42 protein-coding genes and 1 riboswitch are annotated in these 49,508 nt (G+C 31.1%); of the genes, 13 read left to right on the top strand and 29 right to left on the bottom strand.

Going from position 1 to position 49,508, the window contains the following annotated elements; translation table 11 throughout:
- Window positions 1-152: 152 nt before the first annotated feature.
- The 12 genes from PNO30_RS07670 to gnd form a co-directional block, all read right to left on the bottom strand.
- Window positions 153-1,454: an ABC transporter substrate-binding protein gene (locus PNO30_RS07670; protein WP_271987805.1), complete on the bottom strand. Its 1,302-nt coding sequence runs from the start codon at window positions 1,452-1,454 to the stop codon at window positions 153-155.
- 54 nt (window positions 1,455-1,508) lie between these two features.
- Window positions 1,509-2,612, bottom strand: a complete 1,104-nt coding sequence (locus PNO30_RS07665; protein WP_271987803.1) for an ABC transporter ATP-binding protein — start codon at window positions 2,610-2,612, stop codon at window positions 1,509-1,511.
- A 537-nt stretch (window positions 2,613-3,149) separates the two neighbouring features.
- Entirely contained in the window at window positions 3,150-4,466 is a 1,317-nt protein-coding gene (gene eno / locus PNO30_RS07660) for a phosphopyruvate hydratase (RefSeq protein WP_271965482.1), read from the bottom strand.
- Window positions 4,467-4,532: 66 nt separating this feature from the next.
- Window positions 4,533-5,297, bottom strand: a complete 765-nt coding sequence (gene tpiA / locus PNO30_RS07655; RefSeq protein WP_271965483.1) for a triose-phosphate isomerase — start codon at window positions 5,295-5,297, stop codon at window positions 4,533-4,535.
- A 26-nt stretch (window positions 5,298-5,323) separates the two neighbouring features.
- Complete coding sequence (locus PNO30_RS07650; RefSeq protein WP_271965484.1) at window positions 5,324-6,520, bottom strand: phosphoglycerate kinase; 1,197 nt, start codon at window positions 6,518-6,520, stop codon at window positions 5,324-5,326.
- A gap of 96 nt (window positions 6,521-6,616) precedes the next feature.
- Window positions 6,617-7,624: a type I glyceraldehyde-3-phosphate dehydrogenase gene (gene gap, locus PNO30_RS07645; protein ID WP_271965485.1), complete on the bottom strand. Its 1,008-nt coding sequence runs from the start codon at window positions 7,622-7,624 to the stop codon at window positions 6,617-6,619.
- A 13-nt stretch (window positions 7,625-7,637) separates the two neighbouring features.
- Window positions 7,638-8,684, bottom strand: coding sequence for a sugar-binding transcriptional regulator (locus PNO30_RS07640; protein ID WP_271965486.1), 1,047 nt, complete (start codon window positions 8,682-8,684; stop codon window positions 7,638-7,640).
- A 169-nt stretch (window positions 8,685-8,853) separates the two neighbouring features.
- Complete coding sequence (locus PNO30_RS07635; protein ID WP_271965487.1) at window positions 8,854-9,480, bottom strand: exonuclease SbcC; 627 nt, start codon at window positions 9,478-9,480, stop codon at window positions 8,854-8,856.
- A 98-nt stretch (window positions 9,481-9,578) separates the two neighbouring features.
- Complete coding sequence (locus PNO30_RS07630; protein ID WP_271987801.1) at window positions 9,579-10,541, bottom strand: asparaginase; 963 nt, start codon at window positions 10,539-10,541, stop codon at window positions 9,579-9,581.
- A 15-nt stretch (window positions 10,542-10,556) separates the two neighbouring features.
- The gene (locus tag PNO30_RS07625) at window positions 10,557-11,132 is read right to left on the bottom strand and encodes a beta-class carbonic anhydrase (protein WP_003147898.1); all 576 of its coding nucleotides are present in this window, start codon (window positions 11,130-11,132) and stop codon (window positions 10,557-10,559) included.
- Window positions 11,133-11,297: 165 nt separating this feature from the next.
- A complete protein-coding gene (gene zwf, locus PNO30_RS07620) occupies window positions 11,298-12,689 on the bottom strand; it encodes a glucose-6-phosphate dehydrogenase (protein WP_271987798.1) in 1,392 nt (463 codons plus the stop codon).
- Window positions 12,661-14,073, bottom strand: a complete 1,413-nt coding sequence (gnd, locus tag PNO30_RS07615; RefSeq protein ID WP_271987797.1) for a decarboxylating NADP(+)-dependent phosphogluconate dehydrogenase — start codon at window positions 14,071-14,073, stop codon at window positions 12,661-12,663. Before gnd ends, zwf begins: the two co-directional genes overlap by 29 nt.
- A 448-nt stretch (window positions 14,074-14,521) precedes the next feature.
- Between gnd and aldA the strand changes: the two genes are divergently transcribed.
- The 6 genes from aldA to ribE all read left to right on the top strand — a co-directional run bounded on the left by aldA (window position 14,522) and on the right by ribE (window position 21,539).
- On the top strand, window positions 14,522-15,973 hold the full coding sequence (aldA, locus tag PNO30_RS07610) for an aldehyde dehydrogenase (RefSeq protein WP_271965492.1): 1,452 nt from the start codon (window positions 14,522-14,524) through the stop codon (window positions 15,971-15,973).
- A 460-nt stretch (window positions 15,974-16,433) separates the two neighbouring features.
- Window positions 16,434-17,777 carry a sodium-dependent transporter gene (locus PNO30_RS07605; RefSeq protein ID WP_271965493.1) on the top strand — a complete coding sequence of 448 codons (1,344 nt, stop codon included), beginning with the start codon at window positions 16,434-16,436 and terminating at the stop codon, window positions 17,775-17,777.
- A gap of 162 nt (window positions 17,778-17,939) precedes the next feature.
- A riboswitch (FMN riboswitch) is annotated at window positions 17,940-18,064 on the top strand.
- Window positions 18,065-18,229: 165 nt separating this feature from the next.
- Window positions 18,230-19,300, top strand: a complete 1,071-nt coding sequence (gene ribD / locus PNO30_RS07600) for a bifunctional diaminohydroxyphosphoribosylaminopyrimidine deaminase/5-amino-6-(5-phosphoribosylamino)uracil reductase RibD (protein WP_271965494.1) — start codon at window positions 18,230-18,232, stop codon at window positions 19,298-19,300.
- Window positions 19,285-19,896, top strand: coding sequence for a riboflavin synthase (locus PNO30_RS07595; protein ID WP_271965495.1), 612 nt, complete (start codon window positions 19,285-19,287; stop codon window positions 19,894-19,896). Before ribD ends, PNO30_RS07595 begins: the two co-directional genes overlap by 16 nt.
- Window positions 19,889-21,064, top strand: a complete 1,176-nt coding sequence (gene ribA / locus PNO30_RS07590) for a GTP cyclohydrolase II (protein ID WP_271965496.1) — start codon at window positions 19,889-19,891, stop codon at window positions 21,062-21,064. The genes PNO30_RS07595 and ribA overlap by 8 nt, the downstream gene beginning before the upstream one ends.
- A 13-nt stretch (window positions 21,065-21,077) precedes the next feature.
- A complete protein-coding gene (gene ribE / locus PNO30_RS07585; protein ID WP_003147907.1) occupies window positions 21,078-21,539 on the top strand; it encodes a 6,7-dimethyl-8-ribityllumazine synthase in 462 nt (153 codons plus the stop codon).
- Window positions 21,540-21,661: 122 nt separating this feature from the next.
- Here the strand turns inward: ribE and guaB are convergent, their stop codons facing one another.
- From guaB to PNO30_RS07545, 8 genes are all read right to left on the bottom strand, one after another.
- Entirely contained in the window at window positions 21,662-23,125 is a 1,464-nt protein-coding gene (guaB, locus tag PNO30_RS07580; protein WP_271987796.1) for an IMP dehydrogenase, read from the bottom strand.
- Window positions 23,126-23,142: 17 nt separating this feature from the next.
- Entirely contained in the window at window positions 23,143-23,733 is a 591-nt protein-coding gene (locus PNO30_RS07575) for a xanthine phosphoribosyltransferase (protein WP_271965498.1), read from the bottom strand.
- Between the two features lie 108 nt (window positions 23,734-23,841).
- Window positions 23,842-24,717 carry an Hsp33 family molecular chaperone HslO gene (hslO, locus tag PNO30_RS07570; protein ID WP_271987794.1) on the bottom strand — a complete coding sequence of 292 codons (876 nt, stop codon included), beginning with the start codon at window positions 24,715-24,717 and terminating at the stop codon, window positions 23,842-23,844.
- A gap of 86 nt (window positions 24,718-24,803) precedes the next feature.
- Window positions 24,804-25,349, bottom strand: coding sequence for a TIGR00730 family Rossman fold protein (locus PNO30_RS07565; protein WP_271987792.1), 546 nt, complete (start codon window positions 25,347-25,349; stop codon window positions 24,804-24,806).
- A 33-nt stretch (window positions 25,350-25,382) separates the two neighbouring features.
- Complete coding sequence (locus tag PNO30_RS07560) at window positions 25,383-26,156, bottom strand: type III pantothenate kinase (RefSeq protein ID WP_271987790.1); 774 nt, start codon at window positions 26,154-26,156, stop codon at window positions 25,383-25,385.
- A gap of 156 nt (window positions 26,157-26,312) precedes the next feature.
- Window positions 26,313-27,491: a helix-turn-helix transcriptional regulator gene (locus tag PNO30_RS07555; protein ID WP_271965502.1), complete on the bottom strand. Its 1,179-nt coding sequence runs from the start codon at window positions 27,489-27,491 to the stop codon at window positions 26,313-26,315.
- 27 nt (window positions 27,492-27,518) lie between these two features.
- Window positions 27,519-28,340, bottom strand: a complete 822-nt coding sequence (locus tag PNO30_RS07550) for an ABC transporter permease (RefSeq protein ID WP_271965503.1) — start codon at window positions 28,338-28,340, stop codon at window positions 27,519-27,521.
- Complete coding sequence (locus PNO30_RS07545) at window positions 28,340-29,563, bottom strand: ABC transporter ATP-binding protein (protein ID WP_271987788.1); 1,224 nt, start codon at window positions 29,561-29,563, stop codon at window positions 28,340-28,342. Before PNO30_RS07545 ends, PNO30_RS07550 begins: the two co-directional genes overlap by 1 nt.
- A 504-nt stretch (window positions 29,564-30,067) precedes the next feature.
- Here PNO30_RS07545 and PNO30_RS07540 point away from each other — a divergent pair.
- A complete protein-coding gene (locus PNO30_RS07540; protein WP_271987786.1) occupies window positions 30,068-30,634 on the top strand; it encodes a 5-formyltetrahydrofolate cyclo-ligase in 567 nt (188 codons plus the stop codon).
- Window positions 30,609-31,364, top strand: coding sequence for a class I SAM-dependent methyltransferase (locus tag PNO30_RS07535; RefSeq protein ID WP_271987785.1), 756 nt, complete (start codon window positions 30,609-30,611; stop codon window positions 31,362-31,364). The genes PNO30_RS07540 and PNO30_RS07535 overlap by 26 nt, the downstream gene beginning before the upstream one ends.
- 17 nt (window positions 31,365-31,381) lie before the next feature.
- On the opposite strand, the gene PNO30_RS07530 is transcribed toward PNO30_RS07535, so the two are convergent.
- The 3 genes from PNO30_RS07530 to PNO30_RS07520 form a co-directional block, all read right to left on the bottom strand.
- A complete protein-coding gene (locus tag PNO30_RS07530) occupies window positions 31,382-31,648 on the bottom strand; it encodes a UPF0223 family protein (RefSeq protein WP_271987783.1) in 267 nt (88 codons plus the stop codon).
- An 8-nt stretch (window positions 31,649-31,656) separates the two neighbouring features.
- Window positions 31,657-32,331: a response regulator transcription factor gene (locus tag PNO30_RS07525; RefSeq protein ID WP_271965507.1), complete on the bottom strand. Its 675-nt coding sequence runs from the start codon at window positions 32,329-32,331 to the stop codon at window positions 31,657-31,659.
- A gap of 97 nt (window positions 32,332-32,428) precedes the next feature.
- Window positions 32,429-32,794, bottom strand: coding sequence for a VanZ family protein (locus PNO30_RS07520; RefSeq protein WP_271987781.1), 366 nt, complete (start codon window positions 32,792-32,794; stop codon window positions 32,429-32,431).
- Window positions 32,795-33,136: 342 nt separating this feature from the next.
- On the opposite strand from PNO30_RS07520, the gene PNO30_RS07515 reads away from it, so the two are divergent.
- Window positions 33,137-33,454, top strand: a complete 318-nt coding sequence (locus PNO30_RS07515; protein ID WP_048803358.1) for a DUF1904 family protein — start codon at window positions 33,137-33,139, stop codon at window positions 33,452-33,454.
- 70 nt (window positions 33,455-33,524) lie between these two features.
- Here the strand turns inward: PNO30_RS07515 and PNO30_RS07510 are convergent, their stop codons facing one another.
- The 3 genes from PNO30_RS07510 to PNO30_RS07500 form a co-directional block, all read right to left on the bottom strand.
- A complete protein-coding gene (locus PNO30_RS07510) occupies window positions 33,525-35,258 on the bottom strand; it encodes an ABC transporter ATP-binding protein (protein WP_271987779.1) in 1,734 nt (577 codons plus the stop codon).
- On the bottom strand, window positions 35,245-37,008 hold the full coding sequence (locus PNO30_RS07505; RefSeq protein WP_271965510.1) for an ABC transporter ATP-binding protein: 1,764 nt from the start codon (window positions 37,006-37,008) through the stop codon (window positions 35,245-35,247). The genes PNO30_RS07510 and PNO30_RS07505 overlap by 14 nt, the downstream gene beginning before the upstream one ends.
- Before the next feature lie 120 nt (window positions 37,009-37,128).
- Complete coding sequence (locus PNO30_RS07500; protein WP_271965511.1) at window positions 37,129-37,743, bottom strand: ribonuclease H family protein; 615 nt, start codon at window positions 37,741-37,743, stop codon at window positions 37,129-37,131.
- Between the two features lie 452 nt (window positions 37,744-38,195).
- On the opposite strand from PNO30_RS07500, the gene PNO30_RS07495 reads away from it, so the two are divergent.
- From PNO30_RS07495 to PNO30_RS07485, 3 genes are all read left to right on the top strand, one after another.
- Window positions 38,196-44,324 (top strand): LPXTG cell wall anchor domain-containing protein, encoded by a 6,129-nt coding sequence (locus tag PNO30_RS07495; protein ID WP_271987777.1) that lies wholly within the window; start codon window positions 38,196-38,198, stop codon window positions 44,322-44,324.
- A 271-nt stretch (window positions 44,325-44,595) separates the two neighbouring features.
- Entirely contained in the window at window positions 44,596-45,900 is a 1,305-nt protein-coding gene (gene murC / locus PNO30_RS07490) for a UDP-N-acetylmuramate--L-alanine ligase (RefSeq protein WP_271987775.1), read from the top strand.
- Window positions 45,901-45,963: 63 nt separating this feature from the next.
- On the top strand, window positions 45,964-46,482 hold the full coding sequence (locus tag PNO30_RS07485) for a DUF948 domain-containing protein (protein ID WP_271965514.1): 519 nt from the start codon (window positions 45,964-45,966) through the stop codon (window positions 46,480-46,482).
- 141 nt (window positions 46,483-46,623) lie between these two features.
- Here the strand turns inward: PNO30_RS07485 and PNO30_RS07480 are convergent, their stop codons facing one another.
- Entirely contained in the window at window positions 46,624-47,067 is a 444-nt protein-coding gene (locus PNO30_RS07480) for a DUF3021 family protein (protein ID WP_271987773.1), read from the bottom strand.
- A gap of 11 nt (window positions 47,068-47,078) precedes the next feature.
- Window positions 47,079-47,513 carry a LytTR family DNA-binding domain-containing protein gene (locus PNO30_RS07475; RefSeq protein WP_271987771.1) on the bottom strand — a complete coding sequence of 145 codons (435 nt, stop codon included), beginning with the start codon at window positions 47,511-47,513 and terminating at the stop codon, window positions 47,079-47,081.
- Between the two features lie 332 nt (window positions 47,514-47,845).
- Between PNO30_RS07475 and mscL the strand changes: the two genes are divergently transcribed.
- Complete coding sequence (mscL, locus tag PNO30_RS07470; protein ID WP_271987769.1) at window positions 47,846-48,214, top strand: large conductance mechanosensitive channel protein MscL; 369 nt, start codon at window positions 47,846-47,848, stop codon at window positions 48,212-48,214.
- A 130-nt stretch (window positions 48,215-48,344) separates the two neighbouring features.
- Here mscL and PNO30_RS07465 read toward each other — a convergent pair.
- Window positions 48,345-49,508, bottom strand: a 1,164-nt coding sequence (locus PNO30_RS07465) for an SIALI-17 repeat-containing surface protein (RefSeq protein WP_271987767.1), incomplete at its 5' end; no start/stop codon positions are given.

Genomic DNA, 49,508 nt, shown 5'->3' with positions numbered 1-49,508 from the left:
ATTTTGTCGAGTCACCCCCGCACAGTTTATTAGATATCTAAAAAGCTTTTATAAAGCGAATTTAGATATCAATAAACCACTGCGTCTATGAGTTTTCATATAAATCTTGTTAAAATTTAGGGCTTTTGGGTCAGCCCCCTTTATACGTCAAATTACAATGCTTCTTTTATTGTTTTATTTGCATCTTCAACAAATTTATCTAATCCTTCTTTAGGTGAAGTTTTTCCGTTTAATACACCTTGAACCATATTGAACCAAAGTGGTCTCATTTTAGCAAATCCAGGAATTGTGTTATAGTATGTTCCATATTGACTTGTTAAACCTTCTGCGAATTTAAGTTCTTCTGAATCATATAATCCTGTTTCACCTTTTTTAGCTGAGAAGTTACCAGATGCTAATAGAGTACGTTTACCCCAATCTTTATCATTTACCATGAAGTCAACGAATTTTTTAGCTGCTGCTGCTTTATCTACATCACCATTATCAAAGATAGCTGGTCCAGCTACTAAGTAGTCATATTTAGCTTTTCCACCATTGTTAGGGAATGGTAAGAATTTATAGTTAAATCCTGATGCATGTGATGCTGCGATACCTGGTGAGAATAAGATTGTAGTTGCTGCACGTCCTGATTTGAATGCTTCTAGAGCATCTTTAGCTTCTAAGGCAACACCTTGACCTAATAAACCTTCATCATATGCTTTTTTAACCCATTCTAAACCTTTAACACCGTTAGCGTCGTTAATAATATATTTGCTATTTGCATCGTCTGTAATCCAAGAGTTGTATAAGTTTGCTACAAATGCTCTTGGTCCTTGGTCTCCTGCTTGTGATTTAGTATAAAATAAAGCTGGAGTGATATTTGAATCTTTTTGTTTAACTGCTTTTAAGAATTTTTCATATTCTTCAACTGTCCAACTTCTATCTTGTTTGTTAAGAGGTAGAAGATCTGTTACTCCTAATCTATCAGTTAAATCTTTGTTTACCCCCATTAAGAATGGTGCTACCCCTTGTGGATACATGTAAAGTTTGTCTTTGTAACTAGAAGCTTTAACTGCTGCTTCACTTAATTTTGATTTATCAACATCATCTAATGGAACTAATAAATCTTTCGCTGCCCAAGCAATTACACGACCTGGTGCATCGTAAATTACGTCTGGAGCAGTTTTTGATTGAATAGCTGTTTCTATTTTAGCTGGTCCATCTGTAAATTCTATTTTTTGATAATTTACTTTAATATTTGGATTTTTCGCTTCGAAAGCTTTAATTAAAGCTGCATCAAAATCCTCAGTTTTCTTAAATTCTTTATCTTTAGTGAATTGTGGGAAGTCCCAATAAGTAATTTCTACTTTTTTGTTCGGGTCAGCTTGTTTTTCTTCTTTTTTACCACCCACACACCCTGTTAAAACAAGTGCAGTTGTTGCTGCTACAGCAAGTAGCTTATTTATTTTTCTCATAATATGAGCCTCCTTATTATTTTATGTTTTTAAAAATTTGACGTCTTATTTAAACTAATCTAAAATACTAAGCTCAGTATCTACATCAAAGAAATGAGCTCTATTCATATCTAGCGCAAAAGTTAATTCATCACCCATTTTAATATTTTGTCTTGAGTGTACAATTGCTTTGATATTTTCTCCATTTAAATCAGTATGAACGATATATTCAGAACCTAATAACTCAGCCACAATTACTTTTGAAGTAATTTTAGCATGTGAATAAGTTTCTAATACTAACGGGTCATTTGATATATTTTCAGGTCGAATTCCTAAAACAACTTCTTTCCCTTCGTATCCTAATTCTTTTAATTTTTCATAATATCCAACAGGAATCTCAATATTTCCGCCACCTTTTGTAACAAAGTTACCTTCTACAACTTTTCCTCTCATGAAGTTCATAGTTGGTGCTCCGATAAATCCAGCTACAAAAAGATTTTCAGGATGATCATAAATATCTTTTGGACTTCCTACTTGTTGAACTACACCTTTTTTCATTACAACAATTCTGTCAGCCATTGTCATAGCTTCAGTTTGATCGTGTGTTACATAGATTGTAGTTGCACCTAAAGTATTATGAATTTTAATGATTTCCGCTCTCATATTACTTCTTAGTTTAGCATCTAAGTTAGATAGAGGTTCATCCATAAGGAAAACCTTAGGACTTCTAACTATTGCTCTTCCTAATGCAACCCTTTGTCTTTGACCTCCAGAAAGTGCTTTAGGTTTTCTATCTAAAAGTTCTTCTAGTCCTAAAATCTTTGCTGCTTCTTCTACTTTGGCCTTAATTTCATCTTTTGGAACTTTTCTTAATTTTAAAGCGAATGCCATATTATCAAATACTGTCATATGTGGATACAATGCATAACTTTGGAATACCATTGCGATATCTCTATCTTTAGGTTCAACATCATTAACTAATCTATCCCCTATATAAAATTCTCCTTCAGTTATATCTTCTAGACCAGCAATCATTCTAAGTGTTGTAGATTTTCCACATCCAGATGGTCCAACAAAAACTACGAATTCCTTATCGGCTACTTCTAAATTAAAATCTGTTACCGCACAGAAACCATTATCATATTTTTTATAAATATTTTTTAATGATAAACTTGCCATATTAGCCTCCTGTTAATTTAATATTTATCTTTTCTTTAAAATAGTATCACATATGAAACCGCTTGTAAAGATTTTTATTCGTTCATTTAATGTTGTAACTTTCAAAATAATCCATTATTTTTTTATTTCATTTAAACAATAATCAAACTTGTATATCAACAAAACATGGATAACACAAATAAAAAGAACATTTATAAGAGAAAAACAAACATTTGTTCAGTTATTTTTTTATTATATTTATTTAATCATTTATATACTAAATTTAACACATTAACACTAATATGAATTTTAATACCTTTTTAAAATATCTAAATTTACCTATTTTCATTTTTAAATTACCTTTTAGTTTATAATACAATATTGCAATCGTTTTACATTCTTATATTTTACATTTGACTAGGCAGATACTGAATTTATTTCATTTAATATATTGCAAATATGCCTTAATATTTTTTTATATTTCCATAAGTAAAAATATAATTATTTAAACAAAAAAAGCAAGAGCCTTTAGCTCTTGCTTCTTTTAAAATATTCTAATTAGCGTTTGATGTTATAGAATGCTTGAATACCTGGGTATACAGCTGTAGCATCTAATTCATCTTCAATACGTAATAATTGGTTGTATTTAGCAATACGGTCTGTACGGCTAAGAGAACCTGTTTTAATTTGTCCAGCGTTAGTTGCAACTGCGATATCTGAGATTGTAGAATCTTCAGTTTCTCCAGAACGGTGAGAAACTACAGCTGTGTAACGAGCACGTTTAGCCATTTCAATAGCGTTTAGAGTTTCAGTTAAAGTACCGATTTGGTTAACTTTAATTAGGATTGAGTTACCAACACCTTGTTCGATACCTTGTGATAATTTTTTAGTGTTAGTTACGAATAAATCGTCTCCTACTAATTGCACACGGTTACCGATACGGTCTGTAAGTAATTTCCATCCTTCCCAGTCGTTTTCATCCATACCATCTTCGATAGTGATGATTGGGTATTTGTTTACTAATTCTTCTAAGTAATCAACTTGTTGTGCTGAAGTACGAACTGCTCCACCTTCACCTTCGAATTTAGCGTAGTTGTATACTCCGTTTTCGTAGAATTCAGAAGACGCACAGTCAAATCCTAAGAATACATCTTTACCTGGTTCTAATCCAGCAGCTTTAATCGCAGCTAGTATAGTTTCAACAGCATCTTCAGTTCCTTCGAATGTTGGAGCAAATCCACCTTCATCACCTACTGCAGTTGATAAACCACGGTTGTGTAATAATTTAGCTAAGTTGTGGAATACTTCAGCTCCCCAACGTAAAGCTTCTTTGAATGTAGGAGCACCTACAGGTAAGATCATGAACTCTTGGAATGCGATTGGAGCATCTGAGTGAGATCCACCGTTTACGATGTTCATCATTGGAGTTGGTAATTCTTTAGAGTTAGTTCCTCCTAAGTATCTGTATAGAGGTACTCCTAAAGAATCAGCTGCAGCGTGAGCTACTGCTAAAGATACACCTAAGATAGCATTAGCTCCTAGACGTCCTTTGTTTTCAGTTCCATCTAATTCGATCATAGCGTAGTCAATTCCTACTTGATCAAATACGTCGAATTTACCTTCTAATAAAGGTGCGATTTCTTCATTAACGTTAGTTACAGCTTTAGTTACACCTTTACCTAGGTAACGTCCTTTGTCTCCATCACGTAATTCAACTGCTTCGTATTGTCCAGTTGAAGCTCCTGATGGTACTAATGCACGTCCAAATGCTCCTGATTCAGTTGTTACTTCAACTTCTACAGTTGGGTTACCACGTGAATCTAAAACTTCTCTTGCATATACTTCTGCGATAATATCAAATGTTTTTGCTAACATTAACTTTCTCCTTGTTGTTTAAATTTATAATTCTATTATACTATAATTTATTTATTTTTGCTAAAATTAAGCTAATTTTCCACCTTCTAGAAGTGCTAAGAATGATTCAGCTTCTAGAGATGCTCCACCTACTAATGCACCATCAACATCTGGGCATGATAGGTATTCTTTAACATTTTCAGGTTTAACTGATCCACCGTATTGAATACGAACTTTTTCAGAAACTTCTTTACCGTATAATCCTTCAACTACATCACGAACTGCTTTACACATTTTTTGTGCATCTTCTTTTGTAGCAGATTTACCAGTTCCGATAGCCCAGATTGGTTCATAAGCGATTACTGATGAAGCTACTTGTTCAGCTGTTAAGTCAGCTAAAGCACCTTTTACTTGAGATCCTACGAACTCAGCTGCTTTTCCTGCTTCGTATGTTTCAAGACTTTCTCCACAGCAGATGATTGGTAATAATCCATTAGCAAAGATAGCTTTTGCTTTTTTATTAATATCTTCATCTGTTTCGTGGAAGTAATCACGACGTTCAGAGTGACCGATTACTACATAGTTTACTCCCATTTCAGATAATACTTTAGGTGAAGTTTCACCTGTGTAAGCTCCTGAATTTTCAAAGTAACAGTTTTGAGCTGCAACTTTTAATCCTGTTCCTTCTGCCGCACTAAGTACTGCACTTAAATCTACAGATGGAGCTGCAATTCCTGCTTCTACTTTATCTGATGATGGTAATTTTCCAGCAAGAGCTTCAACAAACGCTTTAGCTTCTTGTGGGTTTTTGTTCATTTTCCAGTTTCCTGCGATAAATGGTAATCTTGACATGATGTTACTCTCCTTGAGTTTTAAAATTATTTATTAGATAATGAATCAATTCCTGGTAATACTTTTCCTTCTAGATATTCTAGAGATGCTCCACCACCTGTTGAGATGTGTGAGAATTTCTCAGCATATCCTAAAGAAATTGCTGCTGTAGCACTATCTCCACCACCGATAATAGTAGTAGCACCTTCTAAGTTTGCGATAGCTTCACAAACACCAATTGTACCTTTAGCAAAGTTAGGCATTTCAAATACACCCATAGGTCCATTCCAAATTACTGTTTTTGCACCTTCAAGAGTTTTCTTGAATAATTCAACTGATTTTGGTCCGATGTCTAATCCTTCTTCATCAGGTTGGATATCACCTTGTGCTACACGACTTGGTGCATCGTTAGAGAATTCTTTAGCTACTACTGTATCGATTGGTAATACTAATTTTTCTCCAGCTTTGGCCATTAGTTCACGAGCATATTCAACTTTATCATTTTCACAAAGTGAAATTCCGATTTCTTTACCTTGTGCTTTCATGAAAGTATAAGCCATACCTCCACCAATAATTACTTTGTCAGCTTTTTCTAATAAGTTTTCAATAACTGCAATTTTATCAGAAACTTTTGCTCCACCTAAGATTGCAACAAGAGGTCTTTCTGGGTTATCAACTGCTCCTCCGATAAATTTGATTTCTTTATCAACTAAGAATCCTGAAGCAGAGTTCCCTTCACCAATGTTAGATGCAATACCTACGTTTGAAGCATGTGCACGGTGAGCTGTTCCGAATGCATCGTTTACGAATACATCCCCTAGAGAAGCCCAATATTTAGCAAGTTCTGGATCATTTTTAGATTCTTTTTTACCTTCAACGTCTTCGAAACGAGTGTTTTCAAACATTAAGATTTCTCCATCTTTTAATCCTTTAACCGCTTCTTCTAATTCAGCTCCACGAGTTTCAGCTACGAATTTTACTTCTTTACCTAATAATTCTGATAATCTAACAGCTACTGGCGCTAAGCTTTTAGATGCTTTATCAGCTTCTTCTTTAACACGTCCTAAGTGTGAGAAAGCAACTACCTTAGCACCTTGATTTAAAGCATACTCAATTGTTGGTAATGCAGCAGTAATACGATTATCGTTTGTAATTTCACCATCTTTTAAAGGCACGTTGAAATCAACACGCATTAAGACAGTTTTCCCTTGTAAATTACCTAAGTCTTTAATAGATTTCTTCATGGAAAGCTCCTTTTATTTATATTTTAGAATATATGAGATAAGATATAAGTCGAAATTGACTTATATCTTATCTATTCTTCTATTACCTATTATAGATTATTTAATTAATCCTGCAAAGTATTTTAATGTTCTTACTAATTGAGATGTGTAAGACATTTCGTTGTCATACCAAGAAACAACTTTAACTAATTGTTTGTCTCCAACTGTTAATACTTTTGTTTGAGTTGCATCGAATAATGATCCGTAAGAAATACCTACGATATCAGAAGATACGATTGGGTCAACGTTGTATCCGAATGATTCGTTAGAAGCAGCTTCCATAGCAGCGTTAACTTCTTCAGCTGTAACAGTTTTTTCTACTACTGCTACTAATTCAGTTAATGAACCTGTTGGTACTGGTACACGTTGTGCAGCTCCATCTAATTTTCCGTTTAATTCTGGAATTACTAATCCGATTGCTTTAGCAGCACCAGTTGTGTTAGGTACGATGTTTACAGCTGCTGCACGAGCACGACGTAAGTCTCCACCACGGTGAGGAGCGTCAAGTGTGTTTTGGTCTCCAGTGTATCCGTGAATTGTAGTCATTAATCCTTCAACTACTGTAAAGTTATCGTGTAAAGCTTTAGCCATTGGAGCTAAACAGTTAGTTGTACAAGAAGCACCTGAAATAACTGTTTCTGTTCCGTCTAGAGTTTCGTGGTTTACGTTGTAAACGATAGTTTTAACGTCGTTTCCACCTGGAGCTGAGATAACAACTTTTTTAGCTCCTGCTTGAATGTGAGCTTCAGCTTTTTCTTTAGAAGTGAAGAATCCAGTACATTCTAATACTACATCGATTCCTAATTCTCCCCATGGTAATTCAGTTGGGTTAGGGTTAGCGAATGCTTTGATTTCTTTTCCGTTTACTACTAAGCTTCCTTCAGCTGCTGATACTTCTCCGTCGAAACGACCTTGAGTTGTATCATATTTTAATAAGTGAACTAGTTGGTTAACTGGTGTTAAGTCGTTAATCGCTACTACTTCAATTCCTTCTACGTTTTGGATTCTTCTTAAAGCAAGACGTCCGATACGTCCAAATCCGTTAATTGCTACTTTTACTGTCATTTTTTAGTTCCTCCTAAAAATTTTTATTAACTTTTTTTATTATTTTTTTGCAAATAGCCTCGTCAATAATTAATGTCGCGTTCGCTGGTTTAGTATTTAAATAACTATATACTGCATCAGCTTTTTCTTCTCCACCAACTATCGTAAAGACATTATCAATGCCATCAACATCTTTAAAACTCATACCTATAGTAGAGGTTTTAAATATTTCACTGCCGTTCTCATCGAAATAACTTCCAAATGATTCACAAACAGCATTTTTTTCTTCCAATACTTTCAAAATATCTTTAGAAGATTTTCTTCTATTCGCCATCTCAAAAGCATTCCCTATACTATGGATAATTATCGATGTTTTACCTATAACATCTAGAGCATTTTTTACGACTGGTTCTTTTACGAGTTCTTCTAATGCTTTTTGTCCTATATTATCTGGTGCATGTAATAGTTGATAATTATGTCCAGAGTTTTTAGCCATCTTAGAGGCTATATCATTTGCTTGATATTCTGTATTTACTACAGATAGTCCTCCTCTTATTGGCGTTATAGTAACATCTTTTCCATAACCAAATGTTTCATTAGCTCTGCCGGCTATGTAGTACATCGTACTACCACCACTGACTCCAATTACGCATTCTTTAGTTATCTTAGCATTAACCTTATCCAAGAGTAAGTTAGTCATTTCTTCTCTAGTGGCCTCATTATTTATAAAGTCACCCGCTACAATATGAACTTGTTTTATCGAAAAATGATTTTTTATAAAACTTCTTTCCTTAGCAAAAGCATCATTTATAACTGATTCTTTTATCTCCAGTAGAAGCTCTTCTCCTTTTTCCGTAAGACTCATTCCAGTAGCTTTCTTAGTTATTAACCCTAACTTGGATAAAACTTCACATTCCGTACGTAATTGTCTTTCCGTCATATTTATAAAGTTCAACAATGTTTTTCTTCCTACTGGTTGATTAACTTTTATCGCAATAAGTAATTCATACCTATTACTAAACTTCATAAACATATCAGGTACAAGTCTACTTTGCATATGTAACAAATGTAAAATATCCATCTTATGTTTCCCCTGTTTATTCGAAAGTTTATCTATGGACACTCCCTGTCCAGTTAGGTCGTTTTTCGACCAGCTTATTCCAAAAAAAATAAACTTTCTGATTAAAATTATATCAAAGACCTATATAAAAATCAAGTCTTTTAAATAAATTTTAATCAAAAAATTCATCTTATTTTAATATCGCTAATAATTCAATTAGAATAATGAAATAAAATACGAAAATCATTTCATATTCTTTATAATCGACTGGTAAATTAGAAATATATTGACTAGGGTAGTTGACCTCTATATCTTTTTTCAGATTTTCTACATTTAAGTTATCAAAATTATATCTAACTAGCAACTCATTCAGTTCTTTATCGCTATAGTAGAATATTTTTTTCACTTTTGAAGAAAATAGACTATCAGCTAGAGTAACATTTTCTATAACTGATAAAACAGATAATAAATCACGTTGTCCGTTTTTTGAATTCCCTACTATAACTCCATACAACTTTTGTAATAACAGTCTAGGAATTTTGTATTTTAATTCTAATACTTCAAAATCAATTGTTTCGATTTTTTTCTTAGTTTTTGATTTCTCTGCCTTCTTTGTATTACTTACTTTTCCGCCGTCTTTTTCTACAAAAACTACATATTTATCTGCTATTTCAATTATTTCTTTTTTATCAAACTCAATTTCTTCATTTAAGTTTTCTAGCGTTTTCTCTTGATCTAATTTTTGGTATGGTCGTTTAAATTTATTATCCTCTAATAGATAAAATCCTCTATACGACTTATGATATTTAAATTTCAACTCTACACCTCTTTCCTAATTTTAATCATTTAATATACTACCATAATTATAAAAAATATTCAACCTTCTTCATATTTCAATAAATTCACAAATTATTGCTAAAAATAATTTTTTAAATTATCAAAATCGACTCCTGCTTCTAATAAAACTAATAACTTAATTCTAGCTTTCTGTCCACTAAGTCCCGTTGTAAAAATAACTCCATCTTGTTGGAATCTCTTACCGCCACCTTCGTAATCATATACATCTTGAGTAACACCATTAAATGCACGGGAAACAAATACTACAGGTATTTTCTTCTTAATACATTCTCTTATCGCCGGAACAGTCCTTGGAGGTAAATTACCAGCACCTAGAGCTTCAATCACTAACCCATCTGCTCCAAGATTTGCGACTGCATTAATAAGCTCATCTCCCATACCAGCATACGCCTTTAATAAGTACACTTTCTTACCAAAAACATTTACATCGTAATGTTCTTCATTTATTAATTTTTGGAAATAAATTACACTATTTTTAGATACTAATCCTATAGGTCCAAAAGTTGGTGTTTGGAAAGTCGCTACATTTGTAGTATGTGTTTTAGTAACATAGGTAGCTGTATGCACCTCATCATTCATAACTACTAATACACCTTTATCACAACTTTCATCACTAACAGCAACTACTAAAGAACTTCTTAGATTAGCAAGTCCATCCGCTCCTATTTCATTACTAGAACGCATCGCTCCTGTTACCACTACTGGAATATTCACATCTAATGTTAATTCTAAATAATACGCAGTTTCTTCAAGCGTATCAGTACCATGTGTAACTACTACGCCATCATATCCTTGTGTTACCGCTTCTAGTATCCTATTCTTTATACCTAACATTTCATGTTCTGTTATCTGAGGAGAAGCAAGATGATATAAATCTTCAACTACTAAATCTCCAATATAAGAAAACATACTTCCTCCAACACCAATTGGATTCTTATCAGTCGGCGAAACTTTACCCGTTGTTTGATCCTCACTCATAGAGATTGTTCCACCTGTATTCAAGATTAATATTTTCTTCAACTTACTATCCCCTTTCTATTTTCTTAGATTTTCATAGCCATTAACAACTAAATCAACTTTCCCGTTACTTGGATTTATTACTAAACCATGTACAGGGACGTCTTTTGGTATTAATGGATGATTCATAATCATATTAACATCATGCCCAACACTTTCTTCAACATCGTCAAAACCATGTAGCCAAGTATTTAAATCAAGTCCAGAGTATTGAAGAATATCAATAGTTTCTTTCCCAACACCTCTATCTCGCATTTTTTCCATAATTAGATTAGTATCAATATTTTGCATACCACAGTCATGATGTCCCATAACTATAATCTCATCTGCTTTTAACATATACACTGCTATTATCAAACTTCTCATAATCGATCCAAAAGGATGAGTTAATATAGCACCTGCATTTTTCACAACTTTAACGTCTCCTGAAGATAGATTCAAAGACTTTGTTGCAAGTTCAACTAACCTTGTATCCATACACGTAAACATTACTACTCTCTTAGCTGGATATTTATCTTCTGTCTTATATTTTTCATACTCTTCGAATTTAACAAAATACTCATTGTATTCTAACATTGAATCTAACAGTCTCATATCTTAACTCCTTTTGAAAATAATCATTTAAATTTTTCTTATATTTTCATTATACTATACTTCATGCTTAACGTAAACTTTCCTAACTAGCAACCCCTAAAAAAACACCTACACTGCAAAAAAGATGTATTGCATGACATAAAGTCTTACAATACATCTAAATAATTATTTAACCCAATCCACTAAATTATCAGCCTCTTTTGGACCTTTTGAACCTTGTTCATATGTGTATAATGGAGAACCTTGTTCTTCATACTTAGCTATAAGTTTATTAACAAATGTCCAAGATTCAACTATTTGATTCCATTGAGAGAATAATGCTCTATCCTCTCTAAAACAAGCATCTAATAATCTTTCATAAGCTTCAGGTGTATTTACTATATTTTCTAGTATACAACTTTGGCAGAAATCAAGTGAAATTGGTTGTAATTCTTGTTCTGTACCTGGTTTTTTAGCATTAAATTGGAAATACACACCTTCTTCAGGTTGAATTTTTATTATTAATACATTTCCTGGAGAAGTTCCTACAGATTTAAATTGAACAACTACTTGAGTTTCTCGTTTTTCTAGTTTCTTACCAGTTCTTATAAAGAATGGTACACCTTCCCAACGTTCATTATCTATAAATAATTTAAGCGCCGCATAAGTTTCTGTTTTAGAATCAGCAGGAATATTTTGTTCTTGTAGATATCCTTCATATTGCCCCATTACTAAACTTTCATGAACATCTTCAATCGGTTTAAGCGCAGAAAGAAGATTGTATTGACTCTCGTGAATACCACGACTTCCCTCTTCTTTTGGTTCTTCCATAGCTACTAATGATAGAACCTGTAATAGGTGATTTTGAACCATATCTTTTAAAGCACCACTCTTATCATAGTAACTAGCCCTAGTTCCAACACCTACAGTTTCTGCAGCAGTAATTTGAACATTTTCGATAAAATCTTTATTCCAGATGCCTTTGAAGATGATATTTTCAAAACGTAAAGATAAAATATTTTGAATCATCTCTTTACCTAGGTAATGGTCAATATGATAAATTTCATCTTGATTAAAGAATTTAGCAAGCTCATCATTTAGTATCCCAGCTTTTTCTAAATCTTCTCCAAATGGTTTTTCAATAATAACTTTCGCATTATTTTCTGAGCAATATTTTTTTAGACCATTTGTAATAGTTATGAAGAATGATGGAGCCACCGCGAAGTAGTAAACATGATTTTGTATATCTTGTTCAGAATAAAATGCTTGTAACATCTCATAGTCATCTTCATTTGTCATATCCATTTTGAAATAGATAATTTTTTTAGCATATGCATCAAATTGTTCATCGTCGAATTTAGTACGTGCATACTCTTTTACCCACGTATGAGCAATATCTATATATTCTGACTGCGTATAAGCTCTACGACCAATCACAACTATCTTAAAATCATCAGCTAATTTCCCTAATACATTTAAGTTATATAATGCAGGTAACAGTTTTCTATATGTAAGATCCCCTGTTCCTCCAAAAAGTGTTATTGCTGTTTTATTTTTCATTGTTTCCAACCCAGTCATAGTGATAATTTCCTTCTTTATCTGTTCTTTCGAAAGTGTGTGCTCCAAAATAGTCACGTTGCGCTTGAATTAAGTTAGCACCACTTTCTGCTGTAGTGTAGATATCTAAGTAAGAAACTGCAGAAGTCATAGCACTTAGTGGTAATCTATTAGAAATCGCTAAAGTAGCAACTTCACGTAAGCTATCTTGTCTTGTTTCAATAACTTCTTTAAAGAATGGATCAAAGATTAAGTTTTCTAATTTTGGATTATTTTGGTATGCTTCGATAATATTTTGTAAAATTTTCGCTTGAATAATACATCCACCACGGAAAATTTTAGCAATTTGTGAATAATCAAATGTCCAGTTGTATTCTTTCTCAGCAGCTTGTAATAATTTGAATCCTTGTGCATAAGATACAATTTTTGAAATAAATAAAGCATCTTTTACAATATTTTTTAGTCGTTCTTTATCTTCGACTACTGCATAAGGTTTACGAGCAAATTCTTTTTCAGCGCGAACGCGTTCTTCTTTAAGATTTGACATATATCTTCCATTTAACGCAGCTGTAATAACTGATACATCAATTCCTAAATCAATAGCTTGTTCGTTAGTCCATTTCCCAGTACCTTTTTGTTGAGATTTATCTAAGATTTTATCTACTAAGTAGCTTCCATCTTCTTCTTTTACTTTGAAGATGTTTGCTGTAATTTCAATTAGATAAGATTCTAATTCACCTTTATTCCATTCTTCAAATGTTTTTTGTAATTCTTCATTTGAGAAACCTCCTAAGTGTTTAAGCACTTTGTAAGCTTCTGAAATTAGTTGCATATCTCCATATTCGATACCATTGTGAACCATTTTCACATAATGACCTGCTCCACCAGTTGAAGTATAACTACAACAAGGAACACCATTAACTTTAGCCGCAATAGCTTCTAAAATAGGACGAATTTCTTCGTAAGCTTTTTCATCACCACCAGGCATTAAAGCAGGACCGAATCTAGCACCTTCTTCTCCTCCTGATACACCAACTCCAAAGTAGTTAATTCCTTTTTCTAATAATAGATCATATCTTCTTTGAGTATCTTTAAAGAATGAGTTTCCTCCGTCAATAATGATATCTCCTTTATCAAGAAGTGGTGTTAATTGTTCAATTAGACTATCTACAGCAAAGCCTGCTTTAACCATTAAGACAATTTTTCTTGGTTTTTCTAGTCCATCGACTAATTCTTGTAATGAATATCTCCCTGTTACATTTTTGTGTGGGTGCTCTTCTAGCATTTTATCTACAACAGATGTTGTTCTATTAAATACTGCAACTTTAAAACCATTATCTGCAATATTTAATGCAAGATTACTTCCCATTACTGATAAACCGATAACTCCGATATTTTGTTTCATTAATGAACCTCCTAATGTTTCTTACCTAAGATTATACCACTAAATACATTGCTAATGGAAATATTTTTGCTTGGAAAAATTTTTTACTATTATTTTCTTTAGTTACTTAATGCATTAAAATTTAATATTTCAGAAAAACTGTATCAAGTACAATAATAACAATATTATTATCTAATAATCTTTCACTTTTATGTATGCGCTTTACTTGATATGTTACAGGAAATAAAAATAATTTAATTCTTTATACCATTTTTAAATTATTCATTTCTTCTATTTAAAATTATATATAACTTTTTTTGTAAAAATGCATAGATAAAAGTTTAAATACATAAATATATATCAAAAAATATAAACAAACTACTTGATTTATATTTTTTCATAAGATACAATGTTAATACAGTAATGATAACGTTTACTTATAAGAAAAACAGAAAAAGGAGAATTAACTATGAGTGAAGTTAAAGTTTTAAAAAATTTTATTAACGGGGAATTCGAAGAAAATACAAATTACGATTATATAAACGTACTAAATCCATCTACAGAAGAAGTTATCGCTAAAATCCCTTCTTCTTCAGAAGCAGATGTAGACCGCGCAATTGACGTAGCAGAAGTGGCTCAACGTGATTGGGAAAAATTACCTGCAATTCAAAGAGGTGCATATCTTAGAAAAATTGCTGAACGCATCCGCGAACGTGAACCAGAAATTACACAAACTATTGTTAATGAAGGTGGTAAAACTTTCGATTTAGCAAAAGTTGAAGTATTATTCACAGCTGATTACTTAGATTATATGGCTGAATGGGCTAGAAGATATGAAGGAGAAATTATTCAAAGTGATAGACAAGATGAGCACATCTTCTTATTCAAACGCCCTCACGGAGTAACTACTGGTATTTTACCTTGGAACTTCCCATTCTTCTTAATCGCTAGAAAAGCGGCACCAGCATTACTTACTGGTAATACAATTGTATTGAAACCAAGTCAATTAACTCCAATAAATGCCGATATTTTCGCTGAAATCTGTGTAGAAGTTGGTCTTCCAAAAGGTATCCTTAATATTATTCACGGACGTGGATCTGTTGTAGGAAATAGATTAGCTTCTAACCCTAAAGTTGGCTTAGTAAGTTTAACAGGTAGCTTAACAGCTGGACAAGAAGTTATGAGAGCTGCTGCTGAAAACATCACTAATGTTTCTTTAGAACTTGGAGGAAAAGCCCCAGCTATCGTATTTAAAGACGCAGATTTAAATCTTGCTGCAAAAGCGATTGTAGCATCTCGTGTAATTAACTCAGGACAAGTTTGTAACTGTGCAGAAAGAGTATACGTTCATGAAGATGTTAAAGATGAATTCGAAAAAATCTTATTCGCTGAACTTGATAAAGTTAAATTCGGTGACCCTAACAAAGAAGGTGGTTTAGATTATGGTCCACTTATCGAAAAACGTGCTGTAGACGCTGTTGCAGAAAAAGTTGCTTATGCAGTAAAACAAGGTGCGACTCTATCATATGGTGGAACTCGTGATGAAAATCAAGTAGGATACTTCTTTGGACCAACTGTTTTAACAGATGTAACTAACGAAATGAAAATTATGAAAGAAGAAACATTCGGACCTGTAATCCCAGTAGCAACATTCAAAACTTTAGAAGAAGTATTAGAATATGCAAATGATTCAGAATATGGATTAACTTCATCAGTTTACACTACTAACCTAAATACTGCATTCAAAGCTGTAAATGGGCTAAAATTTGGTGAAACATACATCAACCGTGAAAACTTCGAAGCTATGCAAGGATTCCACGCTGGACGTCGTAAATCTGGTATCGGTGGAGCTGACGGTAAACATGGTTTAGAAGAATACCTAACTACTCAAGTTGTTTACATGCAATTAGATAATGAATAATCTATAAAAATATAATTAAAAACTAAAATTAAATCACCATATTTAAGTAATCTTACTTGAGTGTGGTGATTTTTCTTATAATATATTACATTCTCCTCTACTTTCCTTTTACTATTGCTAAATAAATCAACTAATCAAAAGTTTTCAAAAAATTATTGACAAATTTTCAGATAAATGTTAAGATTTTAATTACAATTAATAAAGGAGCTACTCAATAATGAAAACTAAAATTTTAACTAGTAAAAGAGAATACTTTTTCGTGCCATTTTAGCAGCACTTATATCTCATAGCATTGTAGATATAAGTGCAACGATGTCTACAATGGCTAGTTAAACATGTTTTTAGGCCATTGGTAAAAATACTAAATGGCCTTGAGTATAGTATTATATATATTTTAAAAGCTATTTAGTATTTTCTAAATAGCTTTTATTTATTTTCAATTAACAGGAGGAGAAATTTTATGTCAGAAAATTCAAAATGGAGTTCTAAAATAGGTTTCATACTTGCTTCAGCGGGATCTGCGATAGGTCTTGGAGCTGTATGGAAATTCCCATATATGACAGCAGCAAATGGTGGAGGTGGATTCTTACTAGTCTTCCTTATCTTCACTCTTTTAATTGGACTACCACTACTTCTTGCTGAATTTGTACTTGGTCGTGGTGCTGGAGTTTCAGCCATTAGAACTTTTGGTAAACTAGGAAAAAACAAAAATTATAATATTATTGGTTATATCGGTGGATTCGCCCTATTCATCTTACTATCATTCTATAGTGTTATAGGTGGATGGATTTTAGTATACTTAGGTATTTCAGTTACCGATGCTCTTGGGCTTCATGCTACTGGCGATCACGCTGCCCTATTCACGAGTGTTATCTCAAATACTTGGATTGCATTAGGAGCTCAGGCTTTATTCATCTTATTGAATATTCTTATAGTATCTCGTGGTGTTCAAAAAGGTATTGAAAAAGCATCAAAAATTATGATGCCACTATTATTCATTATATTCTTAGTAATTATCGCAAGATCATTAACATTACCAAATGCAATGGCTGGAGTTACTTACTTCCTAAAACCTGATTTTTCTAAAATCACTAGTTCTGGTATTTTATTCGCACTTGGTCAATCGTTCTTCGCACTTTCTATCGGGGTTACGGCTATGTTAACTTATGCATCATACCTTGATAGAAGAACTAACCTGGTTCAATCAGGTATTTCGGTTGTATTAATGAACATTGCCGTTTCTATAATGGCAGGACTTGCAATCTTCCCAGCTATGAGTTCATTCGGAATGAAATCTGAAGGTGGGCCAAGTTTATTATTCATCGTATTACCACAATTATTCAACAATATGGCATTCGGTAAAATTTTCTACATTCTATTCTTAATATTATTCTTATTCGCTACTATTACTTCATCTGTAGTTATGTTAGAAATCAATGTAGGAAATATTACTAACCAAAAAAATACTAACCGTACTAAATTCAGTGTAATCATCGGAATCTTAACTTTCATCGTTGGAATTCCTTCAGCTCTATCTTACGGTTCATTATCTGATACATTAATATTCGGAAAAACAGTTTTCGATTTAATGGACTTCTTAGTATCTAATATACTTATGCCACTTGGTTGTCTTGCACTATCAATATTCACTGGATATGTACTAGACAAAAAAGTTGCCAAGGAACAATTACACATTAATGAGCATAACAAAACAAGCCTAGTATTATTCAGAACATGGTTATTCCTATTAAGATATATACTACCAGTTATTATTCTTATCGTTTGCTTAGCACAATTTTTATAATATAATTTAAAACTATTTGGAGTGATTCAAATAACGATTTCGTAGAAATCCCATCTGTTGAATCACTCTTATTTTTTTATAGCGTTTTAAATATTTTTTTATAAATAAACTATAATTATTGACATACGTTTTCAATAGTGCTATCATTAAGTCATGAATTAAATATTTCTTCGGGGTCGGGTGTAATTCCCAACCGGCGGTGACTAGTTTTCTAGAAGTCCGTGAGCGCAAGCTGATCTGGTGAGATTCCAGAACCGACAGTATAGTCTGGATGGGAGAAGAAATTATAGCATTAAGATAAATATATCTAATACTACTGATAATATACAACCTAGAATGTATTATAATTATACATTCAGTACTTTTTATCGAATAAAAAACAAACCATCAATCCCGATTATTTGAATCATCAAATATTATCGGGTTTTTATTTTTATAAAGGAGTTGATACTATGCATGAATATTTTATGAATCTTGCTCTATTAGAGGCCAAACGTGGTACAAAATATACACATACCAATCCTCTAGTCGGTGCAATTATAGTAAAAGATAATAAAATTGTCGCAAGAGGTGCACACCTTCGTTACGGTTGTGAACATGCTGAAAAAAATGCTATTTCTACTTGTAAAACTCCTGAAAAAATATTTAATTCAACTCTATACGTCACATTAGAACCATGTAACCACAGAGGAAAACAACCCCCTTGTACAGAAGCCATATTGAAAATGGGCATCTCTAAAGTTGTTGTTGCTCAATTAGATCCTAACCCAATAGTTAGTGGTAAAGGAATTAAATTCTTACGTGATAATGGAATTGAAGTTATAACTGGTATCTTGGAAAAAGAAGCTTACAGTCTAAATTATGCTTATAATTTATTCCATACACAAAATAGACCATATGTAGTCTTAAAACAAGCTACCAGTCTTGATGGAAAATTAGCCTTTACTAATGAAAGAACTCAAATAACAGGAAAAGAAGTGTACGACTTCGTCAGAAAAGAACGAGATAATTATCAAGCTATTCTTGTTGGGGCAAAAACTGTGTTAATAGATAATCCAAAATTAACTGGAGCCAACACTTCGTTATACCCACCAAAAAGAATAATATTAGATAAAGAAGGAACTATTTTTCAACATAAAGAACTAAATCTCTTTAAAGATGATTCTTCTGAAGTTATAGTTTTTTCAAAACACAAAAATGAAGACTTACCTTCACATGTAACTATCGTTACACCTAACGAATTTACAATAAAAGAAATTCTTACTGAAATTGCAAAACTTGGTATACAGTCAGTTTACGTAGAAGGTGGCCCTTGTATCCACGATCAATTCCTTGCTAGTGGCTATTGGGATGAAGTAATTTCATATATTTCCCCTACACTCTTAGGAGGAAGAAATACTTCATCATTTAGTAGTGATAGGCCTACTAATGAAAAAATCACTTTACACGATATTAATGTAACAAAACTCGGTGAAGATATAAGAATCTCAGGAAGGAAAGAAAGTCAATGTTTACAGGATTAATAAAAGAACAAGGGAAAATAGTAAAAATTATAAAATCAAGTCACAGTATAAAATTAACAATACAAGCAACTAAGAACTTATTGGAAACATATAAAATCGGTGATAGTATGGCTGTAAATGGTGTATGTTTAACGTGTGTTCAAAAAAGTTCATCACAATTCACAGTTGATATTATGCCTGAGACTTATAAGAGAACAACATTTAAAGAGCTAAAAGTAAATGACTCTGTAAATCTTGAACCTGCAATGGGACATTCAGATAGATTCGAAGGACATATCGTTTCGGGTCACAGTGATGGATTAGCACAATTAGCAGCAAGACAAAAAGATGAAAATGCTATTCTTCTAACTTTTGCTTATCCAAATAAATTCCAAGGAGAAATCATTAATCAAGGCTCAATTACCATAAACGGAATAAGTTTAACAGTAGTAACTTGTGACAATAATAAATTTACAGTTTCGTTAATTCCACATACTGCAAAACATACAAATCTAGAAAAATTGAAAATTGGTGACAATGTAAATATTGAGACCGATATTCTAGCAAAATACATAAAAGCTCAATTAAAATTATTTGGAGGAAAGTTAAATGATTAATAATATAAGACAAGCAATCGAAGACCTAAAAGCTGGAAAATTAATTGTTCTTATCGATGATGACGACAGAGAAGCGGAAGGAGATTTAGTTGGATTAGCTGAACTAGTTACAGGTGAAAATGTAAACTTCATGACAAAATACGCCCGTGGTTTAATTTGCTCACCTGTTTCAACTGAAATAGCACAACGCTTGAATCTACACTCAATGCTAGATAAAAATACTGATCCGCATGAGACTGCATTTACAGTAAGTGTTGATTATAAAACATCAACTACAGGAATCTCTGCTTTTGAAAGAGCAACTACTATAAAAGAATTAGCAAATCCTAATTCGAGACCAGAAGATTTTAATAGACCTGGACACATGTTCCCTCTTATTGGGCGTGATGGTGGAATCAAAGTTCGTCGTGGTCACACAGAGGCTAGCCTAGATTTAGCAAGATTAGCTAATAGCACTGAAGCTTCGTACATCTGTGAAATTATGAATGAAGATGGTACTATGGCTAGAAGAGATGACTTGTATGAATTCGCTAAAAAATGGAATTTAACAGTTGTTGACTTAGATGAACTAACACGTTTTTTGTCATTTGAAGAAAGCGTTAAAGTAAAGCTTCCAACAGAATTTGGAGACTTTGATTTACAGCTGTTCGAAGATGAATTTAATAAAGAACATTTAATTATTAGCAAAGGAGATTTAACTTCTGAAGAACCTTTACTAATACGAGTTCACTCAGAATGTTTAACAGGGGATATATTCGCTTCTCATAGATGTGATTGCGGTGAACAATTACATGCCGCACTTCAAAAAATCTCAGAACTAGGTCGCGGTGCAGTTCTCTATTTAAGACAAGAAGGACGAGGAATCGGACTTAGAAATAAACTTCTTGCTTACCAATTGCAAGAACAAGGTGTAGATACTTACGATGCTAATGTGCAATTAGGTTTCGCTCCCGATGAGAGGGATTATAGTATTGCAGTAGATATATTAGATTACTTAGGAATAAAATCGGTAAAACTACTTACTAACAATCCTGACAAAGTAGAACAACTAAGCTCTTTAGGAATAAACATAGTTGACCGTGAACCAATTAAGATAAAACCACATAAAGAAAACAAACACTATTTACAAACAAAAAAAATAAGATTTAATCACTTTTTAGATATATAAGGAGAATATTATTATGACAACATTTGAAGGAAAATTTATAGGTAAAGATATTAAAGTAGCAATCGTAGTAGCACGTTTTAACGAGTTCATCACATCTAAATTATTAGGTGGAGCTAAAGATACATTAATTAGAAATGAAGTAAAAGAAGAAAACATCGATGTATACTGGGTTCCAGGAGCATTCGAAATTCCATTTATTACTAAAAAATTAGTAGCTACAAATAAATACGATGGTATCGTTACATTAGGAAGCATTATTCGTGGAAGCACTAGTCACTATGACCTAGTTTGTAACGAGGTAGCAAAAGGTGTAGGACAAATTAACCTTAACAGCGAAATTCCTGTAATGTTCGGTGTTATTACTACTGAAGATATCGATCAAGCTATCGAAAGAGCTGGTTCAAAAGCCGGAAACAAAGGTAGTGAATGTGCTCAAGGTCTTCTTGAAATGATTGACTTAACTAAACAAATTTAAAACTATAGGTTATATAAGAAAGTTGGAGTATAGGTCTAAATCCCACTTCGGCTTTCTTTTTTATTCAAAATAAAGCTAGGAACTTGAACTTCAAGCTCCTAGCTTCTTATTATCTATAATTATTATTTAGAGTAGTTTGGACTTTCTTTTGTAATTTGAACGTCGTGTGGGTGAGATTCGATTAATCCAGCACCTGTCATACGAACAAATTGTGAGTTTTCACGAAGTGCACGTAAGTCACGTGAACCAGTGTAACCCATACCTGCACGTAATCCACCAATGATTTGGTAAATTGTTTCAGAAACAGCACCTTTATAAGGTGTACGTCCTTCGATTCCTTCTGGAACTAATTTCTTACCATCTTCTTGGAAGTAACGGTCTTTAGATCCTTTTTCCATTGCAGAAATTGATCCCATTCCTCGGTATGCTTTGAATGTTCTACCTTGGAAGATTTCTAATTCACCTGGAGATTCTTCACAACCAGCAAGCATAGAACCTAGCATTACTGCGTGTCCTCCAGCTGCGATAGCTTTTACTACGTCTCCAGTATATTTAATTCCACCATCAGCGATGATTGTTTTTCCTAATTCGCGAGCTACTGTCGCACAGTCATAAATAGCTGTGATTTGTGGAACTCCTACCCCTGCAACTACACGTGTAGTACAGATTGAACCAGGTCCAATACCTACTTTTACAACATCCGCTCCAGCTTCGAATAAATCACGAGCTGCTTCTCCTGTTGCTACATTTCCTGCGATAATATCTAACTCAGGATAGTTAGTTCTTAATGTTTTAACTGCATCTAATACCCCTTTAGAGTGTCCGTGAGCAGTATCAACTACGATAGCATCAACTCCAGCTTCTACTAAAGCATCAACACGATCAACTGTATCGTTAGTAATACCTACAGAAGCGGCTACTAACAGACGCCCTTTAGCATCTTTTGCTGAGTTAGGATATTTAGCTAATTTCTCAATATCTTTAATAGTGATCAATCCTGTTAATTTACCTGCTTCATCAGTTAAAATTAATTTTTCAATTTTGTGACTACGTAAAATTACACTAGCTTCTTCTAGCGTAGTTTTTTCTGGAGCAGTAATAAGGTGCTCTTTAGTCATTACTTCGCTAATTTTAATATCAAAGTCAGTTAAAAATCTCATATCACGGTTTGTAATAATCCCAACAACTTTCATATCATCTTCATTGTTTACAATCGGTACACCTGAAATTCTGTATTGTTGCATTAAGTTTTCTGCTTCATATACTAGACTATCTGGTGTAAGGAAGAAAGGATCTGTAATAACTCCACTTTCTGAACGTTTAACTTTTCTTACTTGTTCAGCTTGTTCTTCGATAGTCATATTTTTGTGAATAACACCGATTCCACCTTCACGAGCCATTGCTATTGCCATTTTGTGTTCTGTTACTGTATCCATCGCAGCAGAAATAATTGGCACTGATAGTTTAATTTTCTCCGTTAAACTAACTTTTAGATCAACTTTTTTAGGTAAAATGTCACTTTTAGCTGGTACTAATAGCACATCATCAAATGTTAAACCTTCTTTTTGAAATTTATTTTCCCACATTTTATTTAAATCCTTTCTTATTTCTCATCATCAGCTTTATTAAATTTAACTTCATTATTCTCTAGAGAAGCAATTCTACATAAAGAACAAACATTGACATTCTTTTCATCTAATAATTTTCTACCATCTTGGAAACTTTTCTCAACTAGTATTCCTACTCCTACTGTCTCAGCTCCAGCCTTATCTACTATTTCCATAAGACCTAAAGTAGCCTGTCCATTAGCAAGAAAATCATCAACAATAAGTACTTTGTCATCTTTATTAATGAATTTTTCTGAAACTACTATAGTATTAGTTATATTTTTCGTGTAGCTATGAACCTCTGCAGTGTATACATCATTATTTTTTAATGTTGATGGTTTACTCTTTTTAGCGAAAACCATCGGCACTTTAAATAAGTTTGCTACCATAATCGCTGGCGCAATACCACTCGCCTCGATTGTCAGAATCTTCGTTATTTCTTCATTTTTAAAATATTCATGAAAAGACTCTGCCATTTTCATCATTAAGCCAGCATCGATTTGATGGTTTAAAAATGAATCAACTTTAAGGACATTATTGTCATAAACTTTACCATCGGTAATAACCATTTCTCTTAGTAATTCCATAACTCCTCCTATATAAACTTTGAGTAATTTTATTTATGATACCAAACTTTCATTGAAAATTCAAGAGCCTAATGAAATGTTAATCATTAAGGCTCTTTATTCATAATATTATTTTAAATTGTCTAATAAGTCAGTAATTTCTTTTTGAGAAAAATGATATTTTTCTTTACAAAATGCACAGACTAACTCTGTATTTTCTTGTTTAGCAATTTCTTCTAATTCTTCTTTCCCTAACGTTACTAGAGCATCAGCATAGCGCTCTTTAGAACATGTACATTTAAATACTACATCATTCTTCTGTAAAATTCGATAGTTTTCTTCTCCCTCAAAGATAATATCCGCAATTTCTTCAGGTGTTTTTCCTTCATGGATAAGTGTAGAAATTGGTTTAATATTACTAATTGCTTTTTCTATCTTTGTTATCGTCTCATTTGTAGCATTTGGAAGTACTTGTAAAATAAATCCTCCAGCTGCAATTACAGAATTATCAGTTTCTACCAATACCCCTAAAGACACTGCAGAAGGAACTTGCTCACTAGCAGCGAAATAGTAAGTGAAATCTTCTGCGATTTCTCCAGATACTATCGGTGAAGTAGTAGTATACTTTTCATTTAATCCTAAGTCACGTACTACCGTGATGTTTCCTCCACCAACTACTCCTTTTACATCAAGCTTACCTTGAGCATTACTTGGAATATGAACCTGCATATTTTTAGCATATGCTGTAGTTTCCCCTAACTCATTTGATGATGCATAGATTGTTCCTACTGGACCATCTCCACGAACAGCAACGTCAATTCTGTCTCCACTCTTAAGCATGGCACCCATCATTGTAGTAACCGTAGCTGTACGACCTACTGCTGCTATTGCTGTTGGATAAGCATCATGTCTTTGTCTAATTTCTTCTACTAAATCTGTAGTTTTTGTTACAAAAAATCTAATTTCATCGTTAAAGGCTAATCCTCTAATCAAATAATCTTTCATTAAAATAAATTCCTTTCAATTCTAGAACTTCTTATTACGATGTATTATTATACATTTTATTTCCATTATTGTCTATTTATTTACTTTTATAAATTTTTATAATTAAATATGAATCGTTCCATTTCCTCTATATTATCTGTAAATAAAGTGTTTTTTCTATCTTCAATAGTTAAGAAACCTTCTGCTACCATCTTATCAAAATATTGTTCTAAAAAGTCATAATAACCATTAATATTCATTAGAATACAAGGAGCATCTTTTTTACCAACTCTCACCCATGAGATTACCTGTGATATCTCTTCTAGCGTTCCCGGTCCACCTGGCAAAGCAATAAACACATCACCAAGATCAACAAGTTTAGTTTTTCTCACCGACATATCATCAACAACAATCAGTTCATTAATATCATTGTGGCTGATTTCTCTGTCTACTAAAAATTGTGGCATTATCCCTATGACTTCTCCACCATTATCTAAGACTGTATCAGCAATAATCCCCATCAGACCTACTTTGCCACCACCATATACTAAAGTATGATTATTTCTAGCGATCCACTCTCCAAGTTCTATTGCATTTTCTTTATACAATTCACTCTTCCCATTATTTGCTCCACAAAAAACTGTAATTTTCATTGTTATTATATCCTTATTATTGTTTCTTTAATGTTATTTGGTATTATTCATTTTGTACAATTCAATTATACCTTTTAAAGTTAATTCTTCATCAACTATATCCACCACATCACTATACTTTGCAATAAACTTTGATAAACCTCCAGTTAAAACTACCTTATATTCTTTTCCTAAATCTTTTTGTAAATGTTTAATAATATTTTCAAATTGACCTAAGAATCCATAAAATAGCCCAGCTTGCATTTGACTAGTAGTATCCATCCCTAAAGATGTACTCACCGCTTCAAATTCAACCCTAGGTAGTTTTGCAGCCCTTGAATATAATGCTTCCGCACTAATATTCATACCTGGACAAATAATACCTCCACGATAATTCATATCTTCATCTATACAATCAAAAGTAGTAGCTGTTCCAAAATCAACTACTATTGCTGGTAAATATTCACTAACTTTTGCTCCGACAATATCAACTACTCGATCGGCACCTAATTTACTACTATATGGCTCTGGTACCTTTATACCTGTATTAATATCAGCCGAAACAATAATCGGTTCTTTTTCAAAGTATTTCTTACTTAACAATTCTAGTGCAAACATCATTTTTGGAACTACACTCGATATCACCACTCCATCGAAATCTTCAAACTTAATCCCTTTATCAATAAAGAAATTTCTAATAATAACATATAGTTCATCTTCTGTTTTAGTATTATCCGTTGCTATACGCCATGAATGAAGCATCTTATAGTCACTGCTAAATACTCCAAGTACGATGTTTGTATTTCCTACATCTAATGCAAAAATCATCTTTAATCTCCTACGATTTACTATTTTTAAGAATGATTATATTATACCACATTTGCATAAATGCAAGTAGCAAAATACAAAATTAACGATATATATTATTTACATAACATATAAAAAAAAGATTATTGACTATTTTAGCCAACAATCTTTTCTATATTATCTTTTAGATAATGACTCTCTATATTTAAGAGGTGTCATTTTCACTAGTGTTTTAAATATTCTAATGAAGTAACTTGTATCGAAGTACCCAATATAATCTGCAACTTCTGAAATTGAAAAATCAGTATTCGCTAATAAATAGCACGCGTTAGATATACGTTTATCGTGGATATAATCTACAATACTAATTCCCATATCTTTATTGAAAATAGAAGACAGATAACTCTTATTAACACCTAAGTAATCACTTACGTTATCTAAACTAATTTTTTCTGAAATACGATCATTGATATAAGCAATACAGTTACGAACTACAGCTTGTTTATCTTTGTATTTATTTCTATCAACTAATAGACAGTAACTTCTAATAACATCTTCTGATAAGTCATAGTTATCAAGTTTATTTTTAATTTTAACCCATAATTCTTCGATTCCTAAGAAATCGTCATTGTGTTGTTCAAGAGCATAGCGTAATAAATCATTCATGTTATATGATTTTCTACGACGAACATTAACGCCCTGCTCAACATGGCTTTCTTCTACACCATGATTTCTACGACGTAAATCGAAAAGCATATTAACACGAGAAATATTACCTTCAACTACAGCTTGTAAAATCTCATGTTTAAACTTAACTTCACTCTCTAGAATACTATTTAAGTATGTATTTTTTCTAGATGATGTTCTTCTTACATTTTTCACACTAGAATCTTCAATTAAAACAATCGCATCTAAGAAATCTACATTTTCGTCTTCTACTAATAATTCTACTAAATAGTTGAATTTTTTTCTTGGTGTAATTGGTAATGAAAAATATACATCACAAATTAATTCACTAATACTCGCTCCATATTTTGTTAATGATTCTTGGAATAATTTAGTTGGTATTAAATATTCTAAGAAAGGAGTAATTAGATAGAAATCATCTTCATTATCACTCGGAATAAATAAACATGAAATTCCTAAACCACTTTGGCATTTTACAAGCTTCCCTGCATGTAACCCTTCTTTAATCTTAGGAAGATTTCTCTTAACAAATCTACTGAAAATACTGCTTAATTGCTCTTCACCTAAGTCAAAACGTATTTCTTCATCTGAGTATTTATATGTTAACACATCTCCATTTAAATCCAGAATATCCTTAATTCGCTCAATTTTCTTTAATGAACTTCTCATTTTACCTACCTCCTAACAATTTATACTCTAATCTATTGTAATATCACGTCTTGCATTTACAATGTATGAAATTGTAAAGAATACAAAACTGTATGCTACTAACATAATAATTAATGCATTTGCATTATCAAACTTAAACATTTCTTTTACAGTCTGACGACCTGCTTCACTTGAATAATATGAACTAAATAATGGTACGTCAAACATGTGATATTTTGCCCATGAGAATTTTGAAACTGCAAATATTGTTAAAGATTGAATTAATCCAGTTCCTAAAAGTGATAACATAACTAATACCAATGATAGAATTTGTGTTTTAAACACTACACAAACTAATACTACCATCGCTACAAAGAAGATATACACTGCTAAATCAGCTAAGTTTGTTATTATTATTTGTTTAGCAACTGTTCTTCCAAAATATCCTTCAGTTATAGTATCATTCAAATGATTTAATCCTACTTTATTTTTAAAGAATACATAATTTTTTGTTACAAAATCAAATACTGTTCCTACTACTAAGAAAATAATATAGTTAATGAATGCTAATACTATTTTTGCAGTAAGTATCGCAGAACGAGACTTAGGTTTTGTATATAGAAACTTAATCGTTCCTTTTGAGTATTCTTGAGATAAATTGTTTGCTAACATAATTAGCGAGAATATCGTTGCTGTTGCCGCAGCAACCACCGTTATTCCACTTAATATTTTTACCGCATCTACACCATCTTCAAATTGTCTTTTTGCAAAATAGCTATTTAACAAAATAATTCCAAATGATAGTAAGAAATATAACCATGTAGTTTTCTTTTTATAATCTTTTATAAATTCATTTATTAATAATTTCATTATTTTCTCTCCCCTCCTGTAATTTGTAGGAATCGATCCTCTAATGATGTTGTTAATTCACGAATTGTATCTAATTCAACATTATTAGTTACTAAGTAAGTAATGATACGAGATTTTTCTTCACGATTTAGATTTTCAAATACAAATCCATCTTTAGTCAGTTCATATCTAACCCCTAGTTCTCTTACTAATAATTCTGTTTTTTCAACATCATGTGTTGAAATTAATGTTTTAACGACTTCATCTGCTACTAGATTTTCTAATTTATCATCAGCAATAATTTTACCTTTTTCAATTACGATAACTCTATCACAAACTTTTTCAATTTCATCAAGAAGATGTGATGAAATTAAAATTGAAACTCCTGTTGCTGCGATTTCTTTAAGTTTATTACGAAAATCTTGCACTCCTTGTGGGTCTAATCCATTAACAGGCTCATCAAGAATAAGAACTTTAGGATCATTTAATAATGCTTGTGCTAATCCAAGACGTTGACGCATACCTAGTGAATAAGTTTTAACTTTTTTTCTAATTACTTTTTTCAGTCCAACAAATTCAACTAGTTCTTTCATACGTGCTCTTGTTACTTTTTTACCACATACACGTGCAATTTGTTTCAAGTTAGCCCAACCTGACATATAGTTATAAAACTCAGGTGTTTCAATCATCGCTCCAACTTCTTTAAGCATAGAAGTTCTTCCTAAACCAAGAGGTTTTTCGAAACAATAGACGCCCCCTTTTGTTTTCTTAGTTAGTCCTACCATCATTCTCATGATTGTAGTTTTACCACTTCCATTAGGCCCTAGTAATCCGATTATCTCACCTTCACGCATGTCGAAGGTAATATCTTCAACAATTGTTTTTAAACCTATACGTTTTTTCACCCCTAGCACCTCTAGTACTACAGGTTTTTCCTCAACTTTTTCTACTTTTTTCCCTACTAACGCTTCTTCTTTCTCAATTGCTTGTACTAATTCATTTTTATCTAGTACAACTGTTTCGGCATACTCATCAGTTACTTTTTCTGTAACAGTTGGCATAATTACTGTTTCTTCAAGATTCTCTTGTTCATTATGAGTCTTTCTAGTGTAAGTAGACGAATTCTCTATATCAACTTGCTTTCTTATTTTCTCAAGCAGATTTGAATAATCATCTGTTTTTTTACTATTTTTTGCCAATTCATCATTACTTAATATATCTTTATTTTTTTCTGAATTTGTCATTATTTGTAAAAGATTCCTTTCTCATAAATTTTCTTTTATATTATATCATATTTATACTATTATTTCCATTAAATAATGAATAATTATTTTTTATTTTACTACTTTTATCTTGTAAATACAGTAAATCATAATTTAAGATTTTTATATTTATGAAAATCTCATAATATTATGAAAATCTGAAACCCACCTACAGCAACATTCATAGTTTCCACATCTATTTATATTTTCTTAAAATTTTGATTATACTTGTACATACTTTATTATAAAAATTCTAAAAATTTATAGATAACTTATATCCCTATAGTATAACTTTATCTACCAGTAAAATCCATATTTGTTTTTATAATAACTATTTGAACACCTTTACCATAAAAATTCTTATTACAGATATAATGTACTTTTTCTCATTTACATAATCATAATTACATCATTCAATTATTATACTATATCAAAATTATAATTGTATTTAGATTTATGATATAATATAACGTGAGGTGATACATTATGAAAAAAACACTTAGAAAAAAATTCATATCCGAACGAAACAGCTTAGCAAGCGACTATAGAAACTCATCTACTAACACAATCTTTGCAACATTGGAAGAACAAAATTTCTTCGAATCCTCAGAAAAAATATTCATATACGTGGGATTTGGTAGCGAAATCACAACTGAAACTTTTATAAAAAAATGGATAAATAAAAAACAAATCTTTGTTCCTAAAATAGAAAATGGAAAGATGAATTTAATTCGCTTAAAATCTTGGGATGAGCTTGCCCCAGGACATTTCGGAGTATTAGAACCAACTTCATCCGACTACTACGAAGGAAAAATAGACTTAGTAGTAACTCCTTCTATCGTTTTCGATAATAATGGATATCGACTTGGTTATGGTAAAGGATACTACGATAAATATTTCTCATCAAGAGAATATGATATTAGCGTTGGTTTATCTTACCATAAACTACTACAAGATAATGTTCCTAAAGAAGGTCACGATATAAAAGTAGATGTAATCATAACCGAGGAGAGAATTTTTATAATCAATGAAAAATATAATAGTAACAACTAGTGTAAAAACAAATTCAGAACTTAATGAAAAAGCCCAACGACTCGCCGATGATTTAAGATTAAAGTATAAAATGAGAAATAAGAAAACAATAAAACAATTATTATCCTCATCAGACGGTGTACTAGTAGTCTATAAGAACAAATTAAGCTACTTCGAAGACGATTCTGAATTCTTCTTTCATTTAGACACAACAGCTCTTAAAATAAAAAATTCAGATAACGAACCCTTAGTAGAAATAATCAAAGAAAAAGAACAAAATATTCTTGATTGTACTATGGGCCTAGCTGGAGACAGTATATTACTAAGTTATTACGGACATAAGGTTACATCTTTAGAAAAAAATAACATCATTCACCTAATCACAACCAACGGTCTAAAAAACTATATTTCTTCGAATGAAGAAATTAATAAAGCGATGTGTAAAATTAAAACTTATAATGTCGATTGTCTAGATTATTTAAAAAATTGTCCTGATGATAGTTACGACATTATATACTTTGACCCTATGTTTTCTCATAACATTACAGAATCAAGAAATCTCGAAGGTATACTTCCCTTAGCCGACACTATTTTTCCTTACGAAGAATTCATAAAAGAAGCGAAAAGAGTCGCTAGAAAAAAAATAATAGTCAAAGCTCATTTTAAAGATAGTGTTTTTGAAAAATATAATTTTACTCAAATAATAAGAAAAAATACAAAATTCCATTACGGCTATCTTAACCTAAAATAAAAACCAAAAATCAAGCATTAAAGCTTAATTTTTGGTTTTTCATTTTTTATTTCTTTTACTGCTAAATAACCGTCAAAGCCTGTAATTTCTTTAAAATCACGATACAATGAATTTTCTTCAGATTTTGCACGAACTACACTTTTAAATTCTTTATATGTAGATTTAAACTCTGTAAGTTCCACACCTGACAAATAACATTCTTCAATTAAGTCTAAAAACTTAATAATTGTTGTTATTTCCTCAGTATTATATAGCGTATAATCTATCGGATAATTAAACTCCATATCCTTACCTACTCAAAAGTATATCCGACACCACGAACAGTTCTAAGATTTTTGTCATAACCAATTTTTCGTAGTTCTTTTCTTAATCCTGAGATGTAAACCTCAATCGCATTAATAGTTGTTTCTGAATCAACACCCCATACACGATCGAAAATTTCTTCTTTCTCTAATACAATATTATTATTTATCACAAAGAAAGATAATAATTCAAGATATTTTCCTTTAATAGATTCCAACGTTCCACCATTAGATGATACTAATTCATTTTTAAGATCTAACACTAAATCTTTGTATGTAATTTCATTTTCACCTTTTAAGTTACTTTCACGTTGAAGTAAGTTAGACATAGTTGTTAGTAAAAGAGAAGTATCCGCTACACGTGGTAGATATTCCGTTACTCTATGCTTCATAACTCTTGCCTTTTCTTCAGTTGATTCAGCTATAGTGATTACAATTACTGGTATTTTCAGTTCTTTTTCTTCACGAATATAATCTAATAGATCTATCCCACCCATTCCAGGTAAGATACTATCCGTTATGACAAAATCATATACATTTTCATCAATATATTTTCGTCCATCTAGCCCATTATAACAAACATCCGCATCGAATTTTTCTGCGATTGCTGCTTTTAACGATGAAGCTAATAATTTATCATCTTCTACAATAAGCGCTTTAAGCATCAAAAACTCCTCCTTTTATTTCTTAACTTTTGTTTCTCTAAATAAATATTTTATAACTTTTCTAAAAAAATACAACTAAAAACCACTATACTTTTCACTATTTTTTCATAATAAGAAAATACATAATACTAGATATCATTATCCCTACTAAAGCACCGCTACTGTCTATTAGTACATCTATGATATTACCATCTCTTCCAGCTACAAAAGTCTGATGAAATTCATCACTAGAAGCGTATACAACAGAAAATACAAGGCTCGTTATTGCTGTTTTTCTATAATCTTTAAACTCGCTACTTTTCACAAATAAATTTGATAGATAAGAAAATGAAAAAAATCCTAAAATCATATATTCACTAAAGTGACCTAATTTTCTTATGATTAAATCATTTGATATCTTCGAAGATTCCTCACCAACTTGATTGGAAAATAAAAATATCGCAATACAAACTAAAATCAACATTATTAATGAAAAGTATTTCTTATATAAAAGTCTAATAAAAATTTCTCCTTAGTATTTAATTTAATATTTTTTTCCTACTTTATATCATATCACATTCCCTATCTTAATGATAACATTTGTAAGTAAAATAAGCAAAAAATTACTCTAGATTTTTTTATAATCATCTAAAAAACATAATATTTTCATTAGATTACAGATATAGTAAAAGTTATCTTCATTTATTATAAATTTAAATTTAATTCCATATATACACAAAATTATTATTTAGATATATTTTTCACCAAAAATTTCATATAATATGATATAATTAAAGAAAACGAATTCAAAACATGGAGGTTTATTATGCCACGTATAGTTGCTAGAGGATTTAAAAAAGAAGATTTAAAAAAAGTTAGTGCGGAACTTTTCGATACAATTGCAGAAATAATCGAAAGACCAAGAGAAGCATTTACATTAGATTTAATCGAGAGTGTTGCTATTCTTGATGGAGAAGAAATCAGTAGAGCAAATCTTGAAATTGGTTGGGTTCACCGCCCTGTTGAAGTTTGTGAGAAAGTTGCTAATGCTGTAAATGAACTTTTCAAACCATTAGGATATGAAACTGTAATGATTTCATTTAAAGATATCGATTTAGCATACGAATTTGTATTCAAAAAATAATTATTAAAAAAAGGAGTGATTCGAAAATCAGAATTCAATAGAATCTGATTTTACGAATCACTCCATTTTTTTATCCTTTTACCTGTGTCTCATACATCTTTTTATAACTACCATTTAAAGATAATAGTTGTTCATGAGTTCCATTTTCTATAACTTTCCCTTTTTTTAGAACATAAATCATATCTGCATTTTTTATCGTAGATAACCTATGAGCTATTATAAGAGTTGTTCTTCCTTGTTTCAATTCTTCTATAGCTCGACTTACATTTTGTTCTGTTTCACTATCTATATTAGCCGTTGATTCATCTAAAATTAAGATTTTTGGATCTTTAGCTAATGCTCTCGCTAGACAGATAAGTTGTTTTTCTCCTGTAGAAAAGTTACTACCACCCACTTCTACTTTTGAATCAAGAGAACGATTTTCTAAAATAAAATCTCCTCCAACTCTAGATAAAGCTTCTCTAGCAATTTTTTCATCGTTAGAAGTCGTAATATTTTCAAGTAAAGTACCTTCAAATAAAAATGAATCTTGAAGCACTATCGCCGTTTTTTCTCTTAGATACTCCTTACTATAATCATTTATGTTTCTACCATTGATTAGGACATTACCTTTAGTAGCACTATAGAATTTCACTATTAGATTCATTATAGTACTCTTACCGCTTCCTGTATGACCAACAAAGGCTACAGTTTGATTTTCTTTTATCTCTAAATTCAAATCACGAAGTACATAAAAATTATCTTTATATGCAAATGATACATTTTCGAATTTAATATTTCCTCGGAAATCATCCTCAGTAATATCGTTATGATTGTCTTCCTCAACTTCTAACTTTAGTATTTCCTGAATATTTATAGCTGCACCTTGCGCTCTGATATAATTAGAAATCCCCATTGTAAAGTCTGCAATTCTATAAATTATATCGGTAGTATAATTTATAAATAAATATACCATTCCCAATGTAATGCCATAAACATTATTAAAGTATGAATACGAATAGTAATAAACAATACCTATGAAAATCACTATTCTAAATACTCCAGTTATATTATGAAGTAACAGACTATCTACTAGATTTAGTTTTTTCCAATATTTATAACGTTCTTCATTATGCTTATTCCAGTCTTCAATACTCTCTTTTTCTTTATTAAAAGCTTTGATGATTTCTAAATTTTGATAATTCTCATTTATAATCCCATTACTTTGAGAAAATTTACGTCGATACCCCTTAATACTATCTATAGATAACTTGTTGTAAATTTTTAATACTATAAACATTACCGGGAATAACGTCAACATAAATAATCCAAAACGTACATCAACATAAAATAATACAATATAAGAAAAAATAATCTTTAGCACGATTATTAGTATCTGCACAAATGTCGAAACGAAAAATGTTCTAATTTGGTTAACATCACTCGTTATCCTAGATACTACAGAACCAGCTGGCATATTATCAAAATACTTAATCGGTAGACTTTGAATATGATCGTATACCTGCATCTGAATTCTAACGTAAACCTCATTAGCACCTTTTACTAAGTAAATATTTCTAATATAGTTAGATATTCCTGAACATAGTAATATAAGTCCATACCCTGCTATTACTACCAATGATTTTAAAATTATCTGACGTGTCAAATCTCCAGTTATACCATCAAAAACTTTCGACAACACGTACACACCAGCAACACCTAACCCAACATTTAATAGTGAAAAGACAAAACCTATTATATAAGATCTTTTTGCTTTTTTCATATAAGGAAGAAATTGAAATAACGGATTTTTATTCTTCATCATCTTCTACCTCCTTATTTTGATAATCATCTAGTTGCTTGTACCAACTGCAACATTCCAATAGTTCTTCATGCGTCCCCGAATTTAATATTTTACCATTATCTAATACAACAATTTTATCTGCATGTCTCACCGCTGAAATTCTATGAGCTACTATTATATTAGTCTTACCTTCTCGAGTTTTCTTAATATTTTCAATGATAGTTTTTTCTGTATTAGAGTCTACTGCGCTTAGACTGTCATCAAGTATTAGGATTTCAGGATTAGATAACAACGCTCTCGCTATACCTAGACGTTGTTTTTGACCACCTGAAAGAGATAAACCATTTTCTCCTACAAGCGTATCAATACCATCTTTGAATCTAATAATATCTTTCTTAATATCAGCTTGTTCTAATACTTCGTCTAACCTATCCTCTAAATCATATCTATAAAACAACACATTTTCTTTTATAGATTTTGAGAATAACTGATATTCTTGTGGTGCGTACCCTATTTTTTCTCTAACAGAGTAATCATAATATTGCTCAATCCCCTTGCCATCAAGAAGTAGCGTATTTTCTTCTATTGGATATAATCGAAGCAGTTGCTTGATAAATGTCGTTTTCCCACTACCAGTTTTTCCTACTACACCTATAGTTTCACCTTTATTAATTGTAAAATTAATATCTTCTAGTACATGATTATTATCCTCATAACTAAAATTAAATTCTTTAAATTCAATACTACTATTAAACTCAAAATTACTTTTAGCTAAGTCATTGTTGACATCTGCCTTTTTATCAGAAATTTCTAGGACTCTTTTTGTAGCTTGACGCACTTCTATAATCATAATAACTAACTCAGATAAAGCAATGTATGGCCACTGAATCATACCTATAACTACACAGACTGATATTAACTTCCCTAATGTCATCATCCCTAAATTAATAAAGTAAAATCCACAAGCTACAGCTATAATGTAACTTGTCGCTAATGATACTGTATTAAGTGGTTGATAGACAAGAGTTTTCTTCATGTATTCTTCATTACTTCTAGCATAGCTTCTAAGTTTTCCTACAAAACTATTTCTAACCTTATCCAACAGACTATAGGCTCTTATTACTCGAATACCTTTAACATTTTCTAATGTCTCTTCTGTAATTTCATCCATAGTTTTCGCCATCTTGTTATAATATTTTTCTTGTACTTTTCGTCTGCTAACTAAATAAATAGTTTGTATAACTAACGGTATATGAATTAGCAATAAATATATAAAATTCGATTTATTAAATATAAGTATACTTATAAATAAATTATAAATTATTCCATCAAAAATCAACAGGATACCGTACCCAAAAAGTGGAGCAATATAATTTGTAATATCATTAGTAGATCTACTTATTACCTCACCTATACTAAACTTGTTAAAAAACACAGGTGTATGCCCATAAATATCATGTTGGATATCATACGTCATATCTTTAATAATCTTATCATAACCTATAAACGTGTAATATTCTTTAAAGAAATAAACTATATATAATGCAATCCCAGCTAATATTATTCTAAGAATTTCATTAACTACACCATTAAAATCAATATTACCACTCGCTATACCATCAACAATATAACTCAATCTATCAGTTGGATATAATGTAAAATAATAAGATGCTATCGAAACTACCAATGCAATTATTATACGTTTTTTATCTCTATATATAAGACGAGCTATCTTATTTAATATTTGTTTATTATTTATCGTTGCGTTCACTTATTCACCCTCTTCCTTCTAAGATTAAATTATATTTTAATAATTATAACACATTTATCTTTTAAGATTTAATGAAAAACAAGTAGAATTTAAGGTCTTTTAAAATCTACTTGCTTTATCTTACTTAGTATTTTCTTTTTTAAATTGTTCGATAGCCTCTTTTGCAAGCTTATCCACTACTTCATTCAACTCAATTCCGGTATGAGCTTTTACCTTCACAAAATTAACTTTTACCGCTGTCTTCACCTTATTATAAAATTTTACATAATCTTGAGTATAAGGAAGATTTGCTTTCCAATCTCCAACAGCCCATGCTTCTATCCCTTGATAGTCATAAAACAATGTAATCTCTTTAATCTTCTTATCTACAGCATACCACATAACAAATTTAGCTGCTTCCAATTCTCCAGCAACATTATGTAATTGTGCATAATCTTCACGATTTCCAGCATGTTTATATTCATATTTTTCATCGCCATCTACTATAACTACACCTGAACCATATATGCCACTAACTCTGTCAAAACTACCATCGATATAAGCATACACACCATCAACTTCTTCAATATTTTTAATTTTTTCTTCATTTCTTTCTAGGAAAGCTTCGGCTTCTGATAATGTTTTAAAACTTTTATAAACCGCACCTTTAAATCCAGTCACCTGCTCTTTACATTCATCCCAAGTTGAGAATATACCTGTCTTTTTACCTTTTTTTACTGCATAAAATTTCGCCATCTTGCTCTCCTTATAAAAATATTTTCTTTTAAATTATACTATATGAAAAATATTAAGTAAATTTTTAAAAAGAAAATTTAAAATAAACTAAGAAAAATTATTTTTTTAGTTTAGATACATTTTTTAAACAAGAAAAACCATAAACAAGCCTATACAAATATTCTCTTAACTTTTTTCACAAATAATAAAAAACTAAATTTAAAATAATATTTTAAATTAGTAAGTATAATTTTTATTAATTCAAGAAATTTTATTTTATTTTCCATATAAAAGATACTGATAACCTCTTTCAATTGAAACGTTTTTATGTTATAGTATAGGTATCTATTATTTTCAAATGTTGATTTGACAGTCTTTATGTAAATAAGATAAAAATTCGATTCATCTTTAATCAACCTTGAAAAATTAATATTAGAATAGATTATTATATTATATGTAAAAGGAGAAACTCCATGAAAACAAATAAATTATTAAAATCAAGCATGAGTGTCGCATTGGCACTTACTATATCTTCTATCACAGATCAAGCTTGGCCAACAAATAGCAATATAGCAAAAGCTAATTTCGGGGATAAAGCCGCTACTGAACAAACTAAGGCTGAACTAAATGAAATAATAAATAAAATCTTTAACGATCAGTCTATCACAAATAGATACTTGGGAACTACTTTTTTCCACAAAACTTCTAACTTCCCTTATTACCACGTAACATTTGAAAATCATCAAGTTCCTGATGATGTTATTGACACTACCCCTTGGTATAACATGTGGAGCGAAGCTGCTGCAGCAAAAGCAAAACTTGATGCTAATTCATATACAGAAAAAACCGCACAAAATGCAATAAACACTTTGAAATACTATATTCAACTATACAATTTCGATGTAAATCACGACTTAAAAGATGACGGGTTTTATACTACTACCGACTTCAAAACACCAACAATGGTAACTGTTTCTAGCGATGGACAACAAGACTTTTATAAAAAAGTAGTTGACAATAAAGAAGAAATCAAAAATCTATTTAAAGAGTCTTTAGTAGGTATCTACAAACAAGGACAAGATATTGAAATTAATCTTGTTGCTAATCCTGATAAAGTTAGTAAAATTACAAGCTTTGTTGTTAATAAAGTTTCTGGTTTAGATACAAACGTTAAACTAGGTCCTTCTGCTGAAGATCAACATCTTGTTGCCTTTAGCGTTCCTGGTGAATTAAAAGCTGAACAATTAGTTGTTTCTAATATGACTTATATTGATAAAAATGGAGTCAAACAACAAACAGGTCCATTCGCTTTAGATATTAACTACTCAGCTGCTAAAAAAAGCAACGAAGCTATCCCTAAATATAAAGAAAAATTAAACGAAAAAATTCAAAATTGGATTGATCGTGGTAATAAAGTTAATGAATGGTTACTAACAAAAGAGAATACTTCAGATACAGCTGCAGACTTCTCACAAAGAGCTAAAATTAGCGAAGCTGTAACAAAACTACAAGAATTAAAACGTTCAGACAGCGCTAACTACGATAAACTTTATGAAATCTCTACTCCTATTCACGAAATGGAAGACATTGCAACATTAAGAGAAGTACTAGATATTAAAGTAGCAAAACTGTTAGAATACTTCGATCTTTACAACGAGAAAACATACACTAAAGAAAGTATTGAAAAATACAAAAATTACATTAAAAGTGTTCCTTCATTGAAAAATACAAGAAACATAAAAGAACTAGTTCAGTTAATTAAAGACTTCGATAACGCGAACTTCACATACTTAAGATACAATACTACAGAACTAAAAAGAATAATCGATATCGCTGACAGAAAAATCAGAAGTGAATACGAACCTGTGTCTCTTGAAAAATTTGATCAAGCTTTAAATCACGCTAAAGACTGGATTAACCAAACAAACAGTTATAATCCTCAAATTAATGAGACATCAGACCTTGTTAAACAATTAACTGAAGCTATCAACAATCTTACTACAAAAGATGGTCGAAAAGGAGAACCAGTTCCTCCAGCACCTGTCGAAAATACTACAGCACCAGTTGCACCATATAACGTAACAGCTAAATTCGTAGAACGAGGTAGCGATAAACCTATTAAAGCAAAATACAGTCGCGATTTAACAGAACTTATAAAAAATGTAGAAGTTCACGAATTAGGAAATGGTAAAAACGAAGTAATACTAACATTAGAACCGAAAATCACGGGAGGAGCTATCGACTTCGCTCTAGCAGATACTTTCAAATACAACAGTCTAGGAAATACAGATGCCAATGCTGAAGTAATAGAAACAAAAAATATCGGCGGGCGTGATTACCCTACTAAATTAAAACTTATAGTTGATGCTACTAAGAAAAATATTGAAATAGCTCTCTTAGGAAACTTTAATTTTAAAGACTCATTTTATTTCGGAAACAATGGAATTGAAAACTTTACAAAACCAACAGACTTATATATCGATTACTCTACAAAACTAGAAGCTAAAAAAGAATCACCTCTGAAAGCTTCGTTAAGAGATAAAATTAATTACTATACAAGTAATTCAGTACAAGATAACTACAAAGATTTAAAACCAGAATTCAAAACTTCATTCAATCAATTAATTACTAAGGCTCAACAACTTTTAAATAACGATTCACTAACTAAAGATGAAGTAGATAATATTATAAATAAACTATTAGATGAAACAACTAAATTAGATTCATTAGCTAACCTTTATAAATCACTTCAAAATGCAAAAAATCAGTACGAAAATGATTGGAAGAACAATTCACACTTTACTAGTGAAAGTAAAGCGTTAGTTAAAGAAAAATTAGATGCGGTTGAAAGTAAAATTAACTCTCTAGATCCAGTCGATATAGAAGGTAAAAAAGAAACTTACTCAAATGAGTTCGACAAAGAAGGAACTGTAACAGTATATAAAAAACTAGATGAACTAACAGGAGAAGTTCAACATCTTGGAGACTATCTTCGCATCAATACTGAAGAACTTTCAGGAGAAATTAAAAAAGCTGAAGAAGCTTACAACAATTTCAATAAAATTACTCAATCAAAACTTAAACTTAGACAATTAATAGATGAAGCAAAAGCATATGTTGAACATGCTAAACTAACACCTGATTCAAATGACACTGATGATCAAGTAAATACTGATTTGACAGATTACTACAAAGAACAATTCAAATTTGCTATAGAAGACTTAAACGGTTCTCAAAGTTCTGAAACAGAACAAGTTTCAGCTAAAGAGCAACTTAAGAATAAAATAGCTGAAGTTGAGTTAATAAAACAAGGTAAAAAAGAACCAGCAGCCTATGTTACTTTAACTAATGAGCTATCAAAAGCTAAAGAATTATTAAATAATGAGTCTTCTACTGAAGAAGCATTACTAGCTGAATTAAATAAACTTAACAATGCTGTAAATGCATTTAATAATTCTGCTGATTCAACTCAAAATAAACCAAGTAATCCATCGGAATCTCCTTCTACAGATTCTAATAATAAAGTTCAATTAGATGGATCATTATTAAAACAAGATTTAACTAGCCCTTCTATGGCTAATGGAATAATTAAAAACGTATATCTAGTAACTGAAAACGGGAAAAATTATTTAGAATTAGATCTTGTCCCTATGAATAATGGAACAACTAATGTTGCCGTTATGAGTAAACTTACATACTTCGATGGCGATACTGAAAAAGATGTCCAAGTTCTAAAAGAAGATACTGCCGATGTTACTTACAATAATGTAACTAATTCTTATAAATATCCTTCAAAAATTAGAATACCTATCGAAGGAAAACCATCTACAATAAAACTTAACACTTTTGCAAGCAGTACATTATTCGGTACTGACAAACATGAAAATATAGCTGTATTATCTGTAAAATATCCTAAAGAAAATGCTGTTATCACTGCAGATAAAAAACAACTAAACGCACTATTCGAAGCGACTACAAGTAAATACTATGATAGTTGGAATAATGTATTTAAAAATGCAAATGTGAGCCAAGATATGGCAGTAATTAAAAACTTCGGTAACAAAATCAACGCTGCACAAAATGTATTGAAAAATAATATTGCCAGCACAGAAGAAATCTCTACTGCATTTACTGAACTATCAGATTTAAAAAATCAATATGATTTACTTATTCAATTAAGAACTTCAAACGCTGAAGCTGTAGCAAACTTCAATTCTGATAAAGATAGTAAAAACTATAGTGAAGAAAGCATCAATGCTGTAGATAACTATCTTCAAGGAAAAATAGATAAACTAGAAGACTTAGTGCACAACAACCCTAAATCTAATGAAATCTTGAAATTATTTAACGATGTTCAAACATACTATAACCTTCTTAGATATGATACTTCAAAACTAGACACAGCTGTTAAATCAGCTCAAGACAAACTAGCTGCAAGTAACTATTCAGATGAGTCAAAAAATAACTTAACTACAGCTATTACTAAAGCAACTGAATTCATAAACAAAGCTAAAGAAACTAGAAATCTAGAAGACACTCGTTCTAGTTTATTAAAAGAAATCGAAGATGCAGTAAACGGATTAAAAGAAGCACCTGCTCCTGAAGTAAATAAACCAAGTGACAACACTAATGCATCTAATAATGAAGCTAACAAACCTAACGATAAGGTTGATACTCCTAATAATAGCGAAGTTAATAAACCTAACGACAAAGTTGACACTCCAACTAACAGCGAAGTTAACAAACCTAACGACAAAGTCGACACTCCAACTAACAGCGAAGTTAACAAACCTAACGACAAAGTCGACACTCCAGCTAACAGTGATGCCAACAAACCTAATGACAAGGTCGACACTCCTAGCAATAACAAACCAACTGAAAATGATAACGATGAAGTTGCTAAAAAACTTGCTACTGAAAGAGCAAACATTCTATTGCCTTTAGAAACAGCTAAAATCCTAGTTAATGATGACAAAGATAAAGAAGGAGTTAATAAAGAAGCATACGCTAAACTAAAAGAAGCTACTGAAAAAGCTCAAAAAGTATATGATGAAGAAAAATCTATAGATAAAATTTTAGAAGGAAGATCTAACATAGATAAAGCATTAGAAGAGTATACTAAACATAAAAATGATAAAGAAACTGTCCCAGGAAATAACAAACCTGAAGATAAACCTACTCCAGATAATAAACCTAATAATAATTCAAGCAATAATGGAACTGTAGACAATACAAAACCAAGTGACAATTCTAATAGTAGCACTGCTAATGATAATGCAAATAACTCTTCAAACAATACTAATAACAGTTCTACTGAAGTAAAACCTGGAAACAACGAAAACACAGGAAGTAACAAACCTGTAGATAAACCTACTCCAGATAATAAACCTAATAATAATTCAGGAAACAATGGAACTGTAGACAATACAAAACCTAGCGACAATTCTAATAGTAGCACTGCTAATGATAATGCAAATAACTCTTCAAATAATACTAATAACAGTTTTACTGAAGTAAAACCTGGAAATAATGATAACACAGGAAATAATAAACCTGTGGATAAACCTACTCCAGATAATAAACCTAATAATAATTCAGACAATAACGGAACTGTAGGTAATACAAAACCTAGCGACAATTCTAATAGTAGCACTGCTAATGATAATCCAAATAACTCTTCTAATAATACTAATAACAGTTCTACTGAAGTAAAACCTGAAAACAACGAAAACACAGGAAGTAACAAACCTGTAGATAAACCTACTCCAGACAACAAACCTAATAATAATTCAAGTTCAGGAAACACTAACACAAACAACAATGTGAGTCCATCTGAAAATATAATAAACAATATATTCTCAAATGACGCTTCAGGAGTTAAAGTTACTTTAACTGATAAAACAACAGCAGCAAAACTTTCTGCAACTACTGTAGAAGATAAAGCTTTAGCAAATTCAGTTCTAGAAAAATTAAACTTACCTGCAGACAATCAAATCAGAATATTAGATTTAAAACTTCTAGACAAAAATAATAAGGTTGTTAATTCAAAAGCAAATCGTACTGTGGCAATAGTTCTAAAAGAAGATGAAAAAGATGTAGCCGTTTATCACATAAAAGAAAACGGAGAGCTAGAGCTTATGAAGTCAAAAATAAAAGACGGAAAAGTAACATTTGAAATAGATCACTTCAGTAAATTCGCAATAGTTTCTAATAAACCTAAACAAAATAATGGAAACAGTGGTAATACTTCAAATAACAGTGATAATGCTTCTATCAGCACTGATAATCATGATGCAACTCACAATGATTCTAATAGTAGTAATAGCTCTAATACTTCTCATAATAACTCTAACGTTGGTATTACTTCTACTTTAGGACATAACGATTCAAATAACAAACAAGATTCTCCTAAAGTGCAAAATAACCAACCTACTCAAATTGCACCATTAAATAGTAGTGTATTATCAAGTATCAACAATTCAAAATCAGGAAAACATTTAGCTAAAACTGGACTATCAAATAATAATTTAGCTTCATTAGCTGCTATCGGACTAGTATTAAGCGGTGCACTAATATTTGGAAGAAGAAAAAATAGAAAATAATATTATTTCTAAACAATATTTATTAAATTGATTGTAAGAGAGGCAATTTTGAAACATACTTCTAAATTGCCCTCTTTTAAATTGTCTATAATTTATGTAAATCATTATTAGTTTCAAAATAAAAATATAGAAAAGTTTTGAAAATATCCTATCAGAAATAAACTCCTATTTATTGAATTTTTATCAGTTTTGTTGTAAAATTGAATTGCTTATGAAAAAAATATTACAGAATTTTTTTTATTTTATTAATGAAAACTTAGGAGACACTATAATGAGTAAATATCATTTTATAGGTATAAAAGGTTCCGGAATGAGCTCTCTTGCACAAATCGCTTATGATATGGGTAATGAAGTGCAAGGTTCAGACGAGGAAACATACTTTTTTACACAAGAAAAATTAGAACAAAGAAACATCCCAATGTACTACTATGGGGCAGAAAACATTAAAGAAGGATATGAAGTAATTCTAGGAAATGCTTTCGACGAAACACATGTCGAATATAGAAGAGCTAAAGAATTAGGTTTAACTACTTATACTTATTCTCAATTCCTTGGTAAACTTCTTTCTGAAATACCTTCAATCGCAGTAACAGGAGCTCATGGTAAAACTACTACAACTACTATGATAAGTAATATTTTTAAACACAGTCACGTTACTTCATACTTAATCGGAGATGGAACTGGACACGGTGAGAAAAATTCAGAGTATATGATAGCTGAAGCATGTGAGTACTACAGACACTTCTTAGCATATTATCCTGATTATGCTGTTGTAACAAATATTGACTTTGATCACCCGGATTACTTTAATGATGAACACGATATGTTTGACGCATTCCAAAGCTTTGTAAATCAGGTTAAAAATACAGTTGTTATTTGTGGAGACGATCGTTTAGCTTCGCAACTTAAACCTGCAAATGCAAAAACTGTAAAATATGGATTCAACGATGGAAATGACTATCAAATAAAAAATGTCCAAACTACATCAGAACATAGTAATTTTAACATTTACAAAAACTCTGAACTACTTGGAACATTTACTATGGCAGTATTTGGATTACATGATATTTCTAATGCAACATCAGCTATTGCTTTAGCTGACCTAAATGGAATTAGTGTAGAAAAAATTCAAGAATCTCTTAGCCAGTATAAACCTGCAGAAAGACGATTTAGTGAACATAAAATTGGAAATAGTGTAGTTGTAGATGATTATGCTCACCATCCTAGTGAAATTAAAGCTACAATAAATAGTGCACGTAGAAAATATGCTGATAAAGAAGTTATTGCCATTTTCCAACCTCATACATATACACGTACAGCCAAATTCCTAAACGAATTTGCTGAAAGCTTAGAAACAGCGGATAAAGTATTCCTTTGCCCAATCTTTGCCTCAGTACGTGAAAAAGAAAAAATCGTAGGTATTGAAGACTTACAAAAAGTAACTAAAGGTTCTCAAATTATAAATAGCGAAGAAGATTTCGATAAATTAAACTTTGATAATAGTGTATTCCTATTTATGGGAGCAGGAAATATCAATAAACTTTGTCACAAATTTATAGAACAAAAATCAAAATAATTAGTTGTATTTATAATAAGCTTAAAATATAATTGATTATAACAACCCAAGGAGGAAAACTTTATGTTAGATATAAACTGGTTAATTTTAGCATACGCTGGAATCTTTTTAGCAGGTGTCGGTGTTTTAATCCTATGTATAAGTACCGCTATTACACTTAAAACTGTTAGAAAATCTGTAGTCGTTGCTACTGAATGTGTAGAAGATGTTACGAACATCGCAGAAGACGCTCTTGCTCTTGCTAAAGATTTAAATGAAACAGTTAAAAAAGTTGAAGGTAACTTAGAGCCGATTATGGCAGAAACTAATATTTTATTACAAAACACAAATATCCTAGCTGAAGATTTACAAGTTAAATCTGAAAAATTAGATCCACTATTCAACTCAGCAGAAGGATTAGCATCATCTATCAATGGATTACAATCATCTGTTGATAATATGAAATCTAATGTTACTGGATTCAAAAAAAATACTGATCAAAAAATAGAAAATCTTTCTGAAAAAGTAGAAGAAAACAAAGCTAAAGCTTCTAATCTACTTAATAAATTCTTAAAGAAAGATAAAGTTGAAGAAGAAAAATAATATTTTAATTGGAGGTAACTCGATAAAATCTTGTTTCTTAAGAAATCACGGTTTTTGAGTCACTCCCAATTAATAAAAAGATTATAGGAGCAACACAAAATTATTAATTCGTGTTGCTCCTCCTTTGTTACTAGCGAAATCCTATCTATTATCTCTTAATTTTATATTTATCTCACTTATACTATTTTTAATACTAAAATATCGAACTATTCCTATTAAAATATAAACCACAGTAGCTGTAATCAGCATTAAAATTAAAGTAGTAAAACTACTAAACCATTTCAAATAATAACCCGCTAACACAAGTGGTAATATAATAAGAAAATAATGAGATACAAATACTATTACTATATTATCATTTAACTTACTTTGAAATACTTTACCAGCTAATCCTTGTAATATACCTAAAATAGCGTATACTAAGGTTTGAATTAATACTGCCATATTTAAATTATCAAAACTCTGAATATATAATGGCATACCAGGATAATACTGACCATACAAAATACCGAATATCAGATTAATAACATTTCCTACTCCTACCCCTAACAACATAAATATTACAATTTTTTGAAATAATTTCATTTTAAGCCCTCCTATAAACCTAATTTAGCCTTAAATTCTTTTAACATCCTACGTGATACATAACTTATATCCGAATTTTTATAATTTATAACTATTGTTCCTCTCAATCCTAAATCTAAGCTATGGATATATTTAATATTAGCTATTTCACTTTGAGATATTTTTATAAAATCCTTAGTTAACGTGCTCTGCATTTCATATAATTTTTTTCTAACAATAAATCTACCCTCAACTGTAACTACATATACTTTTCTATCTTCAACATATACCCTTATAATATCCTCCGTATTTAATAAACGTACTTTCCCATCTAAAACTCCTATAAAGTAATCATCCTTATTTTCTATATAATTCACTAAATTTTGAATCTCATCATTCACTTTATTTGTTGATATAGTAACTATTGTTTCTCCAAATTTCTTATCTATATTTAATTCAACTTTCATATCTTTAGCTCCTTTCATAATTATATTTTATATAATAAATATTTAAAAATCTATAGATAATGCATATTCGGTTAGTTTTCTTGTTTATTCGGTAATTTAGTTACTAATTACAAATACAGTATATCTAAAAAACAATTACATATATTGTTTTTTAAAAAAATATAAATAATTTATAAAAATATATTTAAATTATATGACAATTGAGATTAGAATACGTTCACTTAAACTTTTTTAAATTTTTTCTCATTTTTTTAACTTTATACTTGATTTTATTTCAATTTTGATATATTATACTGAGGTATTTAAAATTTTATAGAAGGAGAATTATTTTTATGTTAAACGAATTTAAAAAATTTGCATTTAAAGGTAACGTATTAGACCTAGCTATCGGGGTTATCATGGGAGCTGCTTTTGGTAAAATCGTTAGTTCATTAGTAACTGACATTATGATGCCACTTATCGCTCTTGTATTCCCAGCTAAGCCAGATTTCACAAACTTAGCATGGGAAGGTATTAAATACGGTAACTTCATCCAAATCACTATCGACTTCTTAATCACAGCATTCGCAATCTTCTTATTCGTTAAAGCAATTAACACAGCTAAAGATAAAATGTCTAAAGAAGAAGCTGCAGAAGAAACACCAGAAGTTGATGCTAAAGAAGAACTTCTTAAAGAAATCCGTGATTTATTAAAAAAATAATAAATTAAAATTTTAAGATCTGACAATGTCAGATCTTTTTAATATACATAAGAATCCCTTGGAAAATTAATTCCAAGGGATTTTTTATTTATACTTGTATCAAGGATTTATAGTGATATTGAAACCTAACTTACTCTTCTTCCTTTTTACGGCGTTTCATAGCAGCAAACAGCCCTACGATTGCTAATCCTAATCCTGCTAATTCAGTGCTACTATCAGTTTCTCCAGTATTAGCTAAACGCTTAGATGTTTTTTCTATTCTACTAGATTTTTCTAAATTTACTCTTTTAGCAACTGTCGGTGTAAGTATTTCTTCAATATTATGAACCTTACCAAATCCGTTGTTAGGGCGTTTTCTAAAGATATGTATAACAATATCTCCAGATTTATTTACTTCAGTTCTTATAAATTCATAACCTTCTATGTCTCCATGTTCAAATGCTTCATTTACTTCTCCTAATACTTTAGGATATTTAGCATCTGTTGGTTTCAATTCATTACCATTTTCATCAATCCATTTAGTAATAATAAGTTTATTTTTTTGTACCTCTGGTTGAATTTCTGGATCTCCATTTACTCCTCCGTTGAATTCTGGTAACGTTGGTTGTTCTTCTGGGTCTCCGTTCACTCCTCCGTTGAATTCTGGTAACACTGGTTGCTCTTCTGGATCTCCATTTACTCCTCCGTTGAATTCCGGTAACGCTGGTTGTTCCTCTGGATCACCGTTTACTCCTCCACTGAATTCTGGTAACGTTGGTTGGGCTTCTGGATCTCCATTCACTCCTCCACTGAATTCTGGTAAACCTGGCTGAACTTCTGGATCTCCGTTTACTCCTCCGTTGAATTCTGGTAACGTTGGTTGTTCCTCTGGATCTCCATTTACTCCTCCACTGAATTCTGGTAACGTTGGTTGAACTTCTGGATCTCCATTTACTCCTCCACTGAATTCTGGTAACGTTGGTTGGACTTCTGGATCTCCTTTTGCTGTTTGTTTATTAACTGTAATTGTTACATCTACATCATCCGTACTATTATCTGGATACGTTATTGTTATTTTCGCAGAAACACTTCCTGGAGTATCAGTATTAGGAACTATTCCATTTTTCCATTCTACTCTTGTTCCCTCTGGCAACTCGTTCACATTCTCTATACTCTCGTTTGCATTCGGAATATCTCCATTTGTAATAGTTTGTGGTTTGGGTTGTGGATTGTAGTCATCTTTTTGTGGCGTTACTTCTACCGTTACTGGCACTTCTTCCGTACTATTATCTGGATATGTGATTAATACTTTTCC

This window comes from Gemella haemolysans, from assembly GCF_028308085.1.
GTDB lineage: Bacteria > Bacillota > Bacilli > Staphylococcales > Gemellaceae > Gemella > Gemella haemolysans_D.
This window is presented reverse-complemented; position numbering and strand designations above follow the sequence as displayed.

Bases quoted from the DNA above. Each gene is read 5' to 3' on its own strand.
- PNO30_RS07670 (WP_271987805.1), bottom strand. From the start codon at position 1,454: ATGAGAAAAATAAATAAGCTACTTGCTGTAGCAGCAACAACTGCACTT.
- PNO30_RS07500 (WP_271965511.1), bottom strand. From the start codon at position 37,743: ATGGCGAAATTTTATGCAGTAAAAAAAGGTAAAAAGACAGGTATATTC.
- PNO30_RS07550 (WP_271965503.1), bottom strand. From the start codon at position 28,340: ATGAAATTATTAATAAATGAATTTATAAAAGATTATAAAAAGAAAACT.
- PNO30_RS07485 (WP_271965514.1), top strand. From the start codon at position 45,964: ATGTTAGATATAAACTGGTTAATTTTAGCATACGCTGGAATCTTTTTA.
- tpiA (WP_271965483.1), bottom strand. From the start codon at position 5,297: ATGTCAAGATTACCATTTATCGCAGGAAACTGGAAAATGAACAAAAAC.
- PNO30_RS07560 (WP_271987790.1), bottom strand. From the start codon at position 26,156: ATGATTTTTGCATTAGATGTAGGAAATACAAACATCGTACTTGGAGTA.
- aldA (WP_271965492.1), top strand. From the start codon at position 14,522: ATGAGTGAAGTTAAAGTTTTAAAAAATTTTATTAACGGGGAATTCGAA.
- PNO30_RS07625 (WP_003147898.1), bottom strand. From the start codon at position 11,132: ATGAGACTGTTAGATTCAATGTTAGAATACAATGAGTATTTTGTTAAA.
- PNO30_RS07565 (WP_271987792.1), bottom strand. From the start codon at position 25,349: ATGAAAATTACAGTTTTTTGTGGAGCAAATAATGGGAAGAGTGAATTG.
- hslO (WP_271987794.1), bottom strand. From the start codon at position 24,717: ATGAAAGATTATTTGATTAGAGGATTAGCCTTTAACGATGAAATTAGA.
- ribD (WP_271965494.1), top strand. From the start codon at position 18,230: ATGCATGAATATTTTATGAATCTTGCTCTATTAGAGGCCAAACGTGGT.
- PNO30_RS07665 (WP_271987803.1), bottom strand. From the start codon at position 2,612: ATGGCAAGTTTATCATTAAAAAATATTTATAAAAAATATGATAATGGT.
- guaB (WP_271987796.1), bottom strand. From the start codon at position 23,125: ATGTGGGAAAATAAATTTCAAAAAGAAGGTTTAACATTTGATGATGTG.
- ribE (WP_003147907.1), top strand. From the start codon at position 21,078: ATGACAACATTTGAAGGAAAATTTATAGGTAAAGATATTAAAGTAGCA.
- gnd (WP_271987797.1), bottom strand. From the start codon at position 14,073: ATGAAACAAAATATCGGAGTTATCGGTTTATCAGTAATGGGAAGTAAT.
- murC (WP_271987775.1), top strand. From the start codon at position 44,596: ATGAGTAAATATCATTTTATAGGTATAAAAGGTTCCGGAATGAGCTCT.
- PNO30_RS07530 (WP_271987783.1), bottom strand. From the start codon at position 31,648: ATGGAGTTTAATTATCCGATAGATTATACGCTATATAATACTGAGGAA.
- PNO30_RS07650 (WP_271965484.1), bottom strand. From the start codon at position 6,520: ATGAAGAAATCTATTAAAGACTTAGGTAATTTACAAGGGAAAACTGTC.
- PNO30_RS07535 (WP_271987785.1), top strand. From the start codon at position 30,609: ATGAAAAATATAATAGTAACAACTAGTGTAAAAACAAATTCAGAACTT.
- PNO30_RS07605 (WP_271965493.1), top strand. From the start codon at position 16,434: ATGTCAGAAAATTCAAAATGGAGTTCTAAAATAGGTTTCATACTTGCT.
- zwf (WP_271987798.1), bottom strand. From the start codon at position 12,689: ATGACTGGGTTGGAAACAATGAAAAATAAAACAGCAATAACACTTTTT.
- PNO30_RS07520 (WP_271987781.1), bottom strand. From the start codon at position 32,794: ATGTTGATTTTAGTTTGTATTGCGATATTTTTATTTTCCAATCAAGTT.
- eno (WP_271965482.1), bottom strand. From the start codon at position 4,466: ATGTTAGCAAAAACATTTGATATTATCGCAGAAGTATATGCAAGAGAA.
- PNO30_RS07640 (WP_271965486.1), bottom strand. From the start codon at position 8,684: ATGGATATTTTACATTTGTTACATATGCAAAGTAGACTTGTACCTGAT.
- PNO30_RS07545 (WP_271987788.1), bottom strand. From the start codon at position 29,563: ATGACAAATTCAGAAAAAAATAAAGATATATTAAGTAATGATGAATTG.
- mscL (WP_271987769.1), top strand. From the start codon at position 47,846: ATGTTAAACGAATTTAAAAAATTTGCATTTAAAGGTAACGTATTAGAC.
- PNO30_RS07480 (WP_271987773.1), bottom strand. From the start codon at position 47,067: ATGAAATTATTTCAAAAAATTGTAATATTTATGTTGTTAGGGGTAGGA.
- PNO30_RS07595 (WP_271965495.1), top strand. From the start codon at position 19,285: ATGTTTACAGGATTAATAAAAGAACAAGGGAAAATAGTAAAAATTATA.
- PNO30_RS07510 (WP_271987779.1), bottom strand. From the start codon at position 35,258: ATGATGAAGAATAAAAATCCGTTATTTCAATTTCTTCCTTATATGAAA.
- gap (WP_271965485.1), bottom strand. From the start codon at position 7,624: ATGACAGTAAAAGTAGCAATTAACGGATTTGGACGTATCGGACGTCTT.
- PNO30_RS07540 (WP_271987786.1), top strand. From the start codon at position 30,068: ATGAAAAAAACACTTAGAAAAAAATTCATATCCGAACGAAACAGCTTA.
- PNO30_RS07555 (WP_271965502.1), bottom strand. From the start codon at position 27,491: ATGAGAAGTTCATTAAAGAAAATTGAGCGAATTAAGGATATTCTGGAT.
- ribA (WP_271965496.1), top strand. From the start codon at position 19,889: ATGATTAATAATATAAGACAAGCAATCGAAGACCTAAAAGCTGGAAAA.
- PNO30_RS07575 (WP_271965498.1), bottom strand. From the start codon at position 23,733: ATGGAATTACTAAGAGAAATGGTTATTACCGATGGTAAAGTTTATGAC.
- PNO30_RS07475 (WP_271987771.1), bottom strand. From the start codon at position 47,513: ATGAAAGTTGAATTAAATATAGATAAGAAATTTGGAGAAACAATAGTT.
- PNO30_RS07495 (WP_271987777.1), top strand. From the start codon at position 38,196: ATGAAAACAAATAAATTATTAAAATCAAGCATGAGTGTCGCATTGGCA.
- PNO30_RS07525 (WP_271965507.1), bottom strand. From the start codon at position 32,331: ATGCTTAAAGCGCTTATTGTAGAAGATGATAAATTATTAGCTTCATCG.
- PNO30_RS07515 (WP_048803358.1), top strand. From the start codon at position 33,137: ATGCCACGTATAGTTGCTAGAGGATTTAAAAAAGAAGATTTAAAAAAA.